Source organism: Streptomyces sp. NPDC097617, from assembly GCF_044761485.1.
Taxonomy (GTDB): domain Bacteria; phylum Actinomycetota; class Actinomycetes; order Streptomycetales; family Streptomycetaceae; genus Streptomyces.
Genome location: NZ_JBIWCL010000006.1, coordinates 26,806 through 82,681 on the forward strand (window position 1 = coordinate 26,806; position 55,876 = coordinate 82,681).

General features: G+C 72.4%; 51 protein-coding genes and 2 pseudogenes (1 of these 53 cut by a window edge). 28 read left to right on the forward strand and 25 right to left on the reverse strand.

Going from position 1 to position 55,876, the window contains the following annotated elements; genetic code table 11:
* The first annotated feature begins 246 nt into the window (after positions 1–246).
* Together ACIQZO_RS12740 and ACIQZO_RS12745 are read left to right on the forward strand one after the other, a co-directional pair.
* Positions 247–1,131, forward strand: coding sequence for a helix-turn-helix domain-containing protein (locus tag ACIQZO_RS12740; protein ID WP_403624331.1), 885 nt, complete (start codon positions 247–249; stop codon positions 1,129–1,131).
* Positions 1,132–1,351: 220 nt separating this feature from the next.
* Positions 1,352–1,561, forward strand: coding sequence for a DUF397 domain-containing protein (locus ACIQZO_RS12745; protein ID WP_403624333.1), 210 nt, complete (start codon positions 1,352–1,354; stop codon positions 1,559–1,561).
* Positions 1,562–1,790: 229 nt separating this feature from the next.
* On the opposite strand, the gene ACIQZO_RS12750 is transcribed toward ACIQZO_RS12745, so the two are convergent.
* On the reverse strand, positions 1,791–2,648 hold the full coding sequence (locus ACIQZO_RS12750; protein ID WP_403624336.1) for a hypothetical protein: 858 nt from the start codon (positions 2,646–2,648) through the stop codon (positions 1,791–1,793).
* A 170-nt stretch (positions 2,649–2,818) separates the two neighbouring features.
* Between ACIQZO_RS12750 and ACIQZO_RS12755 the strand changes: the two are divergent.
* Positions 2,819–3,476, forward strand: a pseudogene (locus ACIQZO_RS12755) (aminotransferase class I/II-fold pyridoxal phosphate-dependent enzyme); the annotation flags it as partial.
* A 22-nt stretch (positions 3,477–3,498) separates the two neighbouring features.
* Here the strand turns inward: ACIQZO_RS12755 and ACIQZO_RS12760 are convergent.
* Genes ACIQZO_RS12760 through ACIQZO_RS12770 form a run of 3 tightly spaced genes read right to left on the reverse strand, consistent with a single transcriptional unit; the run spans position 3,499 to position 5,732 of the window.
* Positions 3,499–3,987: a hypothetical protein gene (locus ACIQZO_RS12760; RefSeq protein WP_403625004.1), complete on the reverse strand. Its 489-nt coding sequence runs from the start codon at positions 3,985–3,987 to the stop codon at positions 3,499–3,501.
* A gap of 47 nt (positions 3,988–4,034) precedes the next feature.
* The gene (locus ACIQZO_RS12765) at positions 4,035–4,277 is read right to left on the reverse strand and encodes an amphi-Trp domain-containing protein (protein ID WP_403624339.1); all 243 of its coding nucleotides are present in this window, start codon (positions 4,275–4,277) and stop codon (positions 4,035–4,037) included.
* A 24-nt stretch (positions 4,278–4,301) separates the two neighbouring features.
* Positions 4,302–5,732, reverse strand: a complete 1,431-nt coding sequence (locus ACIQZO_RS12770) for a diacylglycerol/lipid kinase family protein (RefSeq protein WP_403624342.1) — start codon at positions 5,730–5,732, stop codon at positions 4,302–4,304.
* Positions 5,733–6,392: 660 nt separating this feature from the next.
* Here ACIQZO_RS12770 and ACIQZO_RS12775 point away from each other — a divergent pair.
* The 4 genes from ACIQZO_RS12775 (at position 6,393) to ACIQZO_RS12790 (ending at position 12,768) form a co-directional block, all read left to right on the forward strand.
* A complete protein-coding gene (locus ACIQZO_RS12775; protein WP_403624345.1) occupies positions 6,393–7,175 on the forward strand; it encodes an SDR family oxidoreductase in 783 nt (260 codons plus the stop codon).
* 51 nt (positions 7,176–7,226) lie between these two features.
* Positions 7,227–9,818: a bifunctional FO biosynthesis protein CofGH gene (locus ACIQZO_RS12780; RefSeq protein WP_403624348.1), complete on the forward strand. Its 2,592-nt coding sequence runs from the start codon at positions 7,227–7,229 to the stop codon at positions 9,816–9,818.
* An 863-nt stretch (positions 9,819–10,681) separates the two neighbouring features.
* The gene (locus tag ACIQZO_RS12785) at positions 10,682–11,818 is read left to right on the forward strand and encodes an ADP-ribosylglycohydrolase family protein (protein WP_403625007.1); all 1,137 of its coding nucleotides are present in this window, start codon (positions 10,682–10,684) and stop codon (positions 11,816–11,818) included.
* Between the two features lie 89 nt (positions 11,819–11,907).
* Complete coding sequence (locus ACIQZO_RS12790; RefSeq protein WP_403624351.1) at positions 11,908–12,768, forward strand: TIGR03619 family F420-dependent LLM class oxidoreductase; 861 nt, start codon at positions 11,908–11,910, stop codon at positions 12,766–12,768.
* Positions 12,769–12,851: 83 nt separating this feature from the next.
* Here the strand turns inward: ACIQZO_RS12790 and ACIQZO_RS12795 are convergent, their stop codons facing one another.
* The gene (locus ACIQZO_RS12795) at positions 12,852–13,931 is read right to left on the reverse strand and encodes a hypothetical protein (protein ID WP_403624354.1); all 1,080 of its coding nucleotides are present in this window, start codon (positions 13,929–13,931) and stop codon (positions 12,852–12,854) included.
* A 118-nt stretch (positions 13,932–14,049) separates the two neighbouring features.
* Positions 14,050–14,379: an ATP-binding protein gene (locus ACIQZO_RS12800; RefSeq protein WP_403625010.1), complete on the reverse strand. Its 330-nt coding sequence runs from the start codon at positions 14,377–14,379 to the stop codon at positions 14,050–14,052.
* Between ACIQZO_RS12800 and ACIQZO_RS12805 the strand changes: the two genes are divergently transcribed.
* From ACIQZO_RS12805 to ACIQZO_RS12820, 4 genes are all read left to right on the forward strand, one after another.
* Entirely contained in the window at positions 14,275–14,802 is a 528-nt protein-coding gene (locus ACIQZO_RS12805) for a helix-turn-helix transcriptional regulator (RefSeq protein ID WP_403624357.1), read from the forward strand. The two genes, ACIQZO_RS12800 and ACIQZO_RS12805, sit on opposite strands and share 105 nt — an antisense overlap.
* Complete coding sequence (locus ACIQZO_RS12810; protein WP_403624360.1) at positions 14,799–15,047, forward strand: DUF397 domain-containing protein; 249 nt, start codon at positions 14,799–14,801, stop codon at positions 15,045–15,047. Before ACIQZO_RS12805 ends, ACIQZO_RS12810 begins: the two co-directional genes overlap by 4 nt.
* 129 nt (positions 15,048–15,176) lie before the next feature.
* The gene (locus ACIQZO_RS12815) at positions 15,177–15,419 is read left to right on the forward strand and encodes a hypothetical protein (RefSeq protein WP_403624363.1); all 243 of its coding nucleotides are present in this window, start codon (positions 15,177–15,179) and stop codon (positions 15,417–15,419) included.
* 432 nt (positions 15,420–15,851) lie between these two features.
* On the forward strand, positions 15,852–16,268 hold the full coding sequence (locus ACIQZO_RS12820) for a VOC family protein (RefSeq protein WP_403624365.1): 417 nt from the start codon (positions 15,852–15,854) through the stop codon (positions 16,266–16,268).
* A gap of 114 nt (positions 16,269–16,382) precedes the next feature.
* Here ACIQZO_RS12820 and ACIQZO_RS12825 read toward each other — a convergent pair whose 3' ends face one another.
* The 4 genes from ACIQZO_RS12825 to ACIQZO_RS12840 form a co-directional block, all read right to left on the reverse strand.
* Complete coding sequence (locus tag ACIQZO_RS12825) at positions 16,383–16,628, reverse strand: hypothetical protein (RefSeq protein WP_403624368.1); 246 nt, start codon at positions 16,626–16,628, stop codon at positions 16,383–16,385.
* 132 nt (positions 16,629–16,760) lie between these two features.
* Positions 16,761–16,901 carry a hypothetical protein gene (locus ACIQZO_RS12830; RefSeq protein ID WP_403624371.1) on the reverse strand — a complete coding sequence of 47 codons (141 nt, stop codon included), beginning with the start codon at positions 16,899–16,901 and terminating at the stop codon, positions 16,761–16,763.
* A 52-nt stretch (positions 16,902–16,953) separates the two neighbouring features.
* Positions 16,954–17,241, reverse strand: coding sequence for a hypothetical protein (locus tag ACIQZO_RS12835; protein WP_403624373.1), 288 nt, complete (start codon positions 17,239–17,241; stop codon positions 16,954–16,956).
* Positions 17,242–17,442: 201 nt separating this feature from the next.
* On the reverse strand, positions 17,443–19,002 hold the full coding sequence (locus ACIQZO_RS12840; protein ID WP_403624376.1) for an APC family permease: 1,560 nt from the start codon (positions 19,000–19,002) through the stop codon (positions 17,443–17,445).
* A gap of 313 nt (positions 19,003–19,315) precedes the next feature.
* On the opposite strand from ACIQZO_RS12840, the gene ACIQZO_RS12845 reads away from it, so the two are divergent.
* Entirely contained in the window at positions 19,316–20,404 is a 1,089-nt protein-coding gene (locus tag ACIQZO_RS12845) for a DNA alkylation repair protein (protein ID WP_403624379.1), read from the forward strand.
* An 82-nt stretch (positions 20,405–20,486) separates the two neighbouring features.
* Here the strand turns inward: ACIQZO_RS12845 and ACIQZO_RS12850 are convergent, their stop codons facing one another.
* From ACIQZO_RS12850 to ACIQZO_RS12870, 5 genes are all read right to left on the reverse strand, one after another.
* Complete coding sequence (locus ACIQZO_RS12850) at positions 20,487–21,956, reverse strand: aldehyde dehydrogenase family protein (RefSeq protein WP_403624381.1); 1,470 nt, start codon at positions 21,954–21,956, stop codon at positions 20,487–20,489.
* On the reverse strand, positions 21,953–23,692 hold the full coding sequence (locus ACIQZO_RS12855) for an amidohydrolase family protein (protein WP_403625013.1): 1,740 nt from the start codon (positions 23,690–23,692) through the stop codon (positions 21,953–21,955). Before ACIQZO_RS12855 ends, ACIQZO_RS12850 begins: the two co-directional genes overlap by 4 nt.
* Positions 23,693–23,904: 212 nt before the next feature.
* Positions 23,905–25,026 carry an LLM class flavin-dependent oxidoreductase gene (locus ACIQZO_RS12860; protein WP_403624384.1) on the reverse strand — a complete coding sequence of 374 codons (1,122 nt, stop codon included), beginning with the start codon at positions 25,024–25,026 and terminating at the stop codon, positions 23,905–23,907.
* Between the two features lie 95 nt (positions 25,027–25,121).
* Positions 25,122–25,907, reverse strand: coding sequence for an SDR family NAD(P)-dependent oxidoreductase (locus ACIQZO_RS12865; RefSeq protein WP_403624387.1), 786 nt, complete (start codon positions 25,905–25,907; stop codon positions 25,122–25,124).
* A 13-nt stretch (positions 25,908–25,920) separates the two neighbouring features.
* Positions 25,921–26,868 carry an LLM class F420-dependent oxidoreductase gene (locus ACIQZO_RS12870; RefSeq protein WP_403624390.1) on the reverse strand — a complete coding sequence of 316 codons (948 nt, stop codon included), beginning with the start codon at positions 26,866–26,868 and terminating at the stop codon, positions 25,921–25,923.
* A 168-nt stretch (positions 26,869–27,036) separates the two neighbouring features.
* Between ACIQZO_RS12870 and ACIQZO_RS12875 the strand changes: the two genes are divergently transcribed.
* Positions 27,037–27,666 carry a hypothetical protein gene (locus ACIQZO_RS12875; RefSeq protein WP_403625016.1) on the forward strand — a complete coding sequence of 210 codons (630 nt, stop codon included), beginning with the start codon at positions 27,037–27,039 and terminating at the stop codon, positions 27,664–27,666.
* Here ACIQZO_RS12875 and ACIQZO_RS12880 read toward each other — a convergent pair.
* From ACIQZO_RS12880 to ACIQZO_RS12890, 3 genes and pseudogenes are all read right to left on the reverse strand, one after another.
* Positions 27,638–28,468 (reverse strand): L,D-transpeptidase family protein, encoded by an 831-nt coding sequence (locus ACIQZO_RS12880; RefSeq protein ID WP_403624393.1) that lies wholly within the window; start codon positions 28,466–28,468, stop codon positions 27,638–27,640. The two genes, ACIQZO_RS12875 and ACIQZO_RS12880, sit on opposite strands and share 29 nt — an antisense overlap.
* A gap of 41 nt (positions 28,469–28,509) precedes the next feature.
* Positions 28,510–29,403, reverse strand: coding sequence for an ATP-binding protein (locus tag ACIQZO_RS12885; RefSeq protein WP_403624396.1), 894 nt, complete (start codon positions 29,401–29,403; stop codon positions 28,510–28,512).
* A 125-nt stretch (positions 29,404–29,528) separates the two neighbouring features.
* Positions 29,529–29,813, reverse strand: a pseudogene (locus ACIQZO_RS12890) (response regulator); the annotation flags it as partial.
* 90 nt (positions 29,814–29,903) lie between these two features.
* Between ACIQZO_RS12890 and ACIQZO_RS12895 the strand changes: the two are divergent.
* The 4 genes from ACIQZO_RS12895 (at position 29,904) to ACIQZO_RS12910 (ending at position 32,860) form a co-directional block, all read left to right on the forward strand.
* Positions 29,904–30,353, forward strand: a complete 450-nt coding sequence (locus ACIQZO_RS12895; protein WP_403624399.1) for a hypothetical protein — start codon at positions 29,904–29,906, stop codon at positions 30,351–30,353.
* Positions 30,354–30,370: 17 nt separating this feature from the next.
* Entirely contained in the window at positions 30,371–31,099 is a 729-nt protein-coding gene (locus ACIQZO_RS12900) for an ABC transporter ATP-binding protein (RefSeq protein WP_403624402.1), read from the forward strand.
* On the forward strand, positions 31,096–32,322 hold the full coding sequence (locus ACIQZO_RS12905) for an ABC transporter permease (RefSeq protein WP_403624405.1): 1,227 nt from the start codon (positions 31,096–31,098) through the stop codon (positions 32,320–32,322). Before ACIQZO_RS12900 ends, ACIQZO_RS12905 begins: the two co-directional genes overlap by 4 nt.
* A gap of 94 nt (positions 32,323–32,416) precedes the next feature.
* Positions 32,417–32,860, forward strand: coding sequence for an NUDIX hydrolase (locus ACIQZO_RS12910; protein WP_403624408.1), 444 nt, complete (start codon positions 32,417–32,419; stop codon positions 32,858–32,860).
* Here ACIQZO_RS12910 and ACIQZO_RS12915 read toward each other — a convergent pair.
* Positions 32,857–33,732: a trypsin-like peptidase domain-containing protein gene (locus ACIQZO_RS12915; RefSeq protein WP_403624410.1), complete on the reverse strand. Its 876-nt coding sequence runs from the start codon at positions 33,730–33,732 to the stop codon at positions 32,857–32,859. The genes ACIQZO_RS12910 and ACIQZO_RS12915 overlap by 4 nt on opposite strands.
* Positions 33,733–33,816: 84 nt before the next feature.
* Positions 33,817–34,317 (reverse strand): GNAT family N-acetyltransferase, encoded by a 501-nt coding sequence (locus ACIQZO_RS12920; protein WP_403624413.1) that lies wholly within the window; start codon positions 34,315–34,317, stop codon positions 33,817–33,819.
* 194 nt (positions 34,318–34,511) lie between these two features.
* On the opposite strand from ACIQZO_RS12920, the gene ACIQZO_RS12925 reads away from it, so the two are divergent.
* A complete protein-coding gene (locus tag ACIQZO_RS12925) occupies positions 34,512–35,780 on the forward strand; it encodes an MFS transporter (RefSeq protein WP_403624416.1) in 1,269 nt (422 codons plus the stop codon).
* 45 nt (positions 35,781–35,825) lie between these two features.
* Here ACIQZO_RS12925 and ACIQZO_RS12930 read toward each other — a convergent pair whose 3' ends face one another.
* Positions 35,826–37,052, reverse strand: coding sequence for an amidohydrolase family protein (locus ACIQZO_RS12930; protein WP_403624418.1), 1,227 nt, complete (start codon positions 37,050–37,052; stop codon positions 35,826–35,828).
* A 131-nt stretch (positions 37,053–37,183) separates the two neighbouring features.
* Here ACIQZO_RS12930 and ACIQZO_RS12935 point away from each other — a divergent pair, with 131 nt between their 5' ends.
* The 4 genes from ACIQZO_RS12935 (at position 37,184) to ACIQZO_RS12950 (ending at position 42,681) form a co-directional block, all read left to right on the forward strand.
* Positions 37,184–40,480 (forward strand): BTAD domain-containing putative transcriptional regulator, encoded by a 3,297-nt coding sequence (locus tag ACIQZO_RS12935; protein WP_403624421.1) that lies wholly within the window; start codon positions 37,184–37,186, stop codon positions 40,478–40,480.
* A 178-nt stretch (positions 40,481–40,658) separates the two neighbouring features.
* The gene (locus ACIQZO_RS12940; protein WP_403624424.1) at positions 40,659–40,850 is read left to right on the forward strand and encodes a hypothetical protein; all 192 of its coding nucleotides are present in this window, start codon (positions 40,659–40,661) and stop codon (positions 40,848–40,850) included.
* A gap of 146 nt (positions 40,851–40,996) precedes the next feature.
* Positions 40,997–41,728: a class I SAM-dependent methyltransferase gene (locus tag ACIQZO_RS12945; protein ID WP_403624427.1), complete on the forward strand. Its 732-nt coding sequence runs from the start codon at positions 40,997–40,999 to the stop codon at positions 41,726–41,728.
* A gap of 116 nt (positions 41,729–41,844) precedes the next feature.
* Complete coding sequence (locus ACIQZO_RS12950; protein ID WP_403624431.1) at positions 41,845–42,681, forward strand: hypothetical protein; 837 nt, start codon at positions 41,845–41,847, stop codon at positions 42,679–42,681.
* A 29-nt stretch (positions 42,682–42,710) separates the two neighbouring features.
* Here the strand turns inward: ACIQZO_RS12950 and ACIQZO_RS12955 are convergent, their stop codons facing one another.
* Entirely contained in the window at positions 42,711–44,381 is a 1,671-nt protein-coding gene (locus ACIQZO_RS12955) for a FadD3 family acyl-CoA ligase (protein WP_403624434.1), read from the reverse strand.
* A gap of 95 nt (positions 44,382–44,476) precedes the next feature.
* Between ACIQZO_RS12955 and ACIQZO_RS12960 the strand changes: the two genes are divergently transcribed.
* The 3 genes from ACIQZO_RS12960 to ACIQZO_RS12970 all read left to right on the forward strand — a co-directional run bounded on the left by ACIQZO_RS12960 (position 44,477) and on the right by ACIQZO_RS12970 (position 46,916).
* Positions 44,477–45,628, forward strand: coding sequence for a lipid-transfer protein (locus tag ACIQZO_RS12960; RefSeq protein ID WP_403624437.1), 1,152 nt, complete (start codon positions 44,477–44,479; stop codon positions 45,626–45,628).
* 89 nt (positions 45,629–45,717) lie between these two features.
* A complete protein-coding gene (locus ACIQZO_RS12965; RefSeq protein WP_403625019.1) occupies positions 45,718–46,143 on the forward strand; it encodes a Zn-ribbon domain-containing OB-fold protein in 426 nt (141 codons plus the stop codon).
* Positions 46,140–46,916 (forward strand): enoyl-CoA hydratase/isomerase family protein, encoded by a 777-nt coding sequence (locus tag ACIQZO_RS12970; protein WP_403624440.1) that lies wholly within the window; start codon positions 46,140–46,142, stop codon positions 46,914–46,916. The genes ACIQZO_RS12965 and ACIQZO_RS12970 overlap by 4 nt, the downstream gene beginning before the upstream one ends.
* Before the next feature lie 46 nt (positions 46,917–46,962).
* Here ACIQZO_RS12970 and ACIQZO_RS12975 read toward each other — a convergent pair whose 3' ends face one another.
* Positions 46,963–47,454, reverse strand: coding sequence for a hypothetical protein (locus tag ACIQZO_RS12975; RefSeq protein WP_403624443.1), 492 nt, complete (start codon positions 47,452–47,454; stop codon positions 46,963–46,965).
* A 139-nt stretch (positions 47,455–47,593) separates the two neighbouring features.
* On the opposite strand from ACIQZO_RS12975, the gene ACIQZO_RS12980 reads away from it, so the two are divergent.
* From ACIQZO_RS12980 to ACIQZO_RS12990, 3 genes are all read left to right on the forward strand, one after another.
* Positions 47,594–48,076: a hypothetical protein gene (locus ACIQZO_RS12980; RefSeq protein ID WP_403624445.1), complete on the forward strand. Its 483-nt coding sequence runs from the start codon at positions 47,594–47,596 to the stop codon at positions 48,074–48,076.
* A 172-nt stretch (positions 48,077–48,248) separates the two neighbouring features.
* Positions 48,249–53,099: an RHS repeat-associated core domain-containing protein gene (locus ACIQZO_RS12985; RefSeq protein WP_403624448.1), complete on the forward strand. Its 4,851-nt coding sequence runs from the start codon at positions 48,249–48,251 to the stop codon at positions 53,097–53,099.
* 9 nt (positions 53,100–53,108) lie between these two features.
* A complete protein-coding gene (locus ACIQZO_RS12990) occupies positions 53,109–53,480 on the forward strand; it encodes a DUF6193 family natural product biosynthesis protein (RefSeq protein WP_403624451.1) in 372 nt (123 codons plus the stop codon).
* 79 nt (positions 53,481–53,559) lie between these two features.
* On the opposite strand, the gene ACIQZO_RS12995 is transcribed toward ACIQZO_RS12990, so the two are convergent.
* Both ACIQZO_RS12995 and ACIQZO_RS13000 read right to left on the reverse strand, forming a co-directional pair.
* Positions 53,560–54,057, reverse strand: a complete 498-nt coding sequence (locus tag ACIQZO_RS12995) for a peptidylprolyl isomerase (RefSeq protein WP_403624454.1) — start codon at positions 54,055–54,057, stop codon at positions 53,560–53,562.
* Between the two features lie 68 nt (positions 54,058–54,125).
* Positions 54,126–55,876: the 3' portion of a serine/threonine-protein kinase gene (locus ACIQZO_RS13000; protein ID WP_403624457.1), read on the reverse strand. 658 nt of this gene lie beyond the right edge of the window; 1,751 of the gene's 2,409 nt are visible here — the last part of the coding sequence; the start codon falls outside the window, past its right edge — the gene reads right to left on this strand; the stop codon is at positions 54,126–54,128.

A 55,876-nucleotide genomic window follows, 5' to 3' on the forward strand; every position in this document is an offset into this window, starting at 1 on the left:
TTCCCCCCGGTCCCACCCCACCCCCCGCCCACCCCCCCCCCCCCCCCCGGGGGGGGCGCGCCGGGGGGGGGGGGGGGCCCCCCCGCGGGGGGGGGGGGGGGCGGGGTCCCCCCCCCCCCCCCCCCCGCGCGTCTGTGTTTCCGGGCCGTTCCCCAGCGGCGCCGCCCGCTTCGGTGGCAGTCTGCTCAACACCAGATACGCAGAGAGACAGCTGCAACGACAGAAGAAGGCGGAGGTGCCGTTCACGTGGCGTCCAATGTCAATCCCACCGTCCGACGCCGCCGACTGGGCATGGAGTTGCGCAAGCTCCGCGAGGACAAGGGCATGACGGCCGAACAGGTCGCCGAGCGCCTCCTCGTCTCCCAGTCGAAGATCAGCCGCCTGGAGAACGGCCGCCGCTCCATCAGCCAGCGCGACGTCCGCGACCTGTGCGACGTCTACGAGGTCGAGGACCGCCGCCTCATCGACTCGCTGATGCAGATGGCGAAGGACTCCCGCCAGCAGGGTTGGTGGCACGCCTTCGGCGACATCCCGTACAGCGTCTACATCGGCCTGGAGACGGACGCCGCCAGCCTGCGCACCTACGAGCCCCTGGTGATCCCGGGGCTGCTCCAGACCACCGAGTACGCGCAGTCCCTCGTGCGCGGCGCGTGGCCGGAGACCGCCCCGGCCGATGTGGACAAGCGCGTCCAGGTCCGCATGCACCGCCAGAAGCGGCTCTCCGAGACGGACAACAACAATCCGGAGCTCGGGCCGCTGCGCCTGTGGGCGGTGATCGACGAAGCCGCGCTGCGCCGCCGGGTGGGCGACGCCCCACTCATGATCCGGCAGCTGGAGTACTTGATAGAGCAGTCGGAGCAGCCGCACGTCACGGTGCAGGTGATGCCCTTCGACCTGGGCGCGCATCCGGGCGTCAATGGGCAGTACGCGATCCTGGAGTTCCCCGACGCGTCCGACTCGACGGTCGTCTACATCGAGGGCGTGACGAGCGACCTGTACCTGGAGAAGGCCAACGACGTCCAGAAGTACAGCGTGATGTACGAGCACCTGCGCGCGCAGGCCCTCAACGTCGACCAGACCCGCGACTTCATCTCGGGGATCATCAACGAATATGCCGACAAGGGCGCATAGAGGCTGGGTTCGACCGATCTCCGGCGGGCGGGCGACAAGTGGGCCGGTACGGTACACCGTCACTCCCCAGCCACAGAAGGCTTGAATGGAATATGCCACCCGGTCGGGTGAATGGTCCCTTCACCCGTCAGGAGAGGCCGGTAGCGTCGATCAGGTCGGCCGGAAAAGTGGCCGACAGGACACCGGATCTACCGGCACTACTCGCTCACCGGAGAAAAACATGGCTATTCGCCAGGGCGCCACGACCAACTGGATCAAGTCCTCCTACTCCGCCAACGGCGCATGCGTCGAGGTCAAGTCCCCTGTCGTGGAGGCCATCGCCGTCCGCGACTCGAAGGTGCAGGACGGGCCGTCCCTCACCTTCGCGCCCGGCTCCTGGACCTCGTTCGTCGCCGATGTCTCCGAAGGTCGGCTGGGACGTCTGGCCTGAACATCACGGCGCCCGTCCCAACCATCCTCGCTGTTCCTACCGTTCGGTCCCCGCATCCAGCACAGGCGGGACCGGCTGCTGATCCACTCGCACCACCTGCAACACCTGTACGACCCGCATCACCTGCACTACCCGCACCACCCGCACCACTGACTGGGGCCCTCTCGACCGACCCGCCGTCTTGGCCGAGGGGGCTCGGCCACGCCCGCGGCGCCCGCGGCCGGCTCCCTCAGCGCAGTTGGTCGACGTAACGGTCGGTCCCCGGCACCGTCGGGACGAACGGCGCCACCAACTCCACCCGTCCCAGCCCCACCTCCGCGACCTCCGCGTCCAGCCCCTGGAAGCGGTCCCAGCACGTCCGGGGGTCCTCCTGGAGGAACCACAGCAGCGTGAGGCGGGTGTCGACCCCCTCCACCTGCTTGACGTAAGTCATCCGGTCGCCGGGCAGCGGGGTGGGGCGGAAAACGGTCACCATCGCGGCGGGACCGCCGTGCAGCCGCTCGGGCAGGGCGCGCGAGCGCAGCCACTCCAGCAACTCGGTCCGCTGCTCGGGCCCGTCGGCGTCGACGACCTGAACGACGAGGCCCGCGTACGGGTGGTCGAGGGCGTGGTGGTCCCGCGGGCCGGCGGCGCCGTCGCGGTAGACGGTGGCCACATGGTCCTGGAAGGACGTGAAGACGTGGGTGCGGTCCTGGTAGACCCGCCCGTCGCGGTTCAGGCGCTTGTTGATGCCGACGGTCCACTTCATGTGCTCGTCGTAGCGGCCCTCGGTGACCCAGTACGTCGATATGTAGCAGCCCGTGGTGACGGGTTGGGCGACGGCCGACTTCTCGGGGTAGCGCAGTTCCTGCAGGTCCCGGGTGGCCACCCAGCGGCGGCCCGCGTACATCCAGGGCATGGCCATGGCGCCGGCGTAGTAGTGGTCGTCCTCGTACCAGCGGTTGTACGCGTACTCGTGGCCCGGGTGCGGTTCCACCATGGTGATCAGCGCATGGCCGGGGCGGACGCCGTAGGGGCCGACGGCCGCGAGCTCGGCGTAGTCGTCGACGCGGGTGTCCTGCTGCGGGTCCTGCTCTCCTGTCGTCATGGGAACGGTCTATCTGATACGGCATCAGATGGGGAGGGGTCGGGAAGCGTCCACCTCCCGATACATACATGCCGTATACAACTTTCCCTGGCTACGATGCGCGCACCCGCCTCCAGAAGGAGCTGCCCGTGTCCGCTGCCGTGTCCGCTGCCGTGCCTGCCGACCTGCCTGCCGCGCGGCTCGGGCTGTGGCTGGTGGAGGACGACCCGTACGGCGACCTCCGCTACGAGGGCCGCGACATCCCGTGGCTCGCCGCGCACCCGGGGGCGCGGGACCGTACGGCCCTGCTCGGCAGCTTCTCGAAGGTCATGGCCCCCGGGCTGCGCCTCGGCTGGCTGCGGGCGCCGGCGGCGCTGCGGCGGGCCGCGGTGGTGGCCAAGCAGTCGGCGGACCTCCACACCTCCCCGGTGGACCAGCTGGCCGCGGCGCACTACCTACGGGCCGTGGACCTCGACGCCCACAATAGTCACGGTCCGTACGGCCTACCGCGAGCGGCGCGACGCCCTGCAGAGCGCCCTGAGCCGCGACCTGCCGGCTGGCCGCGAGTGGAACCTGCCCGAGGGCGGGATGTTCTTCTGGGCCCGCCTGCCGCAGGGGCACGACGCGACGGCCCTCCTCGGGACGGCCGTCGCGCACGGCGTCGCCTTCGTGCCGGGCGCGCCCTTCTTCGCCTCCGACCCGGACCCCCGCGCCCTGCGCCTGAACTTCACGACGCACACCCCGGAGGAGATCACCGAGGGCGTCGGCCGCCTGTGCGCGGCGCTGGCGGAGTACGCGGGAGTACGGGGAAGTTCGGGGAAGTACGGGGCCGAGCAGCTTCATCACTGAACCGCATCGGGGCTCCAGGGCGTCAGTGTTGGAGTCCGACCTTGAGCAGCACGATGAGCAGCCCGAGGACGAGGTTGGCCGTGCCGGCGAGCATCATCATCCGGCGCGAGGCGCCGGCGCGGCTGGCGGCCAGGGTGGCCCAGCCGACCTGCCCGACCAGGGCCACCGCGAGGGCCAGCCAGGCGACGCCCTGGGGCCCCAGGTCGAAGAGCGGGCTGATGGCGGCAGCGAGGGCGGGCGGCACGGCCGCCTCGATGATCGGGCGCTCCTCCCGGGAGGTGGTGCGGATCGCGTCCCAGTTCAGCCGGCTCACCATGCGGGCCCCGAAGAGGCGGGCGAAGACGTGCGCGGCCCAGAACACCACGCCGGTGCCCAGGAGCAGCAGGACCAGTTCGATGCGCGGGAACTTGCCGAGCGTTCCGGCCCCGACCACGACGGAGGCGGCGAGCAGCGAGCCGTAGACGGCCCCGGTGTAGTCGCCGCGCACCGCCTCGGGCTCCCGTGCCCGCAGGGTCTCCCGTTTCCGGGCCGGCTCCGGGCCGTCCGGGGCGGGCACTGTCACGCGGCCCCGGCCTGCGCGGTGGGCCACTTGAGTTCGATCTCCATCTCGATCTCCCCGTCGCCGACCTCGACCTCGATCTCGGTGCGGAGTTCGTCGGGGACCCGCAGGCTCATCTTCCCGGGGCCGAGTTCCAGTTCGGCGTTGCCGCCGTGCCGCAGGGCCTCCGCGAGCGCGGAGAGCTGGTCGGCGGCCTCCAGGCGGGAGAGGGAACGCTTCTGCTCGAACTTGAGGTCCTTCACGGATGTCTCCATTCCGCCAATCCGCTACGAACACGGTTGCGCCGGGTACGTCCGGTACATCGGGTACGCCGGGTAAGGCTCATTGTGACGCCGCACCGCAGGGAGGGCATCCCGGGCGACGTCGGCCGGGACCGGCTCCGGCCGCTGCTTGAAGGCGAGCGCCAGGACCTCGCTCCACTGCATGGGCGGAGCGGCCGCCGGCGCCCCGGGGCGCAGCCTGGGCACCCGTACGCGCAGGGCGCCGGGACGGACGGTGCAGGTCACCGGCGTGGGCAGGGTCAGGGCCTCGCCGTCCACGGCGACCGCGATGCGTTCCGCGTCCGACCCGACGACGACCTGGCGGGAGGTCAGCACGTGCAGGCCCGTTGCCCGCGCGCCGCGGAGGGCGACGTCGGCCGCCTGGGCGGCGTTGTTCACCCGGATCCCGACGACACCGAGCACCCCGAGGTCGAGCCGGGACCTGCGGGCGCCCATCGGCTCGGGGGACGAGTACGGGTTGTTACTGATCAGCAGCGCCTGCTGGGCCTCCAGACGCTTGCCGTCGGTCACCGCGTCCAGGGTGGTGCCGGCGTATCCGAGCAGCAGGTCGGGCAGTGCGGCCAGGGCCGAGTCCGCCTTGGCGTCGCGGTATTCCGGTCGCTGCACGATCTCGGCGTACACGCCGAAGGAGGCCGTGTTGACGAAGGCGTGGCCGCCCACGAAGCCAAGGTCGACCCGCAGCTCCTCCCCGTCGACCAGCGCGTCCAGGCAGCGGGAGGGGTCCTCGCGGTCCAGCCCGAGGTCCATGGCGAAGTGGTTCCTGGTGCCGGCGGAGATCACGAGGAACGGCAGGTCGTGCTCGGCCGCCACCTCGGCCACCAGGGCCTGGGTTCCGTCGCCGCCCGCCACCCCGAGCAGGTCCGCGCCCTCGGCCACCGCCCGGCGGGCGAGTGCGGCGACGTCCGTGGCGACCTCCGGGTCGAGCAGCACCACCCGGGCGCCGAGCGCCTCGCTCTTCTCGACGAGTCCGAACCGGCCGACCTTCCCACCACCGGACTTCGGGTTCATGATCAGGACGGGGTGCCGGGGGGCACCGCGTACGACCGCCCGCATGCCGCCGGGCCGGCGCGCCGAGCGCAGCGCGGTCCGCGCGCACGCCACGGCGGCCGCCCAGAGCGCGATGGCGACCAGCGCGGTGGTCCACAGGTCCGCCCGGGCGTAGATGCGCAGGATGGCCACGGGCGCGGCCACCACCAGCAGGGTTCCCACGAGCCGCACCAACCCGCGATGGGACACCACCCACCAGGTGCCCATGCCCGTGAGCGCCGCCCCGGCGATCCCGACGACGAGGACGAGCAGCCCCCCGACGATGCCCTCGGCCACCAGGGTCAGCGCCGCGAGCACCGCACAGACCACCGCCAGCAAGGCCCACCACCGAGCCCGCCGGGGCGGTCCGGATCGGTCCGGGAGCGACATGGTCCTCACGTCCTCGGCTCGTGCCGCGGGGTCACCTCCGATGATCCCCCGAACCGCATCGACCGTCGACGCGGACGCGGACTCGCACTCGCACTCGCGCCCGCACCCGCACCCGCACCCGCACCCGCACCCGCACGGAACACGATCCCGAGTCCGGTCAGGTCCGCCACTTCACCGACGAGGGCCGGCTGACCCAGCTCGACGACCGCAACGGGGCCCGGACCGCGTTCGCGTCGACGGCGCCCTCACGGCGATCGACGACGTCCCCGCCGGCCCGCGTCACAGCGGTCGACGCCACCGACCGGTCGGAGCGCTATGCCTACGACGACGCCGGAAACCAGACCTCCGCCTCCTGGCCGACGTGGCACCCGGGCGCCGAGGCCCACGGCGAGCGCACCTGCACCGGCATCACCCGCGCCGGCTCGATCCGCTACGAACACGACGAACTGGGTCGCGTCGTTCCCCGGCAGAAGACCCGTCTCTCTCGCGAGCCGGACACCTGGCGCTACGCGTGGGACGCCGAGGACGGCCCTGGAGTCCCTCCGGGGTGCCGCCCGGCCCGGCGAAGGGGACCACGGGCGCGACGCGCCCCTTCACAGTGTCCCGGTCACGCCGTAGCCTGACGGGCCGTCAGATGTCCCGCGCCCTGGAGGTTCCGTCGTGCTGCTGCAAGGGAAGACCGTCATCGTCTCCGGCGTCGGGGCCGGGCTCGGGCATCAGGTGGCCGCCACCGTCGTGCGGGACGGCGGGAATGCCGTGCTCGGGGCGCGGACCGAGGCGAATCTCGCCAAAGCCGCCGCCGAGATCGACCCCGAGGGAGCCCATACCGCCTACCGGGCCACCGACATCGGTGACGAGCGGCAGTGCGAGGCCCTCGCCGGGCTGGCGCTCTCGCGCTTCGGCCGGATCGACGCCGTCGTGCACGTGGCCGCCTGGGACTCGTGCTTCGGGGGGCTGGAGGACGCCGACTTCGGGACCTGGCAGCAGATCATCGACATCAATCTGCTGGGGACCCTGCGCATGACCCGGGCCTGCCTGCCCGGCCTCAAGGAGCGCGGCGGGTCCGTGGTCATCATCGGGACGCAGTCCGCGATCGCCGCGCCCAACGAGGTGCAGCAGGCCGCCTACGCCGCCTCCAAGGGGGCGCTGACCTCCGCCATGTACTCCATGGCCCGCGAGCTGGGCCCGCACCGGATCCGCGTCAACACCGTGCTGCCGGGCTGGATGTGGGGCCCGCCCGTGCAGGCCTTCGTCACCTTCACCGCCCACACCGAGGGCGTCCCCGAGGCCGAGGTGCACGCCCGCCTCACGCAGCGGATGGCGCTGCCCGATCTGGCCACCGACGGGGACGTCGCCGACTCCGCCGCCTTCCTCGCCTCCGACCGGGCCCGGGCGATAACCGGCCAGTCACTGCTGGTCAACGCGGGTGAGCTGATGAGATGAGCCACTTCACAGCCGCCCCACCGCCGGAACATCGGATCGTATGCTCGGGCCATGACCACTCCGAGTGACGCTCCGACCGAAAACGCGATGCGCCGCGCGCTCCGGCGGGCCCGCGACGGCGTCGCGCTCGACGCGACCGAGGCAGCCGTACTCCTCCAGGCGCGCGGCGAGGACCTGCGGGACCTCGCCGCCTCCGCCGCACGGGTAAGGGACGCCGGGCTCGCCGCCGCCGGGCGGCCCGGTGTCATCACGTACTCCCGCAAGGTCTTCATCCCCCTCACCCGCCTCTGCCGCGACCGGTGCCACTACTGCACCTTCGTCACCGTCCCCGGGAAGCTGCGCAAGAGCGGCCACGGAATGTACCTCTCCCCCGACGAGGTCCTCGACATCGCCCGCCAGGGCGCGGCGATGGGCTGCAAGGAAGCGCTCTTCACCCTCGGCGACCGCCCCGAGGACCGCTGGCCCGAGGCCCGCGAGTGGCTCGACGCGCACGGTTACGACGACACCCTCGCCTACGTACGCGCCATGGCGATCCGGGTCCTGGAGGAGACCGGCCTGCTCCCGCACCTCAACCCCGGCGTCATGTCGTGGTCCGACCTCCAGCGGCTGAAGCCCGTCGCGCCGAGCATGGGCATGATGCTGGAGACCACCGCCACCCGCCTGTGGTCCGAGCCGGGCGGCCCCCACCACGGCTCCCCCGACAAGGACCCGGCCGTGCGGCTGCGCGTCCTGGAGGACGCGGGGCGCTCCAACGTCCCCTTCACCACCGGGGTCCTCATCGGCATCGGGGAGTCCTACGAGGAGCGCGCCGACGCCTTCTTCGAGCTGCGCCGCGTCCAGCGCAGCTACCACGGCATCCAGGAGGTCATCGTCCAGAACTTCCGCGCCAAGCCGGACACCGCCATGCGCGGCATGCCGGACGCGGAGCTGGAGGAGCTGGCCGCCGCCATCGCCGTCGCCCGGCACGTCCTGGGCCCGAGCGCACGGATCCAGGCCCCGCCGAACCTGGTGGACGCCGAGTACGCGCTGCTCATCGGAGCCGGCATCGACGACTGGGGCGGCGTCTCGCCGCTGACCCCCGACCACGTCAATCCCGAGCGTCCCTGGCCGCACATCGAGGAGCTGGCCGAGCGGACCGCCGCCGCCGGCTTCGAGCTGCGCGAACGCCTCACCATCTACCCGGAGTTCCTCCAGCGCGGCGAGCCCTGGCTGGACCCGCGGCTGCTGCCGCACGTAAGGGCGCTGGCCGATCCGCGGACCGGGCTGGCCGACGAGGCCGCGCCCGTCGAGGGCAGGCCGTGGCAGGAGCCGGACGAGGGCTTCACGGCGTACGGGCGTACGGACCTGCACGCCACCATCGACACCGAGGGGCGCACCGGCGACCGCCGAGACGACTTCGACGACGTGTACGGCGACTGGGACGCCCTGCGGGAGGCGGCGGCGCCCGGGATGGTCGCCGAGCGCATCGACACCGACGTACGCGGCGCCCTCGCGCAGGCCGCCGACGATCCGACGAGGCTGACGGACGCCCAGGCGCTGGCGCTGCTGCACGCGGACGGCCCGGCCCTGGACGCGCTGTGCCGGATCGCCGACGACCTGCGCAGGTCGGTCGTGGGCGACGAGGTCACCTACATCGTCACGCGGAACATCAACTTCACCAACGTCTGCTACACCGGCTGCCGTTTCTGCGCCTTCGCGCAGCGCCGCACGGACGCCGACGCCTACACCCTCTCCCTCGACCAGGTCGCCGACCGGGCGGCCCAGGCCTGGGACGTGGGCGCGGTCGAGGTGTGCATGCAGGGCGGCATCCACCCGGACCTGCCCGGGACTGCGTACTTCGACATCGCGCGCGCGGTCAGGCAGCGGGTCCCCGGTATGCACGTGCACGCCTTCTCGCCGATGGAGGTGGTCAACGGGGCGACCCGCACGGGGATGTCCGTACGGGACTGGCTGACGGCGGCCAAGGAGGCGGGCCTGGACTCGATCCCCGGTACGGCGGCGGAGATCCTGGACGACGAGGTCCGCTGGGTCCTGACCAAGGGCAAGCTGCCGACGGCGGACTGGATCGACGTCATCACGACGGCGCACGAGCTCGGGATCCGCTCCTCGTCCACGATGATGTACGGGCACGTGGACCAGCCGAGGCACTGGCTCGGCCACTTCCGCACGCTGGCCCGCATCCAGCGGACCGCGCTGTCCAACAACGTCGCCGGTTTCACGGAGTTCGTGACGCTCCCCTTCATCCACACCAATGCGCCCGTGTACCTGGCGGGCATCGCGCGGCCGGGCCCGACGGTCCGCGACAACCGCGCGGTGACGGCGATGGCCCGGATCCTGCTGCACCCGCACATTCCCAACATCCAGACGAGTTGGGTGAAGCTCGGGTCGGAGGGCGCGGCCGAGATGCTCCGGTCCGGGGCGAACGACCTGGGCGGGACGCTGATGGAGGAGACCATCTCGCGCATGGCCGGTTCGAGCTACGGCTCGTACAAGTCGGTGCAGGACCTGATCGCCGTCGCCGAGGCGGCCGGGCGGCCCGCGAAGGCCCGTACGACGCTGTACGGCGAGGTGCCGCAGGAGCGGCAGGAGGCGGCCCGTGCCTCGGACGGGCACCTGCCGGAGCTGCTTCCCGTACTGGACTGAGCGCGAGCGGAAGGGGAGCCGACCCGGCCCGGCTCCCCTGCGCGGTGGCGCGTGCCGCCGGATCAGCCGACCAGCGACCAGCGACCAGCGACCAGCTCGAAGGCGACTGGCAAACGTGCCACGTTCTGGGTCGAGGCTGGAAGTGTTCGGATTCTGGCCGATCTCCGCTCACTTACCGGCCCACTGGCCGACTGCTTCCGGATTCGACCGATCCTGTCCACTACAGTGCGGGTTCGCGTGCGCGGCGGGTACGGGTAGGGACGCCGGCATCGAGGGACTGGTCAGCGGGGGGCGCGGTGCCGGGGATGGACGCAGTGAACGGTACGAACAACACGACCGGCGGCCGGGGCGGGGGCCTGGCGGGCAGCGCCCCCGCCGCCCCCTGCCACCCGGCGGCCGGGCAGGGCCCGTTGGTCGTCCTCAGCCCGGCCGGCCCGGTCGCCAGCGCCATGAGCACCACTCCCCCACCCGGCGACGCCGTCCCGGGCCACCCGGCAGCCGGCCCGGGCCCCTTGGCCGTCCACAGCCCCGCGGCCACCGCCCCGCCCCCCGGCCCGCCGGACGGCGGCCCCGCGGCGCCCCCGCACGGCCATGCCGTACCGGACCCGGCAGACGGGCACGGCCCGGTGGGCGCCCCCATCGACCCGGGCACTACCGGCCCGGTGGGCGCCCACGGCTGCGCGGGCGGTCCCGACCACGCAGCCACCACCCCGCCCCCCGGCCCCGCGGGCGGCGGCGGCCCCGGCGCCGTGGGGGGCTCCGGCCCCGGGGGCGGTGACGGTGACGGGCAGGCAACCGCCGCCGCCGGCCGCGGCGGCGCGGGACGGGCTCCCGCCGGGGCGAACCGTACGCTCGGGCGGGGCATCGCCACCGGACTCTGGGGGCGCGCCGACCAGCAGGACTTCCGCAGCCGCGTGCGCGGCACCCTCCTCGGCTCCGCCCTCGGCGACGCCCTCGGCGCACCCGCCGCCGGCCTCACCCTCGACGCCCTGCGCAAGGCCCACGGCCCGGACGGCCTGACCGGACCGGCCCCCGCCCTCGGGCGCCGCGGCCGGGTCACCGCCGCCACCCAGCTCACCCTCTTCACCGTCGACGGGCTGATACGGGCCCACGTACGCCGCGACACCGGCGCCTGGCACCCGCCCACCGACCTCCACCGCGCGTACCTGCGCTGGGCCGCCACCCAGCACGACTGGGGCCCCGACGAGCGCCGCACGGACAATGGCTGGCTCGCTCAGGAGGAGTGGCTCTACGCCCGCCGCGCCCCGCACCGCGCCTGCCTGACCGGTTTCGCCGACGATGTCCTCGGCACCCTCGACCAGCCGAAGAACCCCACCGCCCACGACGCGGCCGCCGCCACGCGCTCGGCCCCCTTCGGGCTGCTGGTCGGCTGGGAGCCCGCCCTCGTCCTCCAGCTGTCCGTCGAATGCGCCGCGCAGAGCCACGGACACCCCACCGCCAACCTTTCCGCCGGAGCCGTCGCCGTCATCGTCCACGGCCTGATCCGCGGCGACTCCCTCGACTCCGCCGTCCAGCGCGCCCTCGGCCTGCTGGGCGCCCGCCCCGGGCACCAGCCCGTCACGGACGCCCTGCAGCGCGCCCTGGCCGCGGTCACCCAGGGCTCTCCCGGCCCCGAGGCCGTCGAGGCCCTCGCCTCCTCCGCCGAGCCGGCGCAGGACGGCCCCGGCGCCACCGGCGCCCCCGGCGCCCTCGCCGTCGCCGTCTACTGCGCCCTGGTATCCGAGGACGTCCCGCAGGGCCTGCGCCTCGCCGTCAACCACGGCGGTGACTCCATCGCCGCCGGCGCCCTGTGCGGGGCCCTGCTCGGCGCCCTGCACGGAGAGACGGCCCTCCCGGCCCCCTGGCTCGCCGAACTCGAAGGCCGTGCCGCACTGCTGGAGATCTCCGACGACTTCGCGCTGGAGATGACCCAGGGCCCGAGCCTGCACAACCCGACGGCCTCCTCCCCGGGCTGGCTGGCCCGCTACCCGCGCGGCTGAACCGCACCCCCGATACCTGACGCCCCCTCAACATTCGTGGACCCAGCCCGTACCGTGGCGGGTCCCACGTCACGGAGGTGCCAGAGCCCATGCGGATCGCCACGACCATCTTCCTCACCGACCGCACCATCTCCCCCGTCCGGCTGGCCCACAGCCTCGAGGAGCGCGGCTTCTCCGGCCTCTACCTCCCCGAACACACCCACATCCCGGTCACCCGCGACACCCCCGCCCCCATGGGCGGCGAACTCCCCGAGATGTACGGGCGCACCCTCGACCCCTTCGTCGCCCTCGCCCAGGCCGCCGCCGTCACCGAGCGGCTGCACCTGGGCACCGGTATCACCCTGGTCGCCCAGCACGACCCGATCGACCTCGCGAAGCAGGTCGCCACCCTGGACCACCTCTCCCACGGCCGCTTCACCCTCGGCATCGGCTACGGCTGGAACGTCGAGGAGGCCGCCGACCACGGCGTCGAGTGGCGCACCCGCCGCGACCTGGTCCGCGACCGGATGGCGCTGATGCGCGCCCTGTGGTCCCCCGAGCCCACGGCGTACGTGGGCCAGTACTGCTCCGTCCAGGCCAGCACCGCCCACCCCAAGCCGGTCCAGACCGCGCGCGAACTCGGCCCCGGCGTCCCCCTGTACGGCCCGCGCACCCTGATCGGCGGCGCGGCCGGCCCCAAGCTGTTCGCCGCCATCGCCGACCATGCCGACGGCTGGCTCCCCATCGGAGGCGGCGGCCTGACCGAGAGCCTCCCGGTGCTGCGCCGGATCTGGGAGACGGCCGGGCGCGACCCGAAGTCCCTCCAGGTGGTCCCGTACGCGGTCCAGCCCTCCGCCGGCAAGATGAGCCACTACGCCGACCTCGGCATCGAGGAGGTCGTCCTCCAGCTGCCGTCCGCCCCGAAGCCGGAAGTCCTGCGCACCCTGGACCGGTTCGCCCAGTACCTCTGACCTCGGACGCGGTCGGCCGACGACGGAGGGGCCCGCCCGATCGATGGATCGGACGGGCCCCTCGGGCATTGCGCGCCGGCCGGTCAGCCGGTGAAGTACCCGTTCAGATCGGCGATCACGTCGACGGGGCCGTACGGGCTGTAGAAGCTCACCCGGCCGTCGATGACGGGGACGATGACCAGGTTCGAAACGGTCTGCCCGCCGCGGTAGTTGAGGTTCGACACGTTGGGCCGCGCCACTCCGTGCGGGTAGACGATCAGGAAGCTGTCCGAGGCGGGTGCGGTGACCGTGACGTTGAGGACGACGGCCGTCACACCGGTCGCCGGCACTCCCTCGACACCGGTCACCAACAGGTCGACCGTTTCCCCGCCGCCCGCCGGCCCGGGGTGGCCGCCGATGGCGGTCCGGGTGTCGAGGAGGCGGACCGGGGAGGCCGCGGAGAAGGTGGATCCGGTGGCCGTGTAGTAGCCGGTGACGTCGGCGATCAGGTCGACGGATCCGGCGTGGTTGCGCAGGTCGACCTTGCCGTTGACCACGGCGACGGTCACCAGGTTGGGCACGATCTGCCCGGCACTGAAGTTGATGTTCGACACGGAGGGCTGGGGCCGGCCGTTCGGATACACCATCACGTGCCCGGCCTCGGTCGGGCTGACGGCGGTGACGTTCATGACGACCGCCGTCACCCCGGTGGCCGGTACGCCCTCGCAGTTCACCTTGGCGCCGTCCGGTGCGAGCAGCTCGGTGCCCACGCTCGGCCCGGTCGCGACCGCCCGGTAGCGGACCATGTCCTTCTGCTGCGGCAGGACGAGCGGGAAGGAGACCGTCCTGCCCGCCTCGACCCGGCAGTTGACGACCGTCTTCGGCGTCAGGTCCGCGGGGCAGGCCGCTGCCACCGCGCTCTGTCGCAGCGCAAGCACCCCGGCCTCGTACTGGGCCTTGGGATCCGCCTTCGGATCCGCCGTGGGCGCCGCCTGCGGCCCTGCCTTCGCGGCGGGTGCCGCATTCGCTCCGGCGCCGGCGACCGGCTCGGACGGAGCGGCGAGCGCGGTACCGGACTGGCCCGTCAGCGAGGCCAGGAGGGCCAGCAGCAGGGCCCCCGAAGCGAGGCCGCCGCGGCGTCCGTGTCCGTTCCGCGGTCTTCTGCCCGATGGCAGCAATCTCATGAACCCCCCAGTTCAAGCGACCCGGCCCTGTGACCGTCACAGCCTCGGGCACGCGGAGCATATCCGCCGGTCACACGGGCCGCGCAGGGGGCGGCCCGCGTGCGGACCGGCCGGGCCGCTACCGCCCCAACTCGGCCCAGACCGTCTTGCCGATCAGCCGGTCCATCACCCCCCAGTCGCAGGCGAGGGCATCGACGATGCGCAGCCCGTAGCCGGATTCCGCCTGGTGGGCGGGCGGCCGCACGGCGGGCCGGCGGTCCCGGCGGGCGTCGGACACCCCGACGCGCAGGACCCCCTCCAGCAGAGTCACCCGGAGCTCGAAGTCCCGCCCGGGAACCCGCCCGTGAACGACGGCGTTGGCGGCGAGCTCGGCCACGAGGAGCCCGGCGTCGGCGGAGAGCGCGGTGGACTCCGGGATGCCCCAGTCGTGCAGTTCGACGAGGGCCAGCTGTCGGGCGAGGCGGGCCCCCCAGCGAGTGCAGCTGAAACGCTGAGTGCCGACGACAGCGGTGACGGCGAGGTCGAACCGGACGACAATCTGCGCAGCTTCGGCGAGACGGTCAAGGCCTCCCGCAGACGCGCGGGCCTGACCCAGGAGCAACTGGCCCGGCTCATCGGGTACTCGGTCCAGTACGTCGGCTCCGTGGAACAGGGCCGCCGCCATCCCTCGCAGAAGTTCATCAACAAGACCGACTCGGTCCTGAACGCGTTCGGCGTGATCATCATCGCGGCCCGGCAGCTGTCGCGACGCCGGGGACTGGCGTCCTGGTTCCGCCGGTGGGCGGAGCTGGAGGAGGTGGCCGTCACCCTCAATACGTACGAGTGCCGGTCCATCCCGGGCCTGTTGATGCGCATGCGAGGATCCCTGTGAACAGCTCCGAGTTGCGGTGGTTCAAGAGCAGCTACAGCGGCAGCCAGGGCGACAGCTGCGTCGAGGTCGCCCTCTCCTGGCACAAGTCCACGTACAGCGGAAGCGAGGGCGACGACTGCGTCGAGGTCGCCGCGTGTGCGGACGCCGTCCACGTCCGGGACTCCAAGGTGGCGGCCGGGCCGGAGCTGGCCGTCGCGCCCGGGAGCTGGCGGGCCTTCCTGGCCGGGATCACCGTAGGTTCCTGAGGCGCCACGCCCGGGTTACAGAGGGTGACCGCCATTGGGGTGAAGCACCGTTTCCCGTGAACTCTCCGTGATGTTGAGCCGGTCGCGTGCCTCTGTCCGGCGCGTTGATCGAGATCTTAGGAGAGTGTCATGCGTATTCGCTCTGCCCTGACGGCGTCTGTCCTGGCTGCCGGCATCCTGCTGGGCGGCGCCGGCGCGGCCCTGGCCAACGACGGTGTCGACATCGAATACTTCTCCGGCGGCCACAAGGCCTTCGCGTCCAACTGCTCGTCCTTCGCCGGTGTCCCGGCGAAGATCGGTCCCCTGTACGGCTCGAACTGCTCGGCCGAGGGCGAGAAGGAGTGGGCGGAGTACCAGCACCTGGGCGCCTGACGACCGGTGCTCGCCGGCCGGGGCCCGTCGGAGGGACCCCGGTCGGCGGGTCGGCCGTCACATCGCCGGACCACTGCCCGCTCGGGTCAATGACGGCCGCAGGGGTCCGGCGGACGAGAAGGCTGAACGGCCCGCGGGAAGCCGTCGCGGCCCTGCCGCTTCCCCCCGAGCAAGCGGCATACACCGACGGTCCGGAGCCGTTCAGCCGAGTCGATCCTAGGCAGGGATCCCGCGCCCCGAGAAATGCATTTCCCCAGGTCATCGCCTATTTGACCGATACTCGTCCAGGCCCTGGAATGCGGGGGAACGGTGGACGCCCCGCGTACGGCCCGGCCGGGACGGGGACCTTCGGCGAAGCGGAATCCGGATGCCGGTGCCGCACGGCCAATACCGGCCAAGTCCGGCCCGCGCGTGTTCCGTACGCTGCCGGGCATGATCGATTCACGTACGCATGTCCGTGTCGCCCGGCCCTCCCTCGACCTCGCGGCCGCCGAGCGCTTCTACGTCGACGGCCTCGGGCTGCAAGTGCAGTGGCGCAGCGCCGGGAGCGCGCCCGGGGAGCACGAGCTGCTGATGGTCGGACCGGTAGGCGGCGGCTGGCACTTCGAGCTCACCCGCGATGCCTCGAACCCGGTCCTGCCCGTGCCCACGGTCGAGGACCTGTTCGTGGTGTACCTCGGCGAGACCCCCGACGAGGCCCTGGTGCAGCGGCTCGTCGAGCACGGCGGGACGCGGGTCGCCGCCCACAACCCGTACTGGGACGAGTGGGGGGTCACCGTCGCCGACCCCGACGGCTACCGGCTGGTGCTGTGCTCCCGTACGTGGGGTACGCCCGTCCCGTCCCCGTAGGGGCCGAGTTCGCCACGGAGCGGGAACGGATCACCCGGTGATCGGCGATCTGATCCGCTCCCGCGAGGTGCCGGACGAGGTGATCGAGGCGGCGGCGGGCCGCACGCCGGCCGTCTAGGACGGCCGGGCGGCCGCTTCCGGTGCGTCCCCGGCCGCGGCCGCGGTCGTCCACAGGTGCTTGAGCACCGACAGGAGGCGGTGGCCGGATCCGTGGTCGTGGGACACCGTGGTGGTGGGGGCGTGCGGGGCACGCAGCACCGCGGGTGCCGTGAAGGCACCGTGGGCCAGGAGAGCGCCTCCCACGACCAGGGCGGCCGAAGCGGTGATCAGGACGAGACGCCGGGTCCGGATGCGGGTCATGGGAAGGCTCCTCGATCGGCGAAGGGGAGGTGGGGGTCCTGGTGAGCGGGTACCTCCATTCACCCCCGGCGGCCGGATCGCGTCACGTCGCTGAAGTTCGGGGCTTGACAGTCCGGGAGCCGTCGGCGGTCGTCAGCCGGCGGCCCGGACTCTCGGGTGCGGGAAGCGGAGGCGGGCGGCCACGCTCCCGGCCGCGGAGAGGCCGGTGAGACCGCCGACCAGCAGGACGGCGATGACGAAGGTGCTGAGGTGGTTGAGCAGCCGGACAATCATGCGCTGCTCAACGAACGCCGCCGCTCGGGAGCCCGGCCTCAGCCGGTCGCGATCACTTGACCTTCGGGGCGCTGGGAAGGCCCGCGGCCAGGGCCGAGCCGGTGCCCGTGAGGGAGGAGTCGGTGGCCCGGGTGGCGGATCCGGCCGCCGAGGTGGTCACACCGACCGCGGTCCTGGTGTCCTGCACGGCGTGGCTCGGGTGGTCGACGATGTCGCCGACGCGCTCGACGATCGGGGTGCCCTGGGCCGCGGGCTCGTCGGCGTGCGCGGCGGCGGGGACGAGGGCGAGGGCTCCGCCGGAGACGACCAGGGCGGCGAGGGTGCGCTTCAAGGCGTTCATGTCCCACCCAACGATCCGCCCGCACCCCGGGTCACCGTCCGAGCCGCACTTGGCCCGTGGAACCGGATCGTGAAACCGGATCGTGAAACGAGGTCGCGAACCGGCCCGGAACGCCCGCGGCCCCGGATCGGGGGAATCGATCCGGGGCCGCGGGCATGACTCAGCGGGTGGGGCGCACGGGGTTGGGGCACAGGGGGTGGCTCAGTCCTCGACCACCAGGGCCGGGGTGGACTTCGTGAGGACCTGGCCGCGGAAGAAGGCCGGGCTGCGGCGCTCGGTGACGAACATGATCACCAGGCCGAGGGCCAGCAGGCCGACGCCGATGATGAAGACGCTGCCGACGCCGAGGACGGTGGAGCCGGAGCCGTAGGCCGGGTCCCACATGTCGAAGAGGGTCTTGCAGAAGACCGCGGCCAGCAGGAGTCCGCCCAGGACCGGGAAGACGCCCTTGAAGAACAGGTCGCGGGAGGAGCGGCGCAGCTCGCCGCGGAAGTACCAGGCGCAGGCGAACGCGGTCAGTGAGTAGTAGAAGCAGATCATCAGGCCGAGCGCGAAGATCGTGTCGGTCAGGACGTTCTCGCTGAGCAGGGTCATCACCGTGTAGAAGACGCCGGTCGCGACGCCCGCCATGACGGTGGCGCGGCCCGGGGTCTTGAAGCGCGGGTGGACCTTGGCGTAGGAGGCCGGCAGGGCCTCGTACGTCGACATGGCGAGGACCGTGCGGGCCACCGGGATGAAGGTGGTCTGCAGGGAGGCCGCGGCGGAGGCCAGGACGGCCACGAAGAGCAGGATGCCGAGGACCGGGCCCATGACGGGGCCGGCGAGGGCCGCGAAGACGTTGTCGGAGGTCTCCTCGTTGGCGAGGCCGAGGCCCGCCCCGCCGGAGCCGACGGCCATCTGGGCGGCGACGCCGGTGGCCAGGTAGGAGCCGACCAGGACGACCATCGCGATGAGCGAGGCGCGTCCGGGGGTCTTCGTGGAGCCGGTGGTCTCCTCGTTGGTGGCCAGGCACGCGTCCCAGCCCCAGTACATGAAGATCGAGAGCGAGAGGCCGGCGGTGAAGGCCGCCATGGACTCGACCGCGAAGGGGTTCATCCAGGACCAGGAGAAGTCCAGGCCGGTGTCGAAGGTGCCGGCGGAGGCCTTCTGGAAGGCCATGGCGACGAAGATCGCGAGCACGACGAGCTGGAGGCCGACCAAGGCGTACTGGACGCCCTTCGTGGCGGTCATGCCGCGGTAGCTGATGGCGGTCGCGACGGCGATCAGGGTGAGGCAGGTGGCGATGTGGACGAGCTTGTTGTCGTCCAGGGCGGCGATCGACGCGTTGTTCGTGATCTCGCCGGCCAGCAGCCAGAAGTAGGAGGTGGCGACGCCCGCGAGGTTGGAGAGCACGATGATCGTGGCGATCACCAGGCCCCAGCCGCACATCCAGCCGATCCGCGGGCCGAAGGCCTTGACGGTCCAGGTGAAGGAGGTGCCGCAGTCGGGCATGGCCTTGTTGAGCTCGCGGTAGGCGAAGGCGACCAGGAGCATCGGGAGGAAGCCGGCGAGGAAGATCGCGGGCATCTGCATGCCGACCTCACCGGCGGTGGAGCCGAGGGTCGAGGTCAGGCAGTAGACGGGGGCCACGGTGGAGATGCCGATGACGGCGCTTCCGACCAGTCCGACGGACCCCTTGCCGAGTCCCTTGCCGCGAACGTCGCCCTCGGCGACGCCGCTTACCGTGTCTCCGGCCCGAGGCCGAACGTCCAGCTGAGTCATGAGTCAGGACGTTAGATGGTGCGTTTTCCACATCTGGACGATCGAAGTCCGGAAGTGCGAGCCCCAGAACGCCTTGGAATCTGGAGACCGAAGCAGTTCACGAGCGCTTAATGCAAGGTTCACATTCGAACTCGCCCACGCTTCGGAAGGATCGATAGAGGGTCTTTCGGCATGCGGAAACCGCAGCCATGTCCGTTATGGGCGTTTTCAAAGTTTCCCTCGTGACTTTGCGGTGGCCAGCGGTAACGGCGGTCCGGGCGAGGGCCGGACGCCCCGGAACCGGACCGGGGCGTCATCCGCGAGACTGGGGCCCATGCCCACGGCCGATGAGCTCCTCAGCGCGGATACCGTCACCACCCTCGCCCGACTGCTCGCCCGCGCGGGCGGCCGCCGCTCCTCGCCCGCCCTGCGGGCCCGCGCCGGCGCACTCGACGGGCTGAGCTACAGCGAGCGCGTCACCGCCGTCCGCGACGCCGTGCTCGACGACCTCCCCGCCGAATGGCCCGCCTTCGAGGCCGTCGTACGCACCGCCCTCGCCGGGCCCGGCTTCGAGGGGTGGATGACCTTCCCCGTCAACGAGGCCGTCGCCGTCCGCGGGCTGGAGGTGTTCGAGCCCGGGCTGGACCTGCTGCACGACCTCACCTCCCGGCTGACCGCCGAGTCCGCCGTACGGCCCTTCCTGCGCGCCGACCCGGCCCGCGCCCTGGCCCTCGTACAGAAGTGGACGGACGACCCGGACCCGCACGTACGCCGCCTCGCCAGCGAGGGCACCCGGCCCCGGCTGCCGTGGGCCGCGCAGCTGCCCGCCTTCGTGGCCGACCCGCGGCCGGCGGTGCCGGTGCTGGACGCGCTCTACCGCGACCCGTCCGAGTACGTCCGCCGGTCCGTCTCCAACCACCTCAACGACATCAGCCGCGACCACCCCGCCCTCGCCGTCGAGACCGCGGCCCGCTGGCTGGCCGCGCCCGGGGCCACGACCAACCGCGTCGTACGGCACGGCCTGCGCACCCTGGTCAAGGCCGGCCGGCCCGAGGCGCTGACCCTGCTCGGTCACTCCCCCGACGTCCCGGTCGGCGTGAGCGGCCCGGTCGTCACCACCCCGCGGGTCGCCGTCGGCGAGTACCTCGTCTTCGACTGGGCGGTCACCAACACCGGCCCGCTGCCGGCGGAGCTGGTCATCGACTACGTCGTGCACCACGTGAAGGCGGGCGGCACCCGCACCCCGAAGGTGTTCAAGCTGGTCACCCGCGCCCTGGCCCCCGGCGAAACCCTCACCGGCACCAAACGCCACTCCTTCAAGCCCATCACCACCCGCCGCTACCACTCGGGCGAGCACCTGGTGCAGCTCCAGATCAACGGGCGGGTCCACGGCGAGGCCGTCTTTTCGCTGGACGCGTCCTGACCCGGCCCGGCACCCTCCAGGCGTGACCCGGTGCCGGCCGGGGGCCACCCGCCCCCCGGCCGGCCCGGCCGCCGCCCGAGGGTCAGCCCGTCCAGACGATCGACTGGATCTCGCTGTAGGCGTGCAGCGCGTACGAACCCACGTCCCGGCCCACCCCGCTGCGCTTGAAGCCGCCGAACGGGGCCTCCATGTTGCGGCCGATGGTGTTCACGCCGACCCCGCCGGACCGCAGCCGCCGCGCCACGCGGAACGCGCGCGCCGAGTCCCCGGACCACACGTAGCTCAGCAGCCCGAAGTCGCTGTCGTTGGCGAGCCGCACCGCCTCCTCCTCGTCTCCGTCGAAGGGCACGACCACGACCACCGGGCCGAAGATCTCCTCGCGCACCACCCGCATGTCGTTCGTGCAGTCGACCAGCAGGGTGGGGGCCGTGTAGAAGCCGCGGCCGTCGCCGACCACCGGGCGCTCGCCGCCGTACGCGATGCGCGCGCCCTCCTTCCTCCCCAGCTCGACGTACGACTCCACGCGGTCGCGGTGCGCCGCCGAGATCACCGGGCCGACCACCGTGCCGGCCTCCGCCGGGTCGCCGACCTTCATGAAGGCCAGGTAGCCGGTCAGCTTCTCGATCAGCCGGTCGTAGACGGACCGGTGGGCGATCACCCGGGTCGGGGCCGTGCAGATCTGACCGGAGTAGAAGGAGAAGGTCGTTCCGATCCCCATCACCGCCGCGTCCAGGTCGGCGTCCTCGAAGACGATCGCCGCGCCCTTGCCGCCCAGCTCCATCAACTGGCGCTTCATGGAACGGCCGCAGACCTCCGCGATGCGCTGCCCGACGGCCGTGGAACCGGTGAAGGACACCATGTCCACGTGCGGGGAGTCCACCGCGGCCTCGCCGACCTCCACCGACTGGCCGCCCACGACGTTCACCACGCCCGCCGGCACCCCGGCCTCGTGCAGGGCGTCCGCCATCCGGAACACCGACAGCGGGTCCTGCGGCGCCGGTTTCACGACCACCGTGTTGCCCATGGCCAGGGCCGGGGCCACCTTGCCCGCCGGATTCGCCCACGGGTTGTTGTAGGAGGTGACGCAGGTGACCACGCCGACCGGCTGGCGCATCTCCAGCGCTCCCAGGATGCTCGCCCGCCCCATCGGGCCGGCCTCGGTGACCTGCGGGGGCAGGCCCTTCTCGACCGGTTCGAGGGCCCCCTTCGCGTACCGCCGGAAACGGGCGACGCCCACCCCGACCTGCATGCCGCGCGCGATCCCGGTCGGCGCGCCCGTCTCGGCGCGCGCGAGCGCCGTCCACGGCTCGAACTCCCGCTGCATGATGTCCGCGGCCCGGTCCAGGATCGCCGCGCGCGCCTGTGGCTTCGTACGGGACCAGCTGCCGAAGGCCTCGGCGGCGGCGCGCGCCGCCTCCTCGACCTGGGCGCGCGAGGCCTCGGGCGCGAGCCCGACCACCGACTCGTCCGCCGGGTTGATCACCTCGTAGTGGCCGCCGGCGGGCTCCACCCACTCCCCGCCGATGTAGAGCCGCTGCGGCACGTCGGTCATCGGGTGCTCACCGTCCTCGTGTCCCGGCCGGACCGGAGCACGATGCCCGGAACGGCCCCCGTCACCTCGTCGTCGCGGATGGTCTCCACGCCGTTGACGCGTACCGAGACGATGCCGATGGCCCGCGCGTCCAGCCGCGGGCTGTCCCCGGGAAGGTCGTGGACGAGGGTCGCGGGTCCCGCCTCGATCCGCTCGGGGTCGAAGAGGACCAGGTCGGCGTGGAAGCCCTCGGCGAGGCGGCCGCGGCCGCGCAGCCCGAACAGCTGCGCCGGGTCGTCGGTGAGCATCCGTACGGCCTGCTCCAGCGGGACCAGCTTGCGGCCGCGCAGGCAGTCGCCGAGGAAACGGGTCGTGTACGGGGCCCCGCACATCCGGTCCAGGTGCGCGCCCGCGTCGGAGCCGCCGAGCATGACGTCCTCGTGCTGCCAGGTCTCCTGGCGCAGGGCCCAGCTCGCCTGATCGTTGTCGGTGGGCATCGGCCAGAGCACGGTGCGCAGGTCGTCGTTGGCGCAGATCTCCACCAGGCAGTGGAAGGGGTCCTGGCCGCGTTCGGCGGCGATGTCGTTCACGACCCGGCCGGAGAGGCCCTCGTTCTCCTTGCTGTACGTGTCGCCTACGACGTACCGGCCGAAGTTGGCGAGGCGCCGGAAGACGCCGGCCTCCTTGCTGTCGGCGCGGCGCAGCATCTCGGCCCGTACACCGGTGTCGCGGAGCTTCGCGATCCGCTCGGGGACGGGCAGGCCGAGGACCTCGCCCCAGCCGGGGATGAGGTTGAGCGCGCAGAAGGTGCCGAGGGACATGTTCATGGGGGTGAGGATCGGCATGGTCAGTGCGACGATCCGGCCGCCGGCCTTGCGGGCGCGCTCGCTGGGGATCAGCTGGCGCGGGACCCGCTCGGGGACGGAGGCGTCGATGGTGAGGACGTTCCAGTTGAGCGGCCGTCCGGCGGCGGCGCTCATCTCCACGAACAGGTCGATCTCGTCGTCCGAGAACTGGTCGAGGCAGCCGGCGACGATCGCCTCCAGCTGGGTGCCCTCGTGTTCGGCGACGGCCTTCGACAGGGCCAGTAGCTCGGCGGGGCGGGCGTGGCGGGAGGCCACGGGGGCGCCGGAGCCGTCGGAGTGGGTGGAGGACTGGGTGGTGGACAGCCCCCAGGCACCGGCGTTCATGGCGTCGTGGAAGAGGTCGAGCATCTGCTGCATCTGCTCGGGGGTGGGCTGGCCGCCGACGGCGTCCTCGCCCATCACGTGCCGGCGCAGGGCGCAGTGGCCGACCATGAAGCCGGCGTTGACGGCGATCCGCCCCTCGAGGGCGTCGAGGTACTCGCCGAAGGTGGACCAGGTCCAGTCGACGCCCTCCTCCAGGGCCTTGAGGGCCATGCCCTCGACCTTGCTCATCATGCGGCGGGTGTAGTCGGCGTCCTCGGGGCGGGCGGGGTTGAGCGGGGCCAGGGTGAAGCCGCAGTTGCCGCCGGCGACGGTGGTCACGCCGTGGTTCATGGAGGGCGTGGCGTACGGGTCCCAGAAGAGCTGGGCGTCGTAGTGCGTGTGGGGGTCGACGAAACCGGGGGTCAGGACGAGGCCGGTGGCGTCCTCGGTGGTCCGGGCCTCTTCGGTGACGGTGCCGGGCTCGGCGATGACGGCGATGCGGCCGTCCCGAATGCCGAGGTCTGCGACGCGGGCGGGGGCGCCGGTGCCGTCCACGACGGTCGCGCCTTTGATCAGGTGGTCGAGCATGACGTCCCTTCGCACGTGAGCCCCGTCTGCGGTCGGCGCGCGGGTCCGGGCGGTGCCCCCGGGAAACCCGGCTCCGCCGGGCACCGGGCTCCGCCCGGACCCGCGCCTCAAACGCCGGCGCGGCTGAATGTGGCCCCGGCCGGTGGCCGCCCGGCCGGGGCTGGTTCGGGGCGGCGGTCCGGGAAGACGCCGTCCCCGTACTGGGCTCCGCGCTACGCGGACTGGCGGAAGCGGGTCGTGCGGTGGACCGGGTCCGTGTCGATGTGGGGGATCACGTGTTCGCCGATCAGCTTGATCGTCGTCATCGTGTCCTCGGGCGAGACACCGGTCGGCAGGCCGAAGGACAGCTGGTCCGCCCCCGCCTGCTCCCAGCGCTTGCACTGGGCACGGACCTCCGACGGGTCGCCGCAGATCAGCAGTTCCTCGGCGATCAGCAGCTCGATGATCTCCGCGTTGTACTCCGGCAGCGTCTCGGGCCACTCCGGGATCGCCTCGGGCCGCGGGAAGGTGTCGTGGTAGCGGAAGACCAGCGACTGGAAGCGGTTCATGTTGGCGTTGACGGCGATCTCGACGGCCTTGTCGTGGGTCTCGGCGCAGATCGCGGTCGAGGTGACCATGACGTTGTCGTTGACGAAGGCGCCGATGGCCTTCGCCTCCCGGATGGCCGTCTTGTACTGGTCGAGGACCCACTCCATGTCGGAGACCTTCTGCACGCTGAAGCCCAGCACGCCGAGGCCCTTCTTGGCCGCCATGGCGTACGAGGAGGGCGATCCGGCGGCGTACCACATGGCCGGGTGGGCCTTGCCGTACGGCTTGGGGAAGATCTTCCGCGGCGGGAGCGACCAGTGCTTGCCCTGGAACCCCTCGTACTCCTCCTGGAGGAACATCTTGGGGAACTCCGCGATGGTCTCCTCCCAGATCTCCTTGGTGGCGTTCATGTCCTCGATGCCCGGCAGGAAGCCGAGGATCTCGTGGCTGCCGGCGCCGCGGCCGGTGCCGAACTCGAAGCGGCCCTTGGAGAGGTGGTCGAGCATGGCGACCTTCTCGGCCACCTTGACCGGGTGGTTCACCGGGGCGAGCGGGTTGAAGATGCCGGAGCCGAGGTGGATGCGCTCGGTGGCGTGGGCGAGGTACCCGAGGAACACCTCGTTCGCCGACAGGTGCGAGTACTCCTCCAGGAAGTGGTGCTCGGACGCCCAGGCGTACTTGAAGCCGGACTTGTCCGCCTGTATGACGTACTCGGTCTCCTCGATCAGCGCCTTGTGCTCTGCCTCGGGGTCGACCTTGGATCGCGCCTCAGGCACGTATCCCTGCACAAAGAGCCCGAATTCCAAGGGGGTTCACCGTCCTTTGGTTTCTGACGTTCCGTCAGATCTGATGTCTCGACTGTTCCATCGCCAGGGTGGGAGCGTCAATACCTGACGCCCCATCAGAGAATGCTGACGCCCGCCATCCAGCCGCCGTCGATCACGAACGGCTGGCCGGTGATGTACGAGGAGTCCTCGCCCGTCAGGAAGAGCGCCAGCTTCGCGATCTCCTCCGGCTGCCCCACCCGCCCCATCGGCACCACCCGCTTGTAGAGCTCCGCCATCGCCTCCCTGGCCTCGTCGGTCAGGTTCGCCGGGTCCAGCAGTCCCGGGTTGGCCATCGGGGTGTCCACGGCGCCCGGGCACATCGCGTTGACCCGGATGCCCTTGCCGGCCAGCTCCAGCGCGGCCACCCGGGTCAGGCCGAGGATCGCCGCCTTGGTGGCGGCGTAGGTGCCGACGTAGGCCATGCCCGTCAGGCCCGTGTACGAGGAGGTGTTGACGATGGTGCCGCCGCCGGCCGCCTCGATCTCGGGGGCCACCGTCTTGATCCCGAGGAAGGCGCCCACCTGGTTGACCTGGACCACCTGCTGGAACTCCTCCAGCGGGGTCGCGGTCAGCTCGTTGAAACGCAGGATGCCCGCGTTGTTGACCAGGCCGTCGATCGGGCCGAAAGTCTCCTTCGCCGCGGCGATCGCCGCCGCCCAGTCCTCCTCGCTGCTCACGTCCATCCGTACGTACCGGGCCCGGTCCTCGCCGATGTCCTTGGCCACCGCCGCGCCCTGCTCGTCCAGCACGTCACCGAGGAGCACCCGCGCACCCTCGGCGGCGAAGAGCCGGGCCTCCTGCTCGCCCTGGCCGCGTGCCGCGCCCGTGATGATGACGACACGCCCGTCCAGCTTGCCCATGGTCGGTCAGCCCCTAGTCATTGAGGAGGGGGGCCACCTCGGCCCCGAAAGCGGTGATCTGGTCGACGAGTTCGGCGCGGTCGCGGCTGCGGAAGCGGACCTGGATCTGGTCCACGCCGAGCGCCCGGTACTCCCTCAGGGACTCCGCGAGCGCCTCCGCCTTGCCGGTCAGGGCGCGGCGGCCGGTGTCCCAGCCGGGCTCGCCGACGTACAGCGCCTCGGTGATCGCGCCGAACTCGATGGGATCGGTGACCCCCGCCGCCTCGCGGAGCTCCCTGATCCGGGCGATCTGCCGCGGGAGCTCCTCGCGCGGGTCGCCCTGCGGCAGCCAGCCGTCCCCGCGGACGGCGGCGCGGCGTACGGCGGCGGGCGAGGAGCCGCCGACCCAGACGGGGATCCGCTCCTGCGCGGGCCGCGGCAGCTGGCCGAGGTCCTTGAACGAGAACAGCTCGCCCTCGAACTCCGGGTACTCCTCGGGCCCCAGCGCCACCCGCAGCGCGTCCAGGGTCTCGTCGAGGACGGCCCCGCGGCGCGCGAAGTCCACGCCGAGGATCTCGAACTCCTCCTGCACGTGCCCGGCGCCCACCCCGAGGATCAGCCGGCCGCCGGAGAGGTGGTCGAGGGTGGCGTACTGCTTGGCGCTGATCAGCGGGTGGCGCAGGCCCAGGATCGCGACGTGGCTCAACAGGCGTACCTGCTCGGTGACGCCGGCCAGGAAGGACAGGGTCGCCACCGGGTCGTACCAGACGGTGCTCATGGGTCCGGCCAGTCGCCGCGGGATGGCCACGTGGTCGCAGGTGGCCAGGTACCCGAAGCCGGACCGGTCGGCGGCCCGCGCGATCTCGGCGAGATCGCGGGCCGTGGCCGAGGCCTCCCAGGGTTCGGCGTAGATGGTGCTCTGCGACTGGATCGGGAGCTGCATCCCGTGGACCAGCCGACCTTCCGGAAATACGCGCGCCATGGCGGGCCCGCCTCGCCTTCGTCTGCCGATTCGTCATATCGGTGCCGGGCCATCGTCGTAGCTGACGAACCGTCAGACAAGGGGTGCGACACACCCCGGCCGAACACGGGGCACGACGCGACCCTGGCCCGAGCGGCGGAACACCCTTAAGGTGCGCGCGTGGATCTGATGCTCACGCTGGTCAGCGGGATCGCCTGGACGGTCGTCTACGTGGAGGCGATCCGCGTCGGGCTGCGGGACCGGACGTACGCGATGCCGGTCGCCGCGCTCGCGCTCAACTTCGCCTGGGAGGCGACCTACGCGGTCCGCGAGTTCTCGGTCGGCGTCTCCGCGCAGGGCGTGGTCAACGTGGTGTGGGCGGTGGCCGACCTCGTGATCGTCTACACCTACCTGCGCTTCGGGCGGGCCGAACTGCCGGACCTCGTGACCCGGCCGCTCTTCGCCGCCTGGTCGGTCATGGTCTTCGGTACGGGATTCGCCGTGCAGTGGCTTTTCCTGGCGCACTTCGGGATGCACGACGCGACCCGTTACTCGGCCTTCCTGCAGAACCTGCTGATGTCCGGGCTGTTCATCGCCCTGTACACCGCCCGGCAGGGGCCGCACGGCCAGTCCCTGACCATCGCCGTCGCCAAGTGGCTGGGGACGCTCGCCCCGACCCTGCTGTTCGGCGTCATCGAGGACGCGCCGTTCATCCTCGGGCTCGGGATCCTGTGCAGCGTCTTCGACCTCGCCTACATCGGGCTGCTGCTGCGGCCGCGCCCCGCCCGCGTCAGAAGCCTTCCGGCCCCATCACGATGACCGGCCTCGCCGCAGGATCGAGGGTCCCCAGGACCTTCTTCATGGCCTCCTTCGGGATGCCGACGCAGCCCTGCGAGGGGCCGTCGTGGTCCACGTGGAGCCAGATGTTGCCGCCCTTGTCCTCACCGTCCGGCATGACAGGGTCCAGCGGGGACCGACCGGGCCTGCGGTTGAAGTCGATGGCGACGACGTAGTCGAAGGAGCCCACCAGGGACTCCCCGTTCACCCCGAGGCCGGTCGCGACGAAGCCGTTGTCCCGGTCGTACGGGAACCGGGTGCCGGGCGGCTTCGCCAGCAGGCCGCCCGCGTCGGTGAGCGCGAACACGCCCTGCGGCGAGGTCAGGTCGCCGTACACGCGTTCGGTCGACCAGCCGTTGGCACCGTTGCGGGCGGGCCAGCTCTCGGTCTTGACCCAGTCGGCGCCGGCCGCGGGCCGCGTGTAGAAGGCGGCGGTGGACTCCGAGGAGTCCACCGCCCTGCCGGTCACCAGGATGAGCTGGCGGGACTCGGCCGGGATCCGGGCGCGGGTCTGCTCGCTGACACCGGTCAGCCCCTGCTCCGCGGCACGCCGGGCGGCCTCCCGCGCGGCGTCGCGCGCGGCCCGGTCCTCGGCCTGCGGACGGGCGTCCGCACGGGCCTGCGGCCGCGCCGCGGCGGCCTTGTCCTGGTCCTGCTCCACATACACCCAGCCGGCCGTGAACGTCGCCAGGCCCAGGGCGGCAGCGAGGGCCACCCGGCCGGTCCGGCGAACCGGACGGGGCTTGCCGGACGGGCGGGAGCGGGCTCGGACGTGCTTGCTCATTCCTGCGACCGTACATCAGCAGGCCCTCGCAGCCCGGCTGGCTACGACGTACGCGCCCCGTCGGAACTCGGGAAGCGCACACGGACGGTGAGGCCGCCCTCCGGGGCCGGATTGGCCTCGGCCGCCAGCCGCGCCCCGTGCGCCCGCGCGATCGAGGCCACGATCGACATCCCCAGTCCGGCCCCCTCGCCCGCGGTGTGCTGCCGTTCGGCGCGCCTGCGGAACGGCTCCAGGAGCCCCGGCACGTCCGCCGGATCGATCACGGGGCCGGTGTTCGACACCGTCAGTTCCCCGTCGGTGGACGTGGACACGGCGATCCGGCCGCCGGCGCGGTTGTGACGGACCGCATTGGCCAACAGGTTCCGCAGCAGGTGCCCGAGCAGGGTCGGGTCGCCCTGCACGGTCAGCGGCGCGAGGGTCCGTACGACGGTCAGCCCCTGCTGCGGGCAGGCCGCCAGCTCGGCGGCCGCGAGCGCCGCCAGGTCCACCGGACCGGTGGACTCCAGTCCCTGCTCCGAGACGGCGAGCAGCAGCAGGGACTCGATCAGGTGCTCGCTGGAGTCCGCGACACCGATCAGCTTGTGCCGGATCCGGGCCACCTTCTCCGGCGACGGGTCCCCCGCCAGCCCGATCTCGGCCGCCGCCCGCTGCACGGCCAGCGGAGTGCGCAGCTCGTGCGCCGCGTTCGCCGCGAACCGGCGCTGCGCCGAGACCAGCTGCTCCATCCGCCCCAGCATCGCGTCGAAGGTGTCGGCCAGCTGCTTGAGCTCGCCGGGCGGGGCGTCGAGGGAGATCCGCTCGTCCAGGTTCTCCCCGGACAGCCGGCGCGCGGTCTCGGTGATGACGCCGACCGGGCGCAGCACCCGGCCCGCCATCCACCGGGCGAGCCAGATCGACAGCACGGCGAAGACGGCGAGCGCGAGGAGGGAGTACATCAGCAGCCGGTGCCGGGTGGCGTCGGTGACGGCGTCCGAGAGGTTGCGGGTGTAGGCGTAGGTCTTGAGCTGCTCGGCGGTCAGGGGCCGGGCCGTGGGCAGCGCCTTCGCCGGTTCGCAGGCGCAGCGCCGAGCCCGAGGCCCTCGACGCGGTCCCGTACGGTCCCGGACGCGGTCAGCATCAGGACGCGGGTCAGCAGCCGCTCGCGCACGACCTGCCGGCAGACCTCGTCGCCGTGCAGACCGGGCAGGTCGCGGTCCAGGACGAGGACGTCGTACTCGCCCAGGCGCAGGCGCCGCAGGGCCTCCAGGCCGTCGCTCGCCTCGTCGACGGCGAGCGCGTCGCGGCGCAGCCCCTCGGCGATCATCTCCCGGAGGAATTCCTCGTCCTCCACCACCAGTACGCGCATGGCGTCCTCTTTACCCGAGATCGGTATTTCGCCGTTGTAAGCAGGGTGCGAGAGAGAAGCGAAAGGCCCTTTCACCGCAGGCTCGGGCCCATGAAGCGATCCCTGATCATGACCACGGCCGCGGTCGTCACCGGGCTGACCCTGTTCGCCACCGCCTGCGCGAACGACGCGTCGGCGGGGAAGAAGGAGTCCAGCGGCGGCGCGGGCGGCCCGGGCGGCGGTGGCGGTGGCGGTGGCGGTGGCGGCGACAAGAAGGCCAAGGTCGAGGTCGCCGTCACCTTCGACAAGCCGGCCGAGGTGAACGCCCCGGACCAGTCCCCCGTGACCGTCGGCCTGACCGGCGAGACCCGCAAGGGCGTGCTCTCCGTACCGGTCAACGCGCTGCTCGCACTCGCGGGCGGCGGCTTCGGCGTCCAGGTCGTGGAGGACGGCCGGGCCCGCGAGGTCCCGGTCGCGCTGGGCATGTTCGGCAACGGCCGGGTCGAGGTGACCGGCGACGCCCTCAAGGAGGGCATGCGGGTGGGGATCCCGAAGCTGTGACGGCCACGACGACGCCTGTGACGGCACATCCGACGAACCCTGCGGCGACCCCCGCGGACACGGTCGTGGAGCTGACCGGGGTCGCCAAGGAGTACCCGGGCGGGGTCGCGGCCCTGCGGGGGGTCGACCTGACCGTCACCGCAGGGGAACTCCTCGCCATCGTCGGCCCTTCGGGATCCGGCAAGTCCACCCTGCTGCACATCGTCGGCACCCTGGACCGCCCGACGGCGGGCGGCGTACGGATCGCCGGGTACGACATCGCGGCCCTTTCGGACCGCTCGCTGTCGGCCCTGCGCTCCCGGCACATCGGCTTCGTCTTCCAGTCCTTCCACCTGGTGCCCGGGATCAGCGCCCGGGCGAACGTCGCCGAGGGGCTGCTGTACAGCGGCCTCGCGCGGTCCGAACGGCTGCGCCGGGCGGCGCAGGCGCTGGAGCGGGTGGGCCTCGGGGACCGGATGGACCACCGGCCGCACGAGCTGTCGGGCGGACAGAAACAGCGCGTGGCGATCGCCCGGGCGGTCGTGTGCGCACCGGACCTGCTGCTGGCCGACGAGCCGACGGGCGCGCTGGACACGGCGTCCGGGGAGTCGGTGATGGAGCTGCTGCGCGAGCTGAACCGGGACGGGGCCACCATCGCGGTCATCACCCACGACCAGGAGATCGCGGCGAGCCTGCCGCGGCAGGTGCGGATCCGCGACGGGGAGATCGTCGCGGACCTGCGGAGTCCGGCGGGGGTGGCGTCATGAGCCGCGCGAGGGCCCGTACGCGGACGTCGGCCCGGCGGCTGACCCCGCCGAGGCTGTCGCCGCGGGACGTCCTGCACGTCGGATCGGCGGGCCTGCGCTCACGCCCGATGCGGGTGTTCCTGTCCGCCCTGGGCATCGCCATCGGAATCGCGACGATGATCGCGGTGGTCGGGATCTCCTCCTCCAGCCAGGCGAAGCTGCTGCGGGAGCTCGACAGGCTCGGCACGAACATGCTGGTCGCGAAGCCGGGCGAGGGCATGTTCAGCGGGCAGGACACCAAGCTGCCCCAGGACGCGCCCGGCATGATCTCCCGGATCTCGGGGGTCGAGTCGCTCGGCACCACCGGCGACGTTCCCGAATCCGTACGCCGGTCGGAGAACATCCCGAAGGGGGAAACGGGCGGGATCGTGCTCAAGGCGGCCAAGGACGACCTGCTGGGCACCCTGCGCGCGCGGACGGCGAGCGGCACCTGGCTCAACGCCGCCACCGGCCGCTACCCCTCGGTGGTGCTCGGCGACGTCTCCGCGCGCCGGCTCGGCATCACCGAACCGGGCCAGCAGGTCTTCATCGGCGGCCGGTACTTCACGGTGATCGGCATCCTGGAACCGATCCCGCTGGCTCCGGAGATCGAACGCTCCGCGCTGATCGGGTGGGACGCGGCCGAGCAGCTGCTGGGCTTCGACGGTCACCCGACGGCCGTCTACGAGCGGTCGGCGGACGACCGGGTGGCGGCGGTCCGCAAGCTGATCCCGCAGACGGCCAACCCGCAGACCCCGAGCGCGGTGCAGGTCAGCGACCCCTCGGCGGCGCTCCAGGCGAAGGCCGCCACGAAGGGCGCGTTCAGCACGCTGCTGCTGGGGCTGGGCGGGATCGCGCTGCTGGTGGGCGGGGTCGGCGTCGCCAACACGATGATCATTTCGGTGCTGGAGCGGCGCCACGAGATCGGCCTGCGGCGGTCGCTGGGCGGTACGAAGGGCCAGATCCGGATCCAGTTCGTGACGGAGTCCCTGCTGCTGTCCGGCCTCGGCGGCCTGGCGGGCATCGCCCTGGGCGGCGCGGCCACGGCGGTCTACGCCCGGGCCGGCGACCAGCCGTGGGTGGTTCCGCTCTGGGCGGTGACCGGCGGCTTCGCGTCCACGCTGGTGATCGGCACCCTGGCCGGGCTCTACCCGGCGGTGCGTGCGGCCCGGCTGTCCCCGACGCTGGCGCTGGCGGCGGCGTAGGGCATCGGATCCGGGGGACGGGCCGGGCAAACAGCGGTAAAAGGCCAGGTGCAAGCCCATCCCCCGGATCCGATCACCGGCGTACATTGAATCGATGAGGCGAACTCCACGTCACGCGGCGCGCGTTGTCATCCTGTCCCCCACCGGATCCGTGTTCCTCTTCCGGGAGGACAACGTGGAGGTGGGCATCCACTGGCTACCGCCGGGCGGCGGCATCGATCCCGGCGAGAGCCCCGAGGACTGTGTGCGGCGCGAGCTGCGCGAGGAGACCGGCTGGACCGACCTGGAGCCCGAACGGCTGCTCTGCACCTGGGAGCACGACTTCACGCACCAGGGGATCCCGGTCCGCCAGCACGAGCACATCTACGTCACCACGGGCCCGCACCGCGAGCCGGTCCTGGAGGCCCCGGACATCCACTGGCAGTGGCTCTCCCCGCAGCGCCTGGCCACCCTGGGCGAACCCCTGTGGCCGCCGCGCCTGGCGGACCTGCTGGCCGACATCCCGGCGGAACCGGTCCACCTGGGGCTGCTGGCCTAGCTGCCGGCCGGGGGGCGCCGATCCGCGGGCTTCCCGGTGGCCTTGGCGTAGAGGGAGGCCGCGTATTCGCCGAGGACCGTGCTGGTCGACACGTCGTCGGTGTCCCCGCCCGTGAGGATGCCGACGATCTTCCCGTCGCGGGCGATCCACGCGCTGCCGCTGGTGCCGCCCGGGAAGTCGGCGCAGTCGAAGCGCTGCTGGGTCGGGCTCTCGCGGACGGCGACCGCGGTACAGGTACGGGGAACACCGCGGTCGGCCGGGTAGCCGGTCACGGTGACCTCCTCGCCCGCGCGGCCGGTGGTGTCGAGCACGGCCGCGCCGGTCACGTCCTCGACGGCGCGGCCCTTGTCGTCCGGGGCGAGCCGGGCGAAGGCGAGGTCGTAGTCGTCGTCCGTGCCCTCCGCCCAGCGGTCGTCCTCGAAGACCTGCTGGATCTTCCATGTGCCGTACGGGGCGACCCCGTTGGCGTAGGCGGGGGCGAACACGGCGCTGCCGTCGGTCTGGTCCCCTTCGAGCAGGCAGTGCCCGGCGGTGATGATCAGGTTCCGGCCGGGGCTGCTCACCACGGTGGCCGTGCAGAAGTGGTCACTGTTCAGGCCGTCGGTGAACAGGGCGCCGGTGAAGGCCGCGGGCCCTCCGGGCGGCGGCGTGACGGCCGGCGGCAGGGTGGCTCCGGGCGGGGCCGAGAGCTGCGGCTTCGCCGCTTGCGATCGCGATGACGGGCCGGTCGGGGACGCGCTCGGCGCGGCCTTCGCCCGTACGGGAGGGACCCCCTCCGGCGGCGGCGCGAGCTTGGCCACCACGGCGGAAGCCCCCAGGGCCGCCACCGCGCACAGCACCGCCGTCACGACGGTCCGCTTGTCCACCGGCATGATCATCCTTCCGCTTCACCCTGGCGAAGCATGCCCCGGCGGCGGGGGTGGGTGCAAGAACGCGGGCGGCTCCCGGCCCGCTCGTCACACGGTTGCGACCGGCAGGTTGCATACAAAGCGCAGGCCCGGGCGGCCGTCCAGATCGACATCACCGGTGGGTACGAACCCCGTGCGGGCCAGCACCGCGCGCGAGCCCGCGTTGTCGAGCGTCGTGACCGCCCGCAGCGCGGTCAGTCCGTACCGCGTGAACGCCAGCCCGCAGGCCTCCTCGACCGCGGCCGTGGCCAGCCCCCGACGCGTGGCGCGCTCGGCGATCCGGTACCCGAGCTCGGCCGAACCGTCCGCCACGTCCACGAGGTTGACCCGGCCCACCACCTCGCCGCCGCCGTCGCCGTCGACCAGCAGGTGGAAGAAGCACAGCCCGGCGGCCTGCTCGGCCATCAGCGCGGCGTGCCGCTCGTCGAAGCCGGCGAAGTAGCGGTCCCCGCGGTCCGGCACCGACGCGGCGAAGTAGGCCCGGTTCTCCCGCTCGAACGCGAGCAGGGCCGGGGCATGGTCGAAGCGCAGCAACTGGAGTCGGGACACGGCCCGATGCTAGGTCCTGCCCGGACGGGAGGCGCAGGAATATACGCCGCCTCCCCGCGCGCCCCGTCACCCTCGGGCGGTGGGGCGGTGGGGCGGTGGGGCGGTGGGGCGGTGGGGCGGTGGGGCGGTGACGGGCCGCGCGATAGGTCATCCGCCCGATGTCCGCACCCCGCCTCAGACCGCACGCTGACCCGATGGTCGATCGGGAAACGGGAAAGGTCCTGCGGGACCGCAACGCACGGCTCTACCTGTCCGGGGTGGTGGTCTCCGGTTTCGGGACGAGCGCGATGTGGCTGGCCGCCGGTGTCTGGGTGAAGTCGCTGACGGGGTCGGACGCGCTCGCCGCCCTGACCGTGTCCGCCCTGTGGGCCCCGGTCCTGGCCGGCCCGGCACTGGGGGCGCTCGCCGACCGGCTGCCCCGGCGGCCGCTGCTGGTGGCCCTCTGCCTCGTGATGGCCGCGCTGCTGCCCCTCCTGCTCCTGCTGGACTCGACGGACCGGGTGTGGCTGCTGTTCGTGGTGCTGCTCGTGTACGGGATCTGCGGGAGCGTCCACGACGCGGCGGAGGCGGCCCTGATCCCGCAGGCCGTCGACCACCGGCTCCTCGGGGATTTCAACGGGCTGCGGCTGACGGCCAACGAGGGCATGAAACTCCTCGCGCCACTGGTGGGCGCGGGCCTGTTCGCCCGGGCCGGCGGGGCTTCGGTGGCGCTGCTCGACGCGGCGACCTTCGCGCTGGCGGCGGGCATCTTCGCCCTGCTGCGGGTGCGCGAGGACCGCCCGGAGCCGGACGTGAACCGGCACGGGGGCGGGGCCGGGGGTTTCGCGGGCGTACGGGAGGGCGGGCGGCAGCTGTGGACATCGCCCGCGCTGCGCGCGCTGGTGCCGGCCGGCGCCGCCGTGATGTTCCTGGCCGGCCTGAACGGCGCCGTCATTTACGCGGTCGCCGATGACGTACTGGGTCACTCCCCCGCCTACGTGGGGGTGCTGTACGCGGTGCAGGGCGCGGGCTCGGTCCTGAGCGGGCTCCTGGCGGGCCCGCTGCTGCGGCGGGTGCCGGAGCGGGTGTTCGCGGCCGCGGGCACGGCCCTGTTCGCACTGGGCGCCGGAGCCCGGGCGCTGCCCTGCGACGCGGCGGCCCTGGCGGGCAGCGCGGCCATCGGGGCGGGGCTGCCGTGCGTGCTGATCGCCGCGCTGACGGCGGTGCAGCGCGAGGTCCCGAACGCGGTGCTGGGCCGCGCGGCGGCCACGGCCAACACCCTGATCTTCGTACCGAACGCGCCGGCCCTGGCACTGGGGGCCGCGCTGGTGGCTTTCGTGGACGTACGGGTACTGCTGCCGCTGCTGGCGGCGGCGGGACTGACGGCGGCGCTGCTGCTCGGGGCCGGGGCGCGGGCCGGCGTGCGGGGCGGCGTACGGGGCGGCGTACGGGGCGGCGTACGGGGCGGGCGGAGGTGGCGGTAGGGCGTGGCCGGTGGAGGGGACCGGGCACGCCCCGCGGCCGCGGGCTCAGGCCCCCGGCCCCGCCCACAGGCCGTCCGCCGTGAGCCCGAGCAGGTCGATCGCGTTGCCGCGCACGATGCGGTCCACCACGTCCGGCGCCAGGTGGCCCATCTGGGCCTCGCCGACTTCGCGGGACTTGGGCCAGGTCGAGTCGGAATGCGGGTAGTCCGTCTCGTACAGGACGTTGGCGACGCCGATCGAGTCGAGGTTCTTCAGGCCGAAGGCGTCGTCGAAGAAGCAGCCGTAGACGTGCTCGGCGAAGAGCTCCGACGGCGGGCGCAGCACCTTGTCCGCGACGCCGCCCCAGCCCCGGTTCTCCTCCCAGACCACGTCGGCGCGCTCGAGGATGTACGGGATCCAGCCGATCTGGCCCTCCGCGTACATGATCTTCAGATTCGGGAAGCGCTCGAACTTGCCGCTCATCAGCCAGTCGACCATCGAGAAGCAGCAGTTGGCGAAGGTGATGGTGGAGCCGACCGCGGGCGGGGCGTCCGCCGAAGTGGACGGCATGCGGGAGGAGGAGCCGATGTGCATGGCGATGACCGTGCCGGTCTCGTTGCACGCCTCCAGGAAGGGGTCCCACTCGTCCGTGTGGATGGAGGGGAGGCCCAGGTGCGGGGGTATCTCGGAGAAGGCGACCGCGCGGACGCCGCGCGCGGCGTTGCGGCGGACCTCGGCGGCGGCGAGGCGGGCGTCCCACAGCGGGACCAGGGTGAGGGGGATCAGCCGGCCGCGGGCGTCCGGCCCGCACCACTCCTCCACCATCCAGTCGTTGTAGGCGCGTACGCCGAGGAGGCCCAGCTCGCGGTCCTTGGCCTCGGTGAAGGTCTGGCCGCAGAAGCGGGGGAAGGTGGGGAAGCACAGGGCCGACTGGACGTGGTTGACGTCCATGTCCGCGAGGCGATCGGGAACCGAGAAGGACCCGGGGCGCATCTGCTCGTAGGTGATGACTTCCAGTTTGATCTCGTCGCGGTCGTACCCGACAGCCGTGTCGAGCCGGGTGAGCGGCCGGTGCAGGTCCTCGTACACCCACCAGTCGCCGATGGGGCCGTCGTCGCCCTGCGCCCCCATCACGGGGGCGAACTTGCCGCCGAGGAAGGTCATTTCCTTCAGCGGGGCACGGACGACGCGGGGGCCGATGTCGCGGTACTTGGACGGGAGCCGGTCCCGCCAGACGTGGGGGGGCTCAACCGTGTGGTCGTCCACCGAGATGATCTTCGGGAAGGTCTCCATGACCCATACGGTAGCGCTGATCTGACGAACCGTCAGCTGGTTGGCCGGTGATCGGTCAAGGACGGGCTGACGTGTGTGCGCGAGACAGGGCAGACTGACCAATACACCGACGGAAGGCAGGGGGACGACAGATGGACGGCGTACCGGCCATCCCGAGCCCGCGGAAACACCCCGGGGCCCCTACGGCCGCCGCCGCACGCCGAGCCGGGACCGCCACGGCCGGAACCGGTGCAGGCACGGCGGCGACGGACACCGCGGGGCCGAAGGCCAAGGGGACAGTCCCGGCCGGAACGGGCGACGCCGTCGCCGGGTCCGCGCCGCGGACGGCGGAGACCGCCGCGGACACCGCGCCCGGCGCGGCTCCGGCGGGTGCCGCGGCGAACGGCGGGACGAGCGGCGGGGCCAGGGCGAGCACCCGGGCCGGGACGGACGCCCGCGCCGAGGCCGCCGAGCGCGCCAACCCCGAAGCCGCCGCGGACACCGCCGCGAGCGCTGCGGAAACCGCCGCGGACGCCGGCGCCGGCGAGTCCCGCTTCGCCGTCCTCGGCCCCGTCCGCGCCTGGCGCGGCGCCGAGGTCCTGCCCTCCGGCACCCCCCAGCAGCGCGCCCTGCTCGCCGTACTCCTGCTGCGCGACGGCCGCACCGCCACCGCGCCCGAGCTCATCGACGCCATCTGGGGCGAGGACCCGCCGCAGCAAGCCCTCGCCACCATCCGCACGTACGCCTCCCGGCTGCGCAAAATCGTCGCCCCCGGGCTGCTCGTCACCGAGTCCGGCGGCTACGCCATCAGGCTGCGCTCCGCCGCCACCCTCGACCTCGGCATCGCCCGCAGCCTCGCCGCCGACGCCGAAGCGGCGCGCGCCGCCGGCGACCGCGCCCTCGCCCGTACGCTGCTCGCCCGCGCCCTCGACCTCTGGGAGGGCGAACCCCTCGCCGGGATCCCCGGTCCGCACGCCGAGACCGAGCGGACCCGCCTCGCCGAATGGCGCCTCCAGCTGCTGGAGACCCGGCTCGACCTCGACCTGGAGGTCGGCCAGCACGCCGAGGCCGTCTCCGAACTCACCGCCCTGACCGCCGCCCACCCGCTGCGCGAACGCCTGCGCGAGCTGCTGATGCTCGCCCTCTACCGCAGTGGCCGGCAGGCCGAGGCCCTCGCCGTCTACGCCGACACCCGCCGCCTCCTCGCGGACGAGCTCGGCGTCGACCCGCGCCCCGAACTGGCCGCTCTCCAGCAGCGTATCCTCAACGCCGACGCCGATCTCGCCCGCGCGGAGGACCCGGCCCCGGCCGCCGCGACCGTTCACGTGAGGCCCGCCCAATTGCCTGCGACCGTCCCCGACTTCACCGGCCGTGCCAGCTTCGTCAATGAACTCGGCGCCATCCTGACCGGCGGCGCCCTGGACCAGATCATGGCCGTCTCCGCGCTCGCCGGCATCGGCGGCGTCGGCAAGACCACCCTGGCCGTCCACGTGGCGCACGCCGCCCGCCCGCACTTCCCCGACGGCCAGCTCTACGTCGACCTCCAGGGCACCGAGGCCCGCCCCGCCGAACCGGAGGCCGTCCTCGGCTCGTTCCTGCGCGCCCTCGGCACCCCCGACACGGCCATCCCCGACTCCTCCGCCGACCGCGCGGCGCTCTACCGCTCCATCCTCGACGGCCGCCGCGTCCTGGTCCTCCTCGACAACGCCCGCGACGCCGCCCAGGTCCGCCCGCTGCTGCCGGGCACCGCCGGCTGCGCCGCCCTCGTCACCAGCCGGGTCCGCATGGCGGGCCTCGCCGGGGCCCATCTCGTCGACCTCGACGTGATGAGCCCCGAGGAGGCCCTCCAGCTGTTCACCCGCATCGTCGGCGAGGAGCGCGTGCGCGCCGAACGGCAGGCCGCCCTCGATGTCGTCGGCGCCTGCGGCTTCCTGCCGCTCGCCATCCGCATCGCCGCCTCCCGGCTCGCCGCCCGCCGCACCTGGACCGTCTCCGTCCTGGCCGCCAAGCTCGCCGACGAACGCCGCCGCCTCGACGAGCTCCAGGCCGGCGACCTCGCCGTCAAGGCCACCTTCGAGCTGGGCTACGGCCAGCTGGAGCCCGCCCAGAAGCGCGCCTTCCGTCTCCTCGGCCTCGCCGACGGCCCCGACATCTCGCTCTCGGCGGCGGCGGCCGTGCTCGACCTGCCCGAGTACGACACCGAGGACCTCCTCGAGGCCTTAGTCGACTGCTCCCTGCTCGAATCCGCCGCTCCCGGCCGCTACCGCTTCCACGACCTCGTACGCCTCTACGCGCGTGCGTGCGCCGAGCGTGACGAGCAGCCGCCGAGCGGGTGCGAGGCGGCCCTGGACCGGCTGCTGGACTTCTACCTGGCCACCGCCTCCGGGGTCTACGCCCTGGAACGCCCCGGCGACCGGCTGCCCGCGCACCTGTCCGACACCCACTACCCGGGGCTGGTCTTCGCCGAGCCGCGGGCCGCCCTGGACTGGCTGTACGCCGAGGCCGACCCGCTGCTGGCGTGCGTACGGCAGGCCGCCGCACGGGGCGGCGAGTCGCTGGTCCTGCGCCGTGCCGTGGACCTGCTGTGGGCGGCGAAGGACCTGGCCGAGTCCGGGGCCAACTCCCGGCAGTACGAGTCTGCGGCGGTCGCTGTGCGCGACGCGGGGCAGGCCGCGAAGGACCCGTACGCCGAGGGCCGCGCCCGCACCACGCTCACCAACGTCCACCTGGTCGCGGGCCGCTTCGCCGAGGCCGACGACGAAGCCGCCCGGGCCACCGCGCTCGCGCGCGAGGCCGGCGACCCGCTGCCCATGTGCTGGGCGCCCAACGACCGCGGGATCATCGCCCTCTACGAGGGCCGGCACGCGGACGGCGAGCGGTACCTGCTGGAGGCCATCAAGTGCTTCCGCGCCGACGGCAACAACGTCGGCGAGGCCAGCGCCCTGTGCAACCTCTCCCGCATCCATGTGGAACTGGGCCACCTCTCCAGCGCCATAGACCTGGCCCAGCAGGGCATCGCCATCTACGACCGGATGGGGCTGAGCCTGCGCCTGGCCAACGGCCGCTACGCGCTGGGCATCGCCCTCACCCAGGCGGGGCGGCTCGGCGAGGCGCTGGCGCAGCTCGCCGAGGCGCTGTCGCTGTTCCACGAGAACCGTCAGCCGCTGTGGGAGGGCGTGACGCACTTCCGCCTCGCCGAGGCCCACCTCGCGGCGCTCCGGCCCACCCTGGCCGCCTCGCACGCCGAGCAGGCCATCGCGCTGCGCGGCATCGGCGGGGAGTGGCGGCGGGCGACGGTGCTGACGGTGCTCGGGAAGGCGCTGCGGCGGCTGGGTCAGACGGACCGGGCGCGCGCCTGCTGGCGGGACGCGGAGAGCGTGTTCACCCACCTGCGGTCGGCCGAACTGGGTGAGGTTCAGGCCCTGTTGGCTGCGGAGATCGCGGCCTGAGGCACGGGGACGCCGGTTGAACGCGGCGTTCATCGTTCGTTTATCGCGCTCCGACACGATAGGTGCATCGACCCGGCGCTTCGGGGGGGCGCTCGGGCCGGTTGGTGGACTACCCGTTCGGCGGTCATCGGGGGAATCGCCGAACGGGTCCAGCCCTACCCATTCATCAGGAGAACCGATGACGACGAACGAGAACCTCAAGCCGCTCGACAATCACGCCTCGGGCGTCGATATCGAGACCCTGGACAACCACGCCTCGGGCATCGAGATCAAGCCGCTCGAGAAGGAGCCGGCTCCGGCTCCGGCCGTCCCCACCACGGACGAAGAGATCCAGACGCTGGACAACCACGCGTCCGGCCCGCGTCCGTAGCACGCGCACGACGTACGGGGGACCCACACGGGGGAGTACGGGGGAGTACGGGGGAACGGCGGTCGCGGTGGCCCGGAGGGGGAGCCACCGCGACCGCCGCACGCGTGCGCCCGGGCCGGAGCCCGGCGGCGGCATAGTCTGGGGGTGTGTTCTCCTCCCACGGGCCGAGCGTCCGCGAACTGGCAGTGCAGGGCCTCTCCTCGGTGGAGCGGGGCTACGACCTCCTCGCGCCGAAGTTCGATCACACCCCCTTCCGCACCCCGGACCGGATGCTCGACGCCGTCGAGGAGACCCTCGCCCAGGTCGAGGGCGGCTTCGACGCCGGTCTGGACGTGTGCTGCGGAACGGGCGCCGGGATCGACATGCTGCGCCGGCTGTGCCGGGGCCGGGTGACCGGCGTCGACCTCAGCGCGGGCATGCTGGCGCAGGCCGAGCGCCGGTACGGCGCGGACGCCGAGCGCGTGGACTTCGTACGGGCCGACGCGCGGGACCTGCCGCCCGCCCTGGCGCAGACCTACGACCTGGCGGTCAGTTTCGGCGCCTTCGGCCACTTCCTCCCGTCGGAACGCCCCGCGCTCTTCTCCGGGATCCACTCCGCACTGCGCGAGGGCGGCGTCCTCGCCTTCCCGATCGGCGCCCCGCTCCCGCTCGGCTCACCGCTGTGGTGGGCGACGACGGGCTTCGACGCGGCGATGCGGGTCCGCAACGCGCTGTGGCGTCCCCCGTTCGTCATGTACTACCGGACCTTCCCCCTGGGCGGAGTCCGCACGGACCTCGAGGCGGCCGGCTTCACGGTGGAGACCGCCGCGCTGGAGCACTTCGGCCGGCAGCCCGACGGCGCCCCGAACTGGCGGCTGGTCCTGGCCCGCCGCACCTGAGACTCCACGTCCGCCGGGGGCTTGGCGGAACGGCTGCGTCACCATCGGGACACCGGGCACAATCCGTGAGGAACCGTCAGGGATCCTGCGCACCAACCCACTCCATGGAGCAGCCGGTGTCGTCACAGGAAATGCTCATCACGCTCACCCCACAGCAGGCGACCTACGGTGTGATCCTCCCCGTGGAGCTGCCGACCGGCACGGTCCGCCTGCGCATACCGTCCTGCCGGCACGGCGATCTCGTCCGGGTCCGCGTCGGCGCCGAGGAAGTCCTGCTGCGCGTCCACGTGACCGGGGCGGGCGCGGCCTGGATCGCGGGGGCCGACGGGGTCACGCCGCCGGCCGCGGCCACGGCCGCCGTCCCGGCCGGGGCGGGCGCGACGCAGCCTGCGCAGGCCGCACGGCCCGCGCAGGCGGGCGGCGGGCGCGGCTGCCTGGTGGCGCTCGCCGTCGCCGCAGCGCTGGTCCTCGGCTTCTTCCTGCTGAGCGACGGCGACGACGACGGCCGTGACGGCAAGACCTCCGCCGAGGCCACGCCCACCTGGTCATCCTCCTGGACGCCCTCGCCCTCCCCCTTCGACTCCGACTCCGACTCCCCTGACGACTCCCCCTCGTCCGGGTCGTCGGCCCCCGCCGCCGCCACCCCGTACAGTCCCGAGGCGGTCGCCGAGCCGAGCCCCGAGCCCAGCCCGTTCGACCGGGGCACCTGCCTCAACGGACAGCTGCCCGACTCGACGACGCCGCGCAGCGTCAGCGGTGTCTCGGAGGTGCCCTGCTCCGCGTCCGACGCGCACTACCGGGTGATCGAGAGCAATCCCGGCACCGCGGACCTGGACAGCTGCAACGGCAACCCCAAGACCCAGTACGCCTTCTCCTACCGCTACATGCGCGGCTCCACCGTCCTCAACCAGTACGTGTACTGCCTGGTCGGCATCGGCTCGTACGCCCGCTGAGCAGGGCCGGCCCAGGTGGGCGCCCGGGCTCAGTGGACGCGCAGCTCGCGCTTGAGGATCTTGCCGCTCGCGTTGCGGGGGAGTTCCGTCACGAACTCCACCGCGCGCGGGACCTTGTAGTTGGCCATCTCGCGGCGGGACCAGGCGATCAGGTCGTCGGCGGTCAGGGTGGAGCCGGGGCGGCGGACCGCGTAGGCCTTGCCGACCTCGCCCAGGCGGGGGTCCGGGATGCCGACCACCGCGACGTCGGCGATGTCCGGGTGGAGGCCGAGGAGTTGCTCGATCTCGGCGGGGTAGGCGTTGAAGCCGCCGACGATGAACATGTCCTTGATCCGGTCGGTGATGCGCAGGTTCCCGTCCTCGTCCAGGACCCCCACGTCGCCGGTGTGCAGCCAGCCCTCCGGGGTGATCGCCCGGGCGGTCTCCTCGGGGTCCTCGAAGTAGCCCTGCATGACGTGGTAGCCGCGGACCACGATCTCGCCCGCCCGGCCGGCCGGCTGCCGGCGCCCGTCCGCGTCCCGGATCTCCACCTCCGTGTCGGGGACGGCCCGGCCTGAGGTGGAGGAGACGGTCCGCGCGGGGTCGCCGCAGCGGCACATGGTGACGATCCCGCTGGCCTCCGAGAGTCCGTACGCAGTGAGGACGGTCGCGATGTGCAGTTCGCCGCGCAGCCGCTCGACGAGCCGGAGCGGGACCACGGCCGCGCCGGTGACGACCAGGCGCAGGGCGGAGAGGTCGTGGTGGGCGCGCTGGGGGTGGTCGAGGAGCGACTGGTGGAGGGTGGGCGGCCCGGGGAGTACGGAGATCCGCTCGGCGGCCACGTTCGCGAGGACGGTGTCCACGTTGAACACGGACTGCGGGACCATCGTGGCCCCGCGCATCAGGCAGGCGATGATCCCGGCCTTGTAGCCGAAGGTGTGGAAGAAGGGGTTCACGATCAGGTAGCGGTCGCCCTCGCGCAGTCCGGCGAGCTCGCTCCACACGTCGTAGCAGCGCAGGGACTGGGCGTGGGTGATGACGGCGCCCTTGGGGCTGCCGGTGGTGCCGGAGGTGAAGACGATGTCGGAGGGGTCCTCGGGGCGGATGGCCCCGGCGCGTTCGCGGACCGCGGCGGCCGGTATGCCGTCCCCGCCCGTGAGGAAGTCCTTCCACGTGCGGAAGGAGTCGGGAGCGTCGTCGGAGAGGACGACCACCTGCTCCAGGTGCGGGAGCCCGGGCAGCGGGCCGCTGCCGGGGCCCTCGGCGGCGGCTCGGCGCAGTGAGGCGACGTAGGAGGTGCCGAGGAAGGTGCCGGTGACGAAGAGCAGCCGGGCCCGGCTGCGCTCCAGGACGTACGCGGCCTCCGCGCCCTTGAAACGGGTGTTGAGGGGGACGAGCACCGCGCCTGCGGAGACGGCGCCGAGGGCGGAGACGATCCACTCCAGGGTGTTGGGGGCCCAGACGGCGACCCGGTCGCCGGGCTCGATCCCGGCGGCGATGCAGGCGGCGGCCGCCCGCTCGACGCGTTCGCCGAGCTGCGTGTAACTGATGCGGGCGCGGCCGTCGACGACCGCCTCGCGGTCGGCGTACCGTGCCGCAGCCGACCGGACGAGCCCGGCGATGCTGCCCCAGCGCAGGTCTCCGCGTACGTCCTCGTGCCGGTCCCGGCGCAGGTCCCCGCGTACGCCCTCGTGCCGGTCGTCGCGCCCGTCGTCGCCCATTGCGTGCCACCTTCCCGCAGACCCAGTAGCTGACTATCCGTCAGATTAGCTGTAGCCTTCGCGGCTGTCAGTACTGGCGCACCCCGGAGGTGGCGATGGCGGCAACGCTCAAGGACGCGACGGCGATAGTCGGCATCGGGCAGACCGCCTTTGCCAAACAACTGCCGCAGTCCGAAAAGGAACTGGCCTGCCGGGCCATCCTGGCGGCCCTCGCCGACGCCGGCATCGAGCCGTCCGAGGTCGACGCCTTCGCCTCCTACACCATGGAGGAGACCGACGAGGTCGAGGTGGCCAAGGCCATCGGCGCCGGCGACGTCACCTTCTTCTCCAAGATCGGCTACGGCGGCGGCGGTTCCTGCGCCACCGTCGGCCACCTCGCCTCCGCCGTCGCCACCGGCCAGGCCACCGTCGGCATCGCCTGGCGCTCCCGCAAGCGCGGCTCGGGCCCCCGCCCCTGGAAGAACACCGCCGTCCAGCTGCCCACCCCCGGCCAGTGGACCAGGCCCTTCGGCCTGCTGCGCCCCGCCGACGAGATCGGCATGCTCGCCCGCCGCTACATGCACGAGTACGGCGCCACCCGCGACCACCTCTTCAACGTCGCCATGGCCTGCCGCAACCGGGCCAACGCCAACCCGGCCGCGATGATGTACGAGCGCCCGCTGACCCGCGAGATGTACATGACCTCCCGCATGATCAGCGACCCGCTCTGTCTCTTCGACAACTGCCTGGAGACCGACGGGGCGCTCGCCTGTGTGATCGTCTCCGCCGAGCGGGCCCGCGACTGCCGCCAGAAGCCCGTCTACGTCCACTCCGTCGCCCAGGGCCTGCCCGCCCAGCACCACGGCATGGTCAACTACTGGAACGACGACCCACTGTCCGGCCCCGCCTGGACCGCCGCCCGCCACCTGTGGAAGCAGGCCGACTTCGGGCCCCAGGACGTGGACGTCGCCCAGATCTACGACGCCTTCACCCCGCTGATCCCGCTCTCGCTGGAGGGCTACGGCTTCTGTGGACGCGGCGAGGGCGCCGCATTCACCGAGGGCGGCGCCCTGGAGATGGGCGGCCGGCTGCCCATCAACACCGGGGGCGGCGGCCTGTCCGAGGCGTACGTGCACGGCTTCAACCTGATCAACGAGGGCGTCAAGCAGCTGCGCGGCGTCTCCACCGCCCAGGTCCCCGACGCCGCGACCTGCCTGGTGACGGCGGGCGAGGGAGTCCCGACGTCCGCGATCCTGCTGAGGAGCTGACCCCGATGACCACCACCTCCGCCGCCACCGGCGGGCCCGCGTCCGTCGACGGGTCCGCGTCCACCGGCGCGTCCGCGTCCGTCGACGGGCTGCTCCTGCCCGTCCCCGACGAGGACGGCGCCCCCTTCTGGGAGTACGCCGCCCGCGGCGAGCTCCGCGTCCAGGCCTGCACCGACTGCGGCCGGCTGCGCTTCCCGCCCCGCCCCTGCTGCCCGCACTGTCGGTCCTTCGACAGCGAGTGGCGCCGGATGAGCGGCCGCGGCCGCATCTGGTCCTACGTACAGCCGCACCCGCCGCTGCTGCCCGCCTACGCCGCGCAGGCCCCGTACAACGTGATCCTCGTGGAGCTCGCCGACGCCCCGCAGATCCGGCTCGCCGGGAACCTGGTGACCTCGGCCGACGCCCCGCTCGACTCGGTGGACCCGGCCCGGCTGCGCATCGGCGCACGCGTCCAGGTGGTCTTCACCGAGACGGGCGGCATGGCCGTGCCCCGGTGGATCCTGGAGAAGTCATGACCCTGCGGGTGGAACGCGACAAGGCCACCGGGGTCGCGGTCGTCACCCTCGACCGGGAGCACCGGCACAACGCCATCGACCTGGCCACCGCCGCCGAACTGAGCACGGTGTGGCGGGAGTTCCGCTACGACGAGGAGGTACGGGCGGTGGTGCTGACGGGCGCCGGCCCGGCCGCCTTCTGCACCGGCATCGACCGCGGCGTGGACGTGCCGCAGCCCGCCTCGCCCTACTCCGCCGACGACCCGCTGATCGCCATCGGCCCCAAGGCGGGCGACCTGTGGAAGCCGGTCGTCGCTGCCGTCAACGGCATGGCCTGCGGCGGGGCCTTCTACCTGCTGGGCGAGGCGGAGTTCCTGATCGCCTCCGAGAGCGCCACCTTCTTCGACCCGCACACCAGCTACGGGATGGTCAGCGCCTACGAGGCCGTGTACATGGCGCAGCGGATGCCCTTCGGCGAGGCCGCCCGGATGTCCCTCATGGGCACCTCCGAACGGCTCTCCGCGCGCCGGGCCCACGAGATCGGCCTCGTCTCGGAACTGGCCGCGCCCGACGACCTGCTCCCGGCGGCCCTGCGGGCGGCCGAAACCCTGGCCGGCTTCCCGACGCAGGCCGTGCAGGGCACCGTACGGGCCCTGTGGTCGGCGAAGCAGGCCGCGCTCCAGCAGGCCCTGGCGCAGGCCCCGGCGCTGATCGCGCTGGGGAACCTGGAGCCGGAGCGGCAGGCGGAGCTGTTCGGCTCGCGGCGGCCCGGTACGGAGTACAGGCTCCGCTGACCCGTGCGTCGGGCCGCCCGGTCCACCGACGTGCGGACGGCCGGCCTCAGGATTCGAGGGGCCGGTCGAGCCGGCACGTCCTGACCTCGCTCGCCCGCGAGGGCTCCTTGAGCGGAACGCTGACCACACGGCTCTCACGGGCGCCCAGGGTCTCCCTGACGACGGTCGACTCGACCGTGGCGCCGTTCGCGCCCTCCCGGTACAGGTTCACCACGAAGGTCGCCCTGCGGTCCACGTTCGAGGTGAGCCTGACCGTGGTGACCGGCGGGGTGCTGCCGACACAGGTGACCACGACGGCCGTGGCGGGCGCTCCGGTCGCACTCGCGGAGGGCGACGCGGTGACCGTGCTCTTGCTGCCGCTGGTGTGGCTCTTCTTCTTGCTCTTGGAGCTGGAGCACCCGCCACCGCTGCTGCTGCCGCTCTTGCTCTTTCCACTGCTCCCGCTGCTGCTGCTCCCGCCGTGGGACGAGAAGCCGGTCAGTGCGAACACGACCGCCACCAGCACCGCGGTGAATCTGATACGACGCCCAGCCACCATGGCCCGAACCCCTCCCCGTGGGACAACGGCGGGCCACGCTACCAGCCACCGCGCTCACCGCAACGGGGTGCGAGGACATGCGGGACGCGGCGGGCGGGCGTAGCGTCGGGACCGAGACCCCTATCCCGGAGGGCCGGGCATGCTCCGCAACGTACTCGGCTCCCTGATGGGTCTGATCGGAGCGGCGGCCGCCGTCTGGAGCCCCTTCCGTGCCTGGTACGACGGCCGTCTCGGACGCGACTACCGCGTCCAGGAGCTCTTCACCTCCGGCGGGATCACCGACCGCGGGTCCGCCCTGCTGGCCTCGATCCTGCTCCCGTACCTCCTCGCAGCCGTCCTCACCCTGTGCGCGGTGCTGCTCCGCTCGCGGCTGCTCATGGCACTGGCCGCAATCGTCGTCCTCGGCTTCACCGTCCTGTGGACGGTCCGCCAGGGCCAGGCCGCCGGGAGCCTCACGGTCGGCGGCGACGCCCAGGGCCTCGGCGACGGCCTCGCGAATGCCTTCGGCGCGGGCGCCCTGATGCTCCTGGGCGCAGCGGTCATGCGCGGCCGCCCCACACGCCGCGCCCGCCCCCTCCCCCCGACGACGCCCCCCACAGCCCCGCCCGACGGCTACGCGTAGCATCCGCGATGCCGCAAGCACCCGCACGTCACCTGCCGTAGCTCACTCAACTACCCTTGTGGCAAAACCCTGTCACCGCGAATTACGCGCCCCCGCGAAACTGCGCCGCATCCCGGCGAAGATATGCTTCGCACAAGCATCGGGGGAACGTTCACAGTTGCGGGGGTGGGGCATGTCGGTGACGGTGCCCGATTGGGCGGACACACTGCTGGATCTGATCGGTGTGGCCTGGCCGAATGTGGACGAGGACGCCTACCGGGACATGGCCGACTCGCTCCGCGAGTTCGCCGAGGACCTGCTGGACGACGGGCAACTCGCCAACAATCACGTCGAACGCCTGCTCTCCGCCAGCAAGGGCGAATCGATCGAGGCCCTCAACAAACACTGGAACACGGTCAAGACCAAGCATTTCAAGGACCTCGCGGCCGCGGCCCGTACCATCGCCGGCGCCATGGACCTGGCCGCCGACGCCGTGGTCGCCATGAAGTCCGCCGCCCTGGTCCAACTCGGCTACCTGGCCACCGAAGCGGGCATCGCGCTCTCCCTCATACCCGTCACGGGCGGCCTGTCGATGCTGCTCGGCGCCGGCGCCATGCGCGCCACCCAGGAGGTCGTCAAACGCCTCATCAAGGAGTGCATGGAGGAGGCCGTCGGCTACATCGTCTCGGCCATGACCGAGCCGGCCGTCGCCGCCCTCGAGGGCATGGCGGCCGACCTCGTCGTCCAACTCGGCTCGATGGCCCTCGGGTTCCAGGACGGCGTCGACCTCGACCAGACGAAGAACGCCGGCAAGGACGGCTTCAACGACGGAGTCCAGTCCGGCAAGGAATCCCTCCACCTGGCCTCCGCCGGCGGCAGCAGCGGAGGTGGTGGCGGCGGGGGTACCGGGCTGACGGACCTGCACATCGAACACTCCGAACACGACCGCGCCGGCACCCGCCTCAACATCGTCAGCACCGGCATCCACGGCAAGACCAGCTCGAAGCTGACCAAAGCCAAGTCCCACCACGGCCGCACCCGCGGCCGCGACTCCATCGCCCAGGCCATCGACCCCGTCGCCGACAAAGCCCTCGCAGCCCTCACCAAAGCCACCAAGGCCATGGGCGACCACGTCGGCACCACCCTCCCCAAAGCCGTCAAACAGATATCCACCGACCACAAGAAGAACGACCAGGCCCTCCACGACGACTTCAACCGCCTGAAGAAGAACGGCTCGGGAGGCAGCGACCGGGGCGGGGCGGGCTCCGGCGGCAAGGACGCGAGCAGCCGCACGAAGCCCGACTCCCTGGACAAGGCCAAGGACGAGGCCCGCCGCAACGGCATCTCGCTGGACAAGAAGCGCTGCGAGAACGACCCCATCGATGTCGTCACCGGTGAGATGACCCTGCCGCAGACGGACCTCGCCCTCCCCGGCACCCTGCCGCTCGTCCTCAAGCGCACGCACTTGTCCGAGTACCGCTACGGCCAGTGGTTCGGGCGCAGTTGGGCTTCCACCCTCGACGAGCGCCTGGAACCCGACCCGGTCGGCTTCGGCGCCGTCTGGGCCCGCGAGGACGGCTCACTCCTCGTCTACCCCCGCCTGCCGCAGGCCGGTGACGCGCCTGTCCTGCCCCTCGAGGGCCCCCGTCTCGCCCTCGCGCACGACACCGAGCACGACGGCGAGACGACGTACACGGTCACCGACACCGGCTCAGGACTGACGAAGTCCTTCACCGGAAGCCCGTACCGCGCCTCCACCGCCTACTGGCTGACCGCGGTCACGGACCGCAACGACAACGCCATCACCTTCACCCGGGCCGCCGACGGAGCTCCCACCTCCGTCTCCCACAGCGGCGGCTACCACGTCCGGCCCACCACGGACGATCAGCGGATCACCGCGATGGCCGTGAGCACCGGGAACGGGCCCGTGACCGTCATGACGTACGGCTACGACGAGTCCGGGAACCTCACCGCTCTCACGAACTCCTCCGGGCTGGCCCAGCGGCTGACGTACGACGACCACGCCCGCGTCACGTCCTGGACCGACCGCAACGACTCCACGTTCCGCTATTCCTACGACACTGCCGGCCGGGTCGTACGCACGACAGGCCCCGACGGCTTCCTCTCCTCCAGCTTCGAGTACGACACCGCATCCGGGACCACCCGGTACACCGACTCCACGGGCGCAGCCACCGTCTTCCGGTTCAATGAGCACCTCCAGGTCATCGCCGAGACCGACGCTCTCGGCCACACGGTCCGTCGGCTCTGGGACCCGTACGACCGCCTGCTCGCCCAGACCGACCCTCTCGGCCGGACCACGACCTACACCTACGACGGACGTGGCGACCTCGTGCGCGTCGTCCACCCCGACGGCAGCATGGCCACGGTCGAGTACAACGACCAGCACCAGCTGGCCTCCGTCACCAACCCCGACGGCTCGACGTCGCACCAGGAGTACGACGACCGCGGGAATCCAACCCTCTTCACCCGCCCGAACGGCACGACGACCCGGCTCACCCACAATGCGTCGGGCCACCTGACCGGCCTGGCCGATTCCGACGGCGCGTTGGACCGCCTGGTCTGCGATGCCGCCGGGCTCCCACTGGCCATCCGAGGTCCGCTGGGCGCGGTCACACGCTACGAGCGGGACGACTTCGGCCGCCCGACCCGGATCTCCGAGGCGCACCACCTCACCACACGGCTGGAGTGGACGGTCGAGGGCAAACTGGCCCGGCGTACCGACCCTGACGGCTCCACCCAGTCCTGGACGTACGACGGTGAGGGAAACTGCCTGACCCACGTGGACGCGGTGGGTGGCGAGTCCCGCTTCGAGTACACCCACTTCGATCTGATCACAGCCCGCATCACACCGGAGGGAGCCCGGTACTCCTTCGCGTACGACACCGAGCTGCGCCTCACTCAGGTCACCGATCCTGCCGGCCTGTCCTGGAGTTACACGCGTGACGCAGCCGGACACCTCACGTCCGAGATGGACTTCGACGGCCGCCTCATGCACTACACCCACGACGCGGTCGGCCGGCTGACCAGCCGCACCAACGGCGTCGGCCAGACGGTCCGCTACGAGCGCGACACCCGCGGCCGGGTGGTGGTCAAGGACGCCGAAGGCACGCTCACCCACTTCACCTACGACGCCTCCGGCCACCTGGAGCGGGCTGTCAGCCCCGGCGCGGAGCTCCTCTACGTACGGGACCATGCGGGCAGGGTCCTGCGCGAGCTGTGCAACGGACGTGAGCTCACCCACACCCACGACGAGGCCGGCCGTCGCGTCCGCCGCACCACGCCGACCGGAGCAGTCAGCTCGTGGACCTTCCGCGGAGATCGCAGCGCGCTGCTCAACGCCTCGGGCTGCGAGGTGACCTTCGAGTTCGACGAGGCGGGCCGCGAAATCACTCGCCGCATCGGCGAAACACTGACCATCGACCACGCGTACGACGACCAGGGGCGCCTCACCAACCAGCAGGTCCGAGTCGCCGGCGACCGGACTGTCCAGCACCGCGTCTACGGCTATCGCCCGGACGGCTGCCTGACCACGGTCGACGACCACCTCGCCGGCCGACGCCGTTTCGATCTGACCCGCGCGGGCCGGGTAACGGGTGTGACCGCGGTGAACTGGAGCGAGCGGTACGCCTACGACGAGTCCGGCAACCAGACCGAGGCCTCATGGCCTGGGAACGACAGCGGCGCAGGGCCCCGCACGTACGTGGGCACCCGCCTCACCGGGGCGGGCACGATCCGCTACGAACACGACGCACAGGGGCGGGTGGTCCTGCGGCAGAAGCGCCGTCTCTCGCGCAAGCCGGACACCTGGCGCTACGGCTGGGACGCGGAGGACCGCCTCACCTCGGTCACCACTCCGGACGGCACCCGCTGGCAGTACCTGTACGACGCGCTGGGCCGCCGCATCGCGAAGCGGCGCCTGGCTTCGGACGAGGCCTCGGTTGCCGAGGAAGTGACCTTCACCTGGGACGGCGACACCCTCATCGAGCAGGTAACCCGCTCCCACGGCTCCCGGGAGGCCGTCGCGCTGACGTGGGACCACGACGGCGTGAAGCCGGTCACCCAGGTGGAACGCCGCCTCCTGGACCAGTCGGAGATCGACAGCCGCTTCTTCGCCATCGCCACGGATCTGATCGGAACCCCTCGCGAACTCGTGGACGAGCAGGGCGAGGTGGCCTGGCACACTCAGGCCACGCTCTGGGGCACCACCACCTGGAACCGCAACGCGACGGCCTACACTCCCCTCCGCTTTCCCGGGCAGTACTTCGACCCCGAGTCGGAGCTCCACTACAACCGCCACCGCCACTACGACCCGACTTCGGGCCGGTACGTCTCCCCGGACCCCCTCGGGCTGACCCCGGCACCCAACGCCTTCGCGTACGTCGACAACCCGACGACATGGATGGATCCGCTGGGCCTCGCAGGATGCCCGCACCGCAACAGCGGCGAGCACAGGCACAGTGTGGTGCTCGGTCCGAACCAGAGACCTGCGACCGCATCGAATGAATTGGCGCGCTATCTTCGCAATGATCCGAACGATCTCGATCACGATTCGCGCCGAGCCCGTGATCCGGGAGCTCACACGTACAACGGCGACGCGTACTCCGGCGGCACACCGCCCGAGTGGATGACGAACGTCCAGCATGCTGTGGGAGAAGGCAGGGACACGAGGCTGTCGATCACCCTGGACGGCATGCCGAACCGAGCCGGTGACGAAGGGAACTGGAACACGCCTGCCACCATTGTGGAGGCTTTCCAGGTCGCGGTGGAGTTCGGATCCCAGTTCAACACCTTGCACCGGGACAACTATCCCCCGGCCGGCTCAGGCGGAACGGCCTGGGAGATGAGCGTTGTCGCCCTGAACGTGCGCAAGTACGAGATGGACGCCTTGGACGGAGTGCCCGAAGAGCTGCGCGACGGACGGAAGTGGGAGGACATCGACTGGTACTCGAACAACGTGAAGATCGATGTTCCCAAGCCGGACATTCCTGAAATCCAACTCCCGAAATTGCCTCACAGGAGATAGCACCACACGATGACAGACGACGGAACGGACCAGAGCGCCTCGGACATCGTGGCCGCCGAGTGGCAGTACCTTCTCGAAAAGGGCGCGGAACTGGTCGACCCGGCCATGGTCCGTGCCGCGCACGCCCAGCCGCAGCTTCGGGAGCTGTATCCGAGGGTCAGCCACGGCATCGTCTTCTTCAGCCGCTGCACCGGCCTTCCCGCTGCCCGGGTCGGTGGCCAGGTGCATCCCATGGACGACGGACGATTCTGGGTGCGTGGCCCGGTCGGCGAGGGCACGCTCGGCGAAGTCGCCACTCTGGAAGAAGCATTCGCCCTGCTGGCCGCCCGCCTGCCCGATGACTGTGGGCCTGCCGTTGTCGGCACAGCTCGCGACCTGTGATCCCGGCCGGCTGAAATGGCGGCGGCCCCGGCCCCCTGAGTGGGGGCGGGGCCGACCGGCCTGACTGGCGGGGTGGGGATCAGGCGGCGTCGACGACGCCGGAGGCCGCGATCTCGACCTTGCCCTTGGGGGCGCCGGACTGGGAGCCGAGGGCCTCGATCTGGGCGACGAGCTCCTGGCCCGAGACGACCTCGCCGAAGACGACGTGCTTGCCGTCGAGCCACGAGGTGACGACCGTGGTGATGAAGAACTGCGAGCCGTTGGTGTTGCGGCCGGCGTTCGCCATCGACAGCAGGTACGGGCGGTCGTGCTTCAGCTGGAAGTTCTCGTCCTCGAACTTCTCGCCGTAGATGCTCTTGCCGCCGGTGCCGTTGTGGTTGGTGAAGTCACCGCCCTGCAGCATGAACTGGGGGATGACGCGGTGGAAGCCGGAGCCCGCGTAGCCGTAGCCGTTCTGGCCGGTGGCCAGCTCACGGAAGTTGCGCGCCGTCTTCGGGACGACCTCGTCGAAGAGGTTGAAGACGATACGGCCGGCGGCGGCGCCGTTGATGGTGATGTCGAAGTAGACGTTGCTCATGGGGTACATCCTGTCACTCCCGGTACGGTGCGCTACCCGGCGGGGCCGTAGCCCCGCCTCCGGGCAGGTCAGCCGCTCGTACGGGTGCCCGTGCCCTTGGCCGCGTCCAGGGCATACACGCAGCGGTCCTTGCTGCATGCGTAGACCACGCCCGCCTCCGCCACCGGGGCGCCCGTGATCTCGCCGCCCGTGGCCAGCTTCCAGCGCAGCTGGCCGCCCGCCGCGTCCAGGGTGTACAGGCAGTGGTCGGCCGACCCGAAGTGCACGCGGCCGTCCGCGACCGCCGGCAGGCCGGTGATCTCGCCGCCCGCCGCGAACCGCCACTTCGGGGTGCCGGTGACCGCGTCGAGCGTGTACAGCGCGCTGCCCGCGCCCAGGTGCACGTTGCCGTTCGCGACGACCACCGGGTCCGCGGACTGCCGGGCTTCCGTCGCGATCCGCCAGCGGTCCTGGCCGGTGGCCGCGTCGAGGGCGTAGACGGTGCCCAGGTAGTCGACGAGGTAGACCCCGCCGCCCGTGATGGCCGCGCCCGGCGCGAAGGCCGGGGGTGCGAGGAAGACAGCGGGGGCCTCGAAGTGCCAGCGGACCCGGCCCGAGGCCCGGTCCACCGAGATGACCCGGGTGCCGGCCGCGATGTAGACGTTGCCGTCCGGGGCCGCGGTGACCCGGACGGGCACGTTCCCGCAGGAGGCCGCGTCCCCGATCGGGTAGGACCAGGACTCCCGGCCGGTGCGGGCGTCCAGGGCGCGCAGCCGGGCGTCCTGCCACACGTACACCGTGCCGTCCTGGAGGACCGGGGCGGCCTCCAGGGTCTCGAAGTCGCTCTGCGCTCCGGTCAGCTCCCACAGCTTGTGGCCGCTCGAACCCTCCCGGCCCTGTACGCCGCCCCCGCGGGTGGCCGTGACCACCGTGCCGCGCTCGGCGCGCACCGCGTACACCCAGGCGTCGGTCGACAGCCGCCACCGCTCGGATCCGTCACCGGCGTCGAGCGCGTAGAGGGACGGGCCGTCGGAGGCGTGGATGCGGTTGTCGGCGACCGCCATGGACCAGGCGACGTCGCGGGTCTTGAACTGGCGGCGGCCGCTCGCCACGTCCAGCGCGTGGACCTCGAAGGAGGTCACGTAGAGCAGGTTCCCGGCGACGGTCGGGGTGCCCCAGACCTCGTTGGACATGCGGAAGCGCCACGGCCGCCAGCGGCCGCTGTCCGGGGCCGGGCCGGGCCCCGGTACCGAGCCGGGTACGGGCTGCACGGCCGAGGGCGTGGCCACCGACCCGCCCGGCGGCCGGACCCAGCCGGTCGCCGAGTCCGCGGCGGAGGAGGAGGCGTGCGCGGCCGGCGCGGCGGCCGTCGCCCGCGGACCGGGCCCGATCGGCACCGGCGAGCCGCCGAGGCGCACCGGCTCGCCCGAGGGCACCGGGGACATCGGCGGGTGGTGCGGGCGCTGCGGGACGGCCTGGCCGGTCCGCGGGTCCACCCAGGAGTCCACGCCACGCGGGCGGCGGTGCGTGGCGGCCTCGGAGGCCGCGCCCCGGCCCGCGGGGGCCGGGCCGGGCGCCGGCACCACGGGGACGGGCGGCGTACGGTGCCCCGCGCGCCGGGCCTCGATCATCGCGACGGCCCGCGTGGGCAGCCACGCCGAGGCGGTCCCGCTGTCGTCGCCGCCGTCGAACAGGTGCGGGGCCAGCTGTGCCTGCAGGTCGGCCGGGCTGGGCCGGAGCGTGGCGTCCATCTGCATGCAGGAGTCGATCAGCGGCCGCAGCTCGGCGGGGAGCCCCTCGAGGTTCGGGCCCTCGCGCAGCAGCATGAAGACCGTCTCCA

Excerpts from the sequence above, each read along its gene's own strand:
- ACIQZO_RS12985 (WP_403624448.1), top strand. The coding sequence starts at position 48,249 with ATGTCGGTGACGGTGCCCGATTGGGCGGACACACTGCTGGATCTGATC.
- ACIQZO_RS12980 (WP_403624445.1), top strand. The coding sequence starts at position 47,594 with ATGCTCCGCAACGTACTCGGCTCCCTGATGGGTCTGATCGGAGCGGCG.
- ACIQZO_RS12915 (WP_403624410.1), bottom strand. The coding sequence starts at position 33,732 with ATGCCGGTGGACAAGCGGACCGTCGTGACGGCGGTGCTGTGCGCGGTG.
- ACIQZO_RS12925 (WP_403624416.1), top strand. The coding sequence starts at position 34,512 with ATGGTCGATCGGGAAACGGGAAAGGTCCTGCGGGACCGCAACGCACGG.
- ACIQZO_RS12745 (WP_403624333.1), top strand. The coding sequence starts at position 1,352 with ATGGCTATTCGCCAGGGCGCCACGACCAACTGGATCAAGTCCTCCTAC.
- ACIQZO_RS12795 (WP_403624354.1), bottom strand. The coding sequence starts at position 13,931 with ATGAGATTGCTGCCATCGGGCAGAAGACCGCGGAACGGACACGGACGC.
- ACIQZO_RS12820 (WP_403624365.1), top strand. The coding sequence starts at position 15,852 with ATGATCGATTCACGTACGCATGTCCGTGTCGCCCGGCCCTCCCTCGAC.
- ACIQZO_RS12850 (WP_403624381.1), bottom strand. The coding sequence starts at position 21,956 with ATGACCGACGTGCCGCAGCGGCTCTACATCGGCGGGGAGTGGGTGGAG.
- ACIQZO_RS12930 (WP_403624418.1), bottom strand. The coding sequence starts at position 37,052 with ATGGAGACCTTCCCGAAGATCATCTCGGTGGACGACCACACGGTTGAG.
- ACIQZO_RS12825 (WP_403624368.1), bottom strand. The coding sequence starts at position 16,628 with ATGACCCGCATCCGGACCCGGCGTCTCGTCCTGATCACCGCTTCGGCC.
- ACIQZO_RS12990 (WP_403624451.1), top strand. The coding sequence starts at position 53,109 with ATGACAGACGACGGAACGGACCAGAGCGCCTCGGACATCGTGGCCGCC.
- ACIQZO_RS12905 (WP_403624405.1), top strand. The coding sequence starts at position 31,096 with ATGAGCCGCGCGAGGGCCCGTACGCGGACGTCGGCCCGGCGGCTGACC.
- ACIQZO_RS12750 (WP_403624336.1), bottom strand. The coding sequence starts at position 2,648 with ATGACGACAGGAGAGCAGGACCCGCAGCAGGACACCCGCGTCGACGAC.
- ACIQZO_RS12830 (WP_403624371.1), bottom strand. The coding sequence starts at position 16,901 with ATGATTGTCCGGCTGCTCAACCACCTCAGCACCTTCGTCATCGCCGTC.
- ACIQZO_RS12835 (WP_403624373.1), bottom strand. The coding sequence starts at position 17,241 with ATGAACGCCTTGAAGCGCACCCTCGCCGCCCTGGTCGTCTCCGGCGGA.
- ACIQZO_RS12845 (WP_403624379.1), top strand. The coding sequence starts at position 19,316 with ATGCCCACGGCCGATGAGCTCCTCAGCGCGGATACCGTCACCACCCTC.
- ACIQZO_RS12960 (WP_403624437.1), top strand. The coding sequence starts at position 44,477 with ATGGCGGCAACGCTCAAGGACGCGACGGCGATAGTCGGCATCGGGCAG.
- ACIQZO_RS12815 (WP_403624363.1), top strand. The coding sequence starts at position 15,177 with ATGCGTATTCGCTCTGCCCTGACGGCGTCTGTCCTGGCTGCCGGCATC.
- ACIQZO_RS12995 (WP_403624454.1), bottom strand. The coding sequence starts at position 54,057 with ATGAGCAACGTCTACTTCGACATCACCATCAACGGCGCCGCCGCCGGC.
- ACIQZO_RS12975 (WP_403624443.1), bottom strand. The coding sequence starts at position 47,454 with ATGGTGGCTGGGCGTCGTATCAGATTCACCGCGGTGCTGGTGGCGGTC.
- ACIQZO_RS12865 (WP_403624387.1), bottom strand. The coding sequence starts at position 25,907 with ATGGGCAAGCTGGACGGGCGTGTCGTCATCATCACGGGCGCGGCACGC.
- ACIQZO_RS12790 (WP_403624351.1), top strand. The coding sequence starts at position 11,908 with ATGCGGATCGCCACGACCATCTTCCTCACCGACCGCACCATCTCCCCC.
- ACIQZO_RS12885 (WP_403624396.1), bottom strand. The coding sequence starts at position 29,403 with ATGTACTCCCTCCTCGCGCTCGCCGTCTTCGCCGTGCTGTCGATCTGG.
- ACIQZO_RS12895 (WP_403624399.1), top strand. The coding sequence starts at position 29,904 with ATGAAGCGATCCCTGATCATGACCACGGCCGCGGTCGTCACCGGGCTG.
- ACIQZO_RS12780 (WP_403624348.1), top strand. The coding sequence starts at position 7,227 with ATGACCACTCCGAGTGACGCTCCGACCGAAAACGCGATGCGCCGCGCG.
- ACIQZO_RS12875 (WP_403625016.1), top strand. The coding sequence starts at position 27,037 with ATGCTCACGCTGGTCAGCGGGATCGCCTGGACGGTCGTCTACGTGGAG.
- ACIQZO_RS12955 (WP_403624434.1), bottom strand. The coding sequence starts at position 44,381 with ATGGGCGACGACGGGCGCGACGACCGGCACGAGGGCGTACGCGGGGAC.
- ACIQZO_RS12880 (WP_403624393.1), bottom strand. The coding sequence starts at position 28,468 with ATGAGCAAGCACGTCCGAGCCCGCTCCCGCCCGTCCGGCAAGCCCCGT.
- ACIQZO_RS12870 (WP_403624390.1), bottom strand. The coding sequence starts at position 26,868 with ATGGCGCGCGTATTTCCGGAAGGTCGGCTGGTCCACGGGATGCAGCTC.
- ACIQZO_RS12940 (WP_403624424.1), top strand. The coding sequence starts at position 40,659 with ATGACGACGAACGAGAACCTCAAGCCGCTCGACAATCACGCCTCGGGC.
- ACIQZO_RS12910 (WP_403624408.1), top strand. The coding sequence starts at position 32,417 with ATGAGGCGAACTCCACGTCACGCGGCGCGCGTTGTCATCCTGTCCCCC.
- ACIQZO_RS12855 (WP_403625013.1), bottom strand. The coding sequence starts at position 23,692 with ATGCTCGACCACCTGATCAAAGGCGCGACCGTCGTGGACGGCACCGGC.
- ACIQZO_RS12970 (WP_403624440.1), top strand. The coding sequence starts at position 46,140 with ATGACCCTGCGGGTGGAACGCGACAAGGCCACCGGGGTCGCGGTCGTC.
- ACIQZO_RS12770 (WP_403624342.1), bottom strand. The coding sequence starts at position 5,732 with ATGTCGCTCCCGGACCGATCCGGACCGCCCCGGCGGGCTCGGTGGTGG.
- ACIQZO_RS12840 (WP_403624376.1), bottom strand. The coding sequence starts at position 19,002 with ATGACTCAGCTGGACGTTCGGCCTCGGGCCGGAGACACGGTAAGCGGC.
- ACIQZO_RS12935 (WP_403624421.1), top strand. The coding sequence starts at position 37,184 with ATGGACGGCGTACCGGCCATCCCGAGCCCGCGGAAACACCCCGGGGCC.